At 65.0% G+C, this 43287-nt stretch carries 40 protein-coding genes and 1 riboswitch (1 of these 41 only partly in view); of the genes, 24 read left to right on the top strand and 16 right to left on the bottom strand.

What is annotated here, in order from left to right; translation table 11 throughout:
- Positions 1–103 precede the first annotated feature (103 nt).
- Positions 104–358 (top strand): ImmA/IrrE family metallo-endopeptidase, encoded by a 255-nt coding sequence (locus AC13CR_RS06960; RefSeq protein ID WP_367117756.1) that lies wholly within the window; start codon positions 104–106, stop codon positions 356–358.
- Positions 359–488: 130 nt separating this feature from the next.
- Here AC13CR_RS06960 and AC13CR_RS06955 read toward each other — a convergent pair whose 3' ends face one another.
- The 5 genes from AC13CR_RS06955 to AC13CR_RS06935 all read right to left on the bottom strand — a co-directional run bounded on the left by AC13CR_RS06955 (position 489) and on the right by AC13CR_RS06935 (position 6358).
- A complete protein-coding gene (locus tag AC13CR_RS06955; protein WP_446237020.1) occupies positions 489–1016 on the bottom strand; it encodes a BrnA antitoxin family protein in 528 nt (175 codons plus the stop codon).
- A 226-nt stretch (positions 1017–1242) separates the two neighbouring features.
- Positions 1243–2823, bottom strand: a complete 1581-nt coding sequence (locus tag AC13CR_RS06950; RefSeq protein ID WP_293014457.1) for a calcium-binding protein — start codon at positions 2821–2823, stop codon at positions 1243–1245.
- 349 nt (positions 2824–3172) lie between these two features.
- Positions 3173–3865 (bottom strand): thiamine ABC transporter ATP-binding protein, encoded by a 693-nt coding sequence (locus AC13CR_RS06945; protein WP_292959171.1) that lies wholly within the window; start codon positions 3863–3865, stop codon positions 3173–3175.
- Positions 3858–5402 carry a thiamine/thiamine pyrophosphate ABC transporter permease ThiP gene (locus tag AC13CR_RS06940; RefSeq protein WP_446233856.1) on the bottom strand — a complete coding sequence of 515 codons (1545 nt, stop codon included), beginning with the start codon at positions 5400–5402 and terminating at the stop codon, positions 3858–3860. The genes AC13CR_RS06945 and AC13CR_RS06940 overlap by 8 nt, the downstream gene beginning before the upstream one ends.
- A complete protein-coding gene (locus AC13CR_RS06935; RefSeq protein ID WP_292959169.1) occupies positions 5378–6358 on the bottom strand; it encodes a thiamine ABC transporter substrate-binding protein in 981 nt (326 codons plus the stop codon). Before AC13CR_RS06935 ends, AC13CR_RS06940 begins: the two co-directional genes overlap by 25 nt.
- Before the next feature lie 31 nt (positions 6359–6389).
- Positions 6390–6488: riboswitch (TPP riboswitch) on the bottom strand.
- Positions 6489–6556: 68 nt separating this feature from the next.
- Here AC13CR_RS06935 and mutS point away from each other — a divergent pair.
- The 8 genes from mutS (at position 6557) to phoB (ending at position 16318) form a co-directional block, all read left to right on the top strand.
- On the top strand, positions 6557–9193 hold the full coding sequence (gene mutS, locus AC13CR_RS06930; protein ID WP_292959168.1) for a DNA mismatch repair protein MutS: 2637 nt from the start codon (positions 6557–6559) through the stop codon (positions 9191–9193).
- Positions 9190–10290 carry a chorismate synthase gene (gene aroC / locus AC13CR_RS06925; protein ID WP_293767666.1) on the top strand — a complete coding sequence of 367 codons (1101 nt, stop codon included), beginning with the start codon at positions 9190–9192 and terminating at the stop codon, positions 10288–10290. Before mutS ends, aroC begins: the two co-directional genes overlap by 4 nt.
- Positions 10291–10407: 117 nt before the next feature.
- Entirely contained in the window at positions 10408–11442 is a 1035-nt protein-coding gene (locus AC13CR_RS06920) for a substrate-binding domain-containing protein (RefSeq protein WP_292979033.1), read from the top strand.
- 66 nt (positions 11443–11508) lie between these two features.
- The gene (pstC, locus tag AC13CR_RS06915; RefSeq protein WP_292959164.1) at positions 11509–12714 is read left to right on the top strand and encodes a phosphate ABC transporter permease subunit PstC; all 1206 of its coding nucleotides are present in this window, start codon (positions 11509–11511) and stop codon (positions 12712–12714) included.
- A complete protein-coding gene (gene pstA / locus AC13CR_RS06910) occupies positions 12711–14063 on the top strand; it encodes a phosphate ABC transporter permease PstA (protein WP_482900593.1) in 1353 nt (450 codons plus the stop codon). The genes pstC and pstA overlap by 4 nt, the downstream gene beginning before the upstream one ends.
- Before the next feature lie 20 nt (positions 14064–14083).
- Positions 14084–14881 carry a phosphate ABC transporter ATP-binding protein PstB gene (gene pstB / locus AC13CR_RS06905; RefSeq protein WP_293767663.1) on the top strand — a complete coding sequence of 266 codons (798 nt, stop codon included), beginning with the start codon at positions 14084–14086 and terminating at the stop codon, positions 14879–14881.
- 17 nt (positions 14882–14898) lie between these two features.
- Positions 14899–15624: a phosphate signaling complex protein PhoU gene (gene phoU, locus AC13CR_RS06900; RefSeq protein WP_414692198.1), complete on the top strand. Its 726-nt coding sequence runs from the start codon at positions 14899–14901 to the stop codon at positions 15622–15624.
- 4 nt (positions 15625–15628) lie between these two features.
- Complete coding sequence (phoB, locus tag AC13CR_RS06895) at positions 15629–16318, top strand: phosphate regulon transcriptional regulator PhoB (protein WP_292959161.1); 690 nt, start codon at positions 15629–15631, stop codon at positions 16316–16318.
- Here the strand turns inward: phoB and AC13CR_RS06890 are convergent.
- The 8 genes from AC13CR_RS06890 to AC13CR_RS06855 all read right to left on the bottom strand — a co-directional run bounded on the left by AC13CR_RS06890 (position 16303) and on the right by AC13CR_RS06855 (position 25598).
- Entirely contained in the window at positions 16303–17208 is a 906-nt protein-coding gene (locus AC13CR_RS06890; protein ID WP_292959160.1) for a PfkB family carbohydrate kinase, read from the bottom strand. The genes phoB and AC13CR_RS06890 overlap by 16 nt on opposite strands.
- A gap of 110 nt (positions 17209–17318) precedes the next feature.
- On the bottom strand, positions 17319–18080 hold the full coding sequence (locus AC13CR_RS06885; protein WP_292959177.1) for a cytochrome c1: 762 nt from the start codon (positions 18078–18080) through the stop codon (positions 17319–17321).
- 351 nt (positions 18081–18431) lie between these two features.
- Positions 18432–19754, bottom strand: coding sequence for a cytochrome b (petB, locus tag AC13CR_RS06880; RefSeq protein ID WP_292959159.1), 1323 nt, complete (start codon positions 19752–19754; stop codon positions 18432–18434).
- 12 nt (positions 19755–19766) lie between these two features.
- Positions 19767–20330 carry a ubiquinol-cytochrome c reductase iron-sulfur subunit gene (gene petA, locus AC13CR_RS06875; protein ID WP_292959158.1) on the bottom strand — a complete coding sequence of 188 codons (564 nt, stop codon included), beginning with the start codon at positions 20328–20330 and terminating at the stop codon, positions 19767–19769.
- Between the two features lie 243 nt (positions 20331–20573).
- Positions 20574–21353, bottom strand: a complete 780-nt coding sequence (gene radC, locus AC13CR_RS06870; protein ID WP_292959157.1) for a RadC family protein — start codon at positions 21351–21353, stop codon at positions 20574–20576.
- A 51-nt stretch (positions 21354–21404) separates the two neighbouring features.
- Complete coding sequence (gene dnaJ / locus AC13CR_RS06865; RefSeq protein ID WP_292959156.1) at positions 21405–22580, bottom strand: molecular chaperone DnaJ; 1176 nt, start codon at positions 22578–22580, stop codon at positions 21405–21407.
- Between the two features lie 79 nt (positions 22581–22659).
- On the bottom strand, positions 22660–24573 hold the full coding sequence (gene dnaK / locus AC13CR_RS06860; protein ID WP_292959155.1) for a molecular chaperone DnaK: 1914 nt from the start codon (positions 24571–24573) through the stop codon (positions 22660–22662).
- A 188-nt stretch (positions 24574–24761) separates the two neighbouring features.
- Complete coding sequence (locus AC13CR_RS06855) at positions 24762–25598, bottom strand: ABC transporter permease (protein ID WP_482900592.1); 837 nt, start codon at positions 25596–25598, stop codon at positions 24762–24764.
- Positions 25599–25729: 131 nt separating this feature from the next.
- On the opposite strand from AC13CR_RS06855, the gene cysQ reads away from it, so the two are divergent.
- From cysQ to AC13CR_RS06815, 8 genes are all read left to right on the top strand, one after another.
- Positions 25730–26527: a 3'(2'),5'-bisphosphate nucleotidase CysQ gene (cysQ, locus tag AC13CR_RS06850; protein WP_292959153.1), complete on the top strand. Its 798-nt coding sequence runs from the start codon at positions 25730–25732 to the stop codon at positions 26525–26527.
- A 1-nt stretch (position 26528) separates the two neighbouring features.
- Positions 26529–27329 carry a 3-deoxy-manno-octulosonate cytidylyltransferase gene (locus AC13CR_RS06845; protein WP_293014441.1) on the top strand — a complete coding sequence of 267 codons (801 nt, stop codon included), beginning with the start codon at positions 26529–26531 and terminating at the stop codon, positions 27327–27329.
- 198 nt (positions 27330–27527) lie between these two features.
- Positions 27528–28424: a UTP--glucose-1-phosphate uridylyltransferase gene (locus AC13CR_RS06840; protein WP_292959176.1), complete on the top strand. Its 897-nt coding sequence runs from the start codon at positions 27528–27530 to the stop codon at positions 28422–28424.
- A 3-nt stretch (positions 28425–28427) separates the two neighbouring features.
- Entirely contained in the window at positions 28428–29414 is a 987-nt protein-coding gene (gene galE / locus AC13CR_RS06835) for a UDP-glucose 4-epimerase GalE (protein WP_335661980.1), read from the top strand.
- Positions 29414–30553 carry a glycosyltransferase family 2 protein gene (locus AC13CR_RS06830; RefSeq protein WP_446237021.1) on the top strand — a complete coding sequence of 380 codons (1140 nt, stop codon included), beginning with the start codon at positions 29414–29416 and terminating at the stop codon, positions 30551–30553. The genes galE and AC13CR_RS06830 overlap by 1 nt, the downstream gene beginning before the upstream one ends.
- On the top strand, positions 30550–31578 hold the full coding sequence (locus AC13CR_RS06825; RefSeq protein ID WP_292959149.1) for a glycosyltransferase family 2 protein: 1029 nt from the start codon (positions 30550–30552) through the stop codon (positions 31576–31578). The genes AC13CR_RS06830 and AC13CR_RS06825 overlap by 4 nt, the downstream gene beginning before the upstream one ends.
- Complete coding sequence (locus AC13CR_RS06820) at positions 31575–33275, top strand: DUF5927 domain-containing protein (RefSeq protein ID WP_446236123.1); 1701 nt, start codon at positions 31575–31577, stop codon at positions 33273–33275. Before AC13CR_RS06825 ends, AC13CR_RS06820 begins: the two co-directional genes overlap by 4 nt.
- Positions 33272–34663, top strand: coding sequence for a hypothetical protein (locus AC13CR_RS06815; protein ID WP_292959147.1), 1392 nt, complete (start codon positions 33272–33274; stop codon positions 34661–34663). The genes AC13CR_RS06820 and AC13CR_RS06815 overlap by 4 nt, the downstream gene beginning before the upstream one ends.
- A 40-nt stretch (positions 34664–34703) precedes the next feature.
- Here AC13CR_RS06815 and AC13CR_RS06810 read toward each other — a convergent pair whose 3' ends face one another.
- Positions 34704–36092: a phosphohexomutase domain-containing protein gene (locus AC13CR_RS06810; RefSeq protein ID WP_292959146.1), complete on the bottom strand. Its 1389-nt coding sequence runs from the start codon at positions 36090–36092 to the stop codon at positions 34704–34706.
- Positions 36093–36233: 141 nt separating this feature from the next.
- Here AC13CR_RS06810 and AC13CR_RS06805 point away from each other — a divergent pair, with 141 nt between their 5' ends.
- From AC13CR_RS06805 to AC13CR_RS06780, 6 genes are all read left to right on the top strand, one after another.
- Positions 36234–36635, top strand: coding sequence for a ketosteroid isomerase-related protein (locus tag AC13CR_RS06805; RefSeq protein WP_292959145.1), 402 nt, complete (start codon positions 36234–36236; stop codon positions 36633–36635).
- On the top strand, positions 36632–37216 hold the full coding sequence (locus tag AC13CR_RS06800) for a GNAT family N-acetyltransferase (protein ID WP_292959144.1): 585 nt from the start codon (positions 36632–36634) through the stop codon (positions 37214–37216). The genes AC13CR_RS06805 and AC13CR_RS06800 overlap by 4 nt, the downstream gene beginning before the upstream one ends.
- Complete coding sequence (locus AC13CR_RS06795; protein ID WP_292959143.1) at positions 37213–38067, top strand: carbon-nitrogen hydrolase family protein; 855 nt, start codon at positions 37213–37215, stop codon at positions 38065–38067. The genes AC13CR_RS06800 and AC13CR_RS06795 overlap by 4 nt, the downstream gene beginning before the upstream one ends.
- 88 nt (positions 38068–38155) lie before the next feature.
- Entirely contained in the window at positions 38156–38578 is a 423-nt protein-coding gene (gene arfB, locus AC13CR_RS06790; protein WP_292959142.1) for an alternative ribosome rescue aminoacyl-tRNA hydrolase ArfB, read from the top strand.
- Positions 38575–39066: an NUDIX hydrolase gene (locus AC13CR_RS06785; RefSeq protein WP_335661974.1), complete on the top strand. Its 492-nt coding sequence runs from the start codon at positions 38575–38577 to the stop codon at positions 39064–39066. Before arfB ends, AC13CR_RS06785 begins: the two co-directional genes overlap by 4 nt.
- A 33-nt stretch (positions 39067–39099) precedes the next feature.
- Entirely contained in the window at positions 39100–40530 is a 1431-nt protein-coding gene (locus AC13CR_RS06780; protein ID WP_292959141.1) for an inorganic phosphate transporter, read from the top strand.
- A gap of 8 nt (positions 40531–40538) precedes the next feature.
- Here the strand turns inward: AC13CR_RS06780 and pncB are convergent, their stop codons facing one another.
- Both pncB and pncA read right to left on the bottom strand, forming a co-directional pair.
- Positions 40539–41831 carry a nicotinate phosphoribosyltransferase gene (gene pncB / locus AC13CR_RS06775; RefSeq protein ID WP_292959140.1) on the bottom strand — a complete coding sequence of 431 codons (1293 nt, stop codon included), beginning with the start codon at positions 41829–41831 and terminating at the stop codon, positions 40539–40541.
- A gap of 140 nt (positions 41832–41971) precedes the next feature.
- The gene (pncA, locus tag AC13CR_RS06770) at positions 41972–42568 is read right to left on the bottom strand and encodes a bifunctional nicotinamidase/pyrazinamidase (protein ID WP_292959139.1); all 597 of its coding nucleotides are present in this window, start codon (positions 42566–42568) and stop codon (positions 41972–41974) included.
- Between the two features lie 95 nt (positions 42569–42663).
- Here pncA and trhO point away from each other — a divergent pair, with 95 nt between their 5' ends.
- A protein-coding gene (gene trhO / locus AC13CR_RS06765) for an oxygen-dependent tRNA uridine(34) hydroxylase TrhO (protein WP_446232604.1) crosses the window boundary here: on the top strand, positions 42664–43287 show its 5' portion. 267 nt of this gene lie beyond the right edge of the window; 624 of the gene's 891 nt are visible here — the first part of the coding sequence; its start codon is at positions 42664–42666; the stop codon falls past the right edge of the window.

Raw genomic sequence — 43287 nt, 5'->3', positions numbered from 1 at the left:
CTTTCATGCTGCCTTGCGCCATCCAAAACCATCCGCACAGCGCGTTCGCGCACTTCCGGTGAATACTTGTTTGTTGTCTTTGTCATGATGCTCCATCCTGCTCATGAGTTGGAGCCTCCGGCAAACCCGGTGCGGTTCAGTGGGAGCGTATTATAATACCGAGATCAGTTCCCGCGAGGAAGCCGAAGCCAATAGACTTGCTGCGACAATCCTGATGCCTGCTGCGCTTGTTCGTAGGGAGTGCGAGTATTCAGCGTCAGTTGATGCACTTGCCAAGCGCTTTCAGGTGTCGCGCCAAGCAATGGACATTAGGCTGTCAACTTTGGGGATCCAGCTCCCCACAGAGAGTGCAGCATAGATAGCTTAGGGGGGCTCGCGCGCACCATCTCGGCCAAAGGTGCGTGTAAACACGCACCCTACCGACGTCGTAGAGTGGGGTTCCGCCCCACCAAACCCTGCCAAAGGTGGGATAAACCCCTCCCCTCACCTCACCCTATCCCGTTCCGCGCCTTCCTCTCCTCGAACAACGCCTTCCGCCCTATCTTCGACTTGATCCCCTGCTCGGGCATCGGCACCGCCTCGATCCGGGCCCAGTTGGCGGGGACCGGGGCCACGCCGCACAGATCGTCCTCGTCATGCTGGATGTCGCCGAATTCGGGGCGCCGGCCGTCCAGCATCCGATCCTCGCGCCGCGCCAGGTAATCCATCGTCTCGCCGCCCTGGATCAGGCCGGCCAGCCGCGCATGCATCCAGACCGACATCAGGTGGTTCACCCGCACCTGCCAGTCCGGTCCCATGCTGCGGAAGAAGGTCACCAGATCCTGGTCCAGCCGCAGCGTCACCCGCGTCTTGCGCTGGCCGGGTTTCTTCTGCGCGATCTCGTGCCATTCTTCGGGGATCCGCATCTCGCGCAGGATCGCGCTGTGCAGGTCCCATTCCAGCATCCGCATCGCGTCTGCCATGTAGTGGCGGTTCGCCCGCCTGACCTCTTCCGCCTTCGTGATCCTCTCTGCCATGCGCCCATCTCGCCCTGTCGCCGATGGGCCAGATTGGCGCGGGCGATCTTAACCATCCCTTAACCGGCCGCGCGTTGTCGGTGTACGACCGGTGACCATCATGTGCGCGGTCGGTGCATGTCGTGTGCAAGCGCCGTGACGCCCTGTTCGGCGGCCCACAGCGCGGCCCCGGACAGCCGAAAGGCGCGGCCGTTTCCGGCCGCGCCCGCGTCATCTCAACCCGCGATCACAGGACGAAATCGCCCGCCCAGTAATCGCTGGCCGTATCGGTCCCATCGACGATCCTGACCGTCATCTCGGGCGTTGAATCGCTGTCGGTATTGACCCGCAGCCAGGTCTCTCCGCCTACGTCCTGCATCCAGATCGTGCCCGCGCCGCCACTGGTTGTGCCAGTGAAAACAAAGGCCTGGTTCCCGGCAAGGTTGACGTTGGCATCAATCGAGGACAGATCGATCTTGTCTTCCGTGGCGAAGGTGAAATTGATCCCCGCGCCCTGGAAATCCGTGATCCGGTCGTAGGTGGTGCTGACACCGAAGGGCGAATCCGAGGTGCTGTAGAAGCGGAACACATCCTCGCCGCTGCCCCCCGTCATCACGTCGCGCCCGGTGCTGCCGATCAACACGTCGTCCCCGGCGCCGCCCGACAGCGTGTCATCGCCCAACCCGCCATTCAGCAAATCGTCCCCATCCTGACCCGCCATCCAGTCATTGCCGGCATCGCCATACATGCGGTCATTTCCGCCATGCCCGCTCATCCGGTCGTTGTCGTTGCCGCCGCGCATGTAGTCGTTGCCGCTGCCGCCGCCCAGATAATCGTCGCCGTTCTGCCCATAGAGCGAGTCGTTGCCGTCACGGCCCGAGATCCGATCATCGCCGTTCCCGCCCTGCATGACGTTTCGATCATTGGTCCCCAGCAGCGTGTCGTCGCCACTGCCCGCGCGCAGATTCTCGAACTGGATGAAGCTTTCGCCGGCATAGTTGGTCGCACCCGAGGCCAGGTCGACGCGGTAGTCGCCGCTGAAACTGGTCGTGTCCAGCATATCGGTTCCTGCGCCGCCGCGCAGCGTCTCGGGCGTGCCCAGTCCGGCATAGACGATATCGTTGCCGCCCTGGCCGTCATAGACGCCTTGGCCGCTGGAACGGATGACATCATTTCCGGCGCCGCCATAGATCGTGTCGCGACCGCCACCGCCGACCAGGCTGTCATTGCCGTTGCCGCCGTGGATATAATCGTTTCCGGTGCCGCCATCGACGGTATCGTTTCCGTCATAGGTGTAGATGCGGTTGGCGTCCGCCGTGCCGGTGATCCGGTCATCGCCTGCGCCGGTGACGAGGTTCTCGAACTGGGTGAAGCTTTCGCCGGCGTAATTGGTCGCACCGGTCACCATGTCGATGGTGTAGTCGCCCGACCAATGGCGGGTGTTCAGCCAGTCGACGCCGGCGCCGCCGCGCAGCGTCTCGGGCGTGCCGGAGGCGGCGTAGATATAATCGTTGCCGCCCTGTCCGTCATAGACGCCCTGTCCGCTGGAACGGATGCGGTCATTTCCGGCGCCGCCATAGATCGTGTCGCGACCGCCACCGCCGACCAGGCTGTCATTGCCGTTGCCGCCATGGATATAATCGTTTCCGGTGCCGCCATCGACGGTGTCGTTTCCGTCCTGGCCATAGACCCGGTCATTGCCCGAACCGCCATAGGCGCGGTCATTGCCCGCGCGTGTCAGGATCAGGTCGTTCCCCCCAAGTCCGTTGAAATATTCCGATGCGGCCGTGCCCAGAAGGGTGTCGTTGCCATTGGTTCCCGTTGGCATGTCATTGCTCCTTTTCACATTGTCCGAGGCGATGATTTGCCCCGGCCGATTGATGCCGTGACCCTGAATGGTTCGGCGCTGTGAAAAGAGCGTGAATTTCCCGTTAATATTGGGAAGCGACGCCATTTTTATATTATCATGCAAGAAATGGATCGTCTGGGAATTTTAAAACATGTAAATGCTGCGACTTTTCGCGGCCAATTTTTCGGAAATCGCATCGCTGGGCGACCAGACCTGAGCGTGGCGATTCCCTGGTCCGGTCATTTCGATGTCCGGAGGGATCTCAAATCTGCAAGTTTCGATGGAACGACATCCGAAGGAAAATCGGCGCTGCGGGATGCGACGCGGGTCAGCCCAGATAGGCTTTCAACCCGGGCGGCGGGTGGTCCAGAAGCGGGCCGGTCTCGACCGGCGGATGGGCGACACCCTTGTCAATCACGATTGTGGCCGGCGCGAAATGACGGGCGTCCTGCGGATCGTGCGTCACCATCAACACCGTGGCCCCGGTCTGTGTCGCGATCCGGTCCAGCAGTCGCAGCATATCGGATTTCAGGGCGGGACCAAGGGCCGAGAAGGGCTCGTCCAGCAGCAGGATCGGGCGCGCGCGCAGCAAAACGCGGGCCAGCGCGACCCGACCTTGTTGGCCGCCAGACAGATTGGCGGGGCGTCGCTGGGCCAGGTCGGGCAGGCCGACATCGCGCAGCACTTGTGTGACCCGGCCCCGCTGCTCGTCCGAAAGCCGCAGATCGGCCCGCAGCCCCAGCCCCACATTTTGCGCTACGCTGAGATGGGGAAACAGGTTCTGGTCCTGAAACAGGAACGAGACCGGGCGACGGCCGGGCGGCAGCGCATCGATATTCTGCCCGTTCCAGCGGATATGCCCCTGATCGGGTGACAGGAACCCGCCAATCAGCGACAGCAGCGTGGATTTCCCCGAACCCGACGGGCCGAGGATCGCGACCCGCGCGCCGCCGGGCACCGACAGATCGGCCGACAGGGCGAAATCGCCGCGACTGATGCGGATCCCGCTAAGTTCAAGCAAGGCGGCCTCCGCGGTCGAAGGCCCAGAACAGAGCGAAACTGATTGCCATCAGCAGCACCGCGCAGGCGCTGGCATCGGCCATGCGATATGAATTCATCAATTGATACAGTTTCAGCGGCAAGGTCGGTTGATCGGTGGCGAACAGGGTGATGACGCCAAGATCGCCCATCGCCAGCGCGGCAGCCAGCCCTCCGGCAAAGCCCAGCGGCCGGGCCAGACGGGGCAGGGTGAGATAGCGCAGCCGGGCGAGGCCCTGCATGTCCAGCGAATCGCCCAGCCTGCCGTAATCGTCGCGCAGCGCCTGCGCCGCCGGAATCAGCGCGCGCAGGCCGAAAGGCAGCGCCATGATCGCGTTGATGACGACGGTGACGGGCAGGGCCATCGCCCCGGGCGCGACCCAGCCGCGCAGCAGGATGAACAACCCCGTGCCCAGCACCAGCGGCGAGGCGACGATCGGCAGCATCCCGGCCGTCTCGATCCAGCCGGCCCGACCGTGCGCGATGGCCAGCGCCAGGGTCAGGCACAGCGCCAGCGCCAGCACGGCCGAAACCAGCGCCATGATCACCGATCGCAGCGCGGCGGCCCAGACCTCGGGCGGCAGGGCGGGGATGCGAGGTAGGCCCTGCACCGTCACGCCGATGATCGGCCACAACAGGAACAGCGCCGCCAGCGCGATCGACAGCGCGTCCGCGCCCAGTCGCCAGCCCGCCGGTCCGCGCGGACCCTGTGCCTCGTCCAGCCCCGTTCCGAAGGCAGCGGGGATGGCGATCCAGCGGGCCAGCGTCATCGCCGCGATCGACAACCCGATCTGGATCAGACCCAGCGTCGCCGCCCGCCCCAGATCGAAATCAAAGCGGAAGGCCTGATAGATCGCCAGTTCCACGGTCGTGGCCGAAGGCCCGCCGCCAAGCGCCAGCGCGACGGTGAAGCTGGTCAGGCAGACCAGGAACACCGCCAGCCAGACGCCCGGCAACACGCCGCGCAGCATCGGCCGTTCCAGATGCCGCGCCATGTCGGCGGGCGCGAAGCCCAGGCTTTCGGCCAGACGAAATCGTTCCGCCGGAATGGCCTGCCAGCCCTGCAGGATCAGGCGCACCGACAGCGGCAGGTTGAAGAAGACATGGGCCAGGATGATGCCCTGCCAGCCATAGACACTGAATTCCGGCAGGCCTGCCGCGCGCAGGCCCTCGTTGATGGCGCCGTTGCGGCCGAAGACCGCGATCAGTCCCATGATCGCGACGATCACGGGCAGGATGAAGGGCGCGCCCAGCAGCGTGACCAGAACCGATCGTCCCGGAAAGCGCCGTCTGGCCAGCGCGCGGGCCACCGGAATGGCCAGCGCCGCCGACAGGCCCGCCGATACCGCGGCCTGCCAGATCGTGAACCAGACCGCCCGCCAATCCCAGGGGCCCAGCCCGGACAGCCCACGTGCCTGCCACGCGACCGCCGCAAGGGTGCCCAGGATCAGCGTCCCCAGGCCGGCCGCGACGGCCGCGCCGCCGGACTGGTGTCTTATTGCGAGAATGCCCGCAGCCATTCATCCAGCGCCGGTTTGCGAAGCGCCTCGGCCTCGTCTTCGGAATAGAACAGGGTCTTTTCCGGGCGCGGCAGCTCTCGCATGACCCTGGGCCATTCGGCCTCGGGCAGTTTCGCGGGCAGCGACCAGTTCGCCAGCGGGATCGACTTCTGAAAATCCGGGGTCAGGATCCAGTCCATGAATTTCTGTGCCAGTTCCGGCTGGTCGGTGCCTTTCAGCTGCGCGGCCAGTTCGGCCATGAAATAATGACCTTCGGGAAAGATCGCGGCGCGCTTGGTCGTATCGTCTTCGGCCTCGATGTGATAGGCGGGCGAGGTGGTGTAGGACAGCACCATATCGGCCTCACCCTCGGTGAACATGCCATAGCTTTCCGACCAGCCCTTGGTCACCGTCAGCACCTTGGGCGCCAGCCGGGCCCATGCCTCGGGCGCCTCATCGCCATAAACCGCCTTGACCCAAAGCAGCAGCGCGAGGCCGGAAATGGAAGAGCGCGGATCCTGGATCACGATCTTCAGATCGTCGGGCGCGTTCAGCAGGTCTTCGAAACTGGCCGGCGGATTGTCCAGCCGCGTCTCGTCATAGACAAAGGCCGTCTCGCCCCAGTTATAGGGCAGGAAGATGTCATCGGTCCATTCCACCGGCATCGACATGGCCGAGGTATCCTGCCCATGCGGCGCGAACAATCCCGAGGCGCGCGCCCGCGCCGTGACATCGGTATTCAGTCCGAAGACGATGTCGGCCTGGGTGTTTTCGCCCTCCATCAGAATACGGGGCAGGATGTCGCCGGTCACGAAACGAAGGTCGCAGTCGCAGAACGCCTCGAACCCTTCTTCGATCCTGGGGCCGGGGCCCCATTCGCTGGCGATGTAATCGCCGGCATAGACGGTCAGCACGGGCTTGTCCTGCGCGGCGGCGGGGGTCGCGGCCAGCAGGGCGAGGATCAGGGTCTTCTTCATCGCTGCCTCCTTTCAGACGGGGTTTCGAAAGAAAGGGCAGCGTCACCTTCCCTCCGCCGGTGTTAGCCGGATCAGGTTCAACGGGTCCGCGCGTCGCGTCTCAGCCGGTATGGCCCCCCGAGGTGGGTCTGAATGTAGTGGTTCCACAGCCCGGCGCAAGCGGATAGAACCGCCGGCAAGGACAGACGAAGGACCGGCATGAGCGATCAGCCCACACCGATGATGGCGCAGTATCTGGCGATCCGGGACGCCAATCCCGGCGCGCTTCTGTTCTATCGCATGGGCGATTTCTACGAGATGTTCTTCGACGACGCCGTGGCCGCCGCCGCCGCCCTGGACATCGCGCTGACGAAACGCGGCACCCATGAGGGCCAGCCCATCCCGATGTGCGGGGTGCCGGTCCATGCCGCCGAAAGCTATCTGCTGACGCTGATCCGCAAGGGGTTCCGCGTCGCCATCGCCGAACAGATGGAAGATCCGGCCGAGGCCAGGAAACGGGGGTCCAAGTCGGTCGTTGCCCGCGACGTGGTGCGGCTGGTCACGCCCGGTACCCTGACCGAGGAATCGCTGCTGGAGGCACGGCGCCACAATTTCCTGGCCGCCTTCGCGACCGTACGCCAGGACAGCGCACTGGCCTGGGTCGATATCTCGACCGGCGCGTTTCAGGTAATGGAATGTCCGCTGCCGCGCCTCGGACCCGAACTGGCCAGGCTTGCGCCGCGTGAAATTCTGGCCTGCGAAGGTGCGGGCCTCGGCGATCTGGCGGCGGAATCGGGCGCCGCCCTGACCGATCGTCACGCCGGCGCCTTCGACAGCGGCGCGGGTGCTCGTCGGCTCTGCGCGCTTTACGGGGTCGAGACGCTGGACGGATTCGGCACCTTCGGGCGCGCGGAACTGTCGGCGATGGGGGCGATCGTCGAGTATCTGGAGATGACGCAGAAAGGCAGGTTGCCGCTGTTGCGCCCGCCTGCGCGCGAACGCCACGGCGCCGCGATGCAGATCGACGCCTCGACCCGGCGCAATCTGGAATTGACCCAGGCCTTGTCGGGCGGGCGCGAGGGATCGCTGCTGGCTGCCATCGACCGAACCGTCACGGCGGCGGGGGCGCGGCTGCTGGAACGCCGCATCAGCGCCCCCAGCCGCGATCTGGCGCTGATCCATGCGCGGCACGACGCGGTGGCGCAAATGGTCGATGATCCGCGCCTCGCGACCGATCTGCGCGAGGCACTGGCCCGTGTGCCCGACATGGACCGCGCCCTGTCCCGTCTGGCGCTGGACCGGGGCGGACCGCGCGATCTGGCCGCGATCCGTGCCGGCCTGACCCAGGGTGCCCGGATCGCCGCGCGGCTGTCCGGCGATGTCGCGCCGATCCTGCGCGACGCCGCACGCGATCTGGCCGGACATGACGATTTGATCCATCTTCTGGAACAGGCATTGGTGGCCGAGCCGCCGCTGCTGGGTCGCGATGGCGGTTTCGTCGCGCCCGGTCACGACGCCGATCTGGACCAGACCCGCCGCCTGCGCGACGAGGGGCGCGGCGTGATCGCCGGGATGCAGGCCGATTACGCCGCCAGGGCCGGGGTGCAAAGCCTGAAGATCAGGCACAACAACGTGCTGGGATATTTCATCGAGACCACCACCACCCATGCCGACCGGATGCTGGCGATGGCGGACACCTTCATCCACCGTCAGACCACCGCCAACCAGATCCGCTTTACCACGGTCGAGCTTTCGGAACTGGAGACGCGCATCCTCAACGCCCGCGACCGCGCGCTGGAAATCGAGCGCGGCATCTTCGATGGGCTTCGCGCCGCGGTGCTGGATCATGCGCCGCGGATCGGGCAGGCGGCGCGCGCGCTGGCCGAGATCGACCTTGCCGGCGCCTTCGCCGATATCGCGACGGGCGAGGGCTGGGTGCGTCCCCGCGTCGATGGCAGCCGCGCCTTTCGGATCGAGGGCGGCCGGCACCCTGTGGTGGAACATGCGCTGAAGCGCAGGACAGAGGGATTCGTCGCCAATGACTGCGATCTGACCGCCGCCGAGACGCCCGCGATCTGGCTGCTGACCGGGCCCAACATGGCCGGCAAATCGACCTTCCTGCGCCAGAACGCGCTGATCGCCGTGCTGGCGCAGGCCGGGGCCTTCGTGCCCGCGCGCGATGCCCATATCGGCATGGTCAGCCAGCTTTTCAGTCGTGTCGGCGCCGCCGACGATCTGGCGCGGGGCCGTTCCACCTTCATGGTCGAAATGGTCGAGACCGCCGCGATTCTCAATCAGGCCGACGATCATGCGCTGGTGATCCTGGACGAGATCGGGCGCGGGACGGCGACCTGGGACGGGCTTTCCATCGCCTGGGCGGTGATGGAGCATCTGCACGAGGTCAATCGCTGCCGGGCGCTGTTCGCGACCCACTACCACGAGATGACCGCGCTGAGCGCCAAGCTGGAGGGGGTCGAGAACGCCACCGTCGCTGTGCGCGAATGGGAGGGCGAGGTGATCTTTCTGCACGAGGTCCGCAAGGGTGCGGCCGACCGCAGCTATGGCGTCCAGGTGGCGCGGCTGGCGGGGTTGCCGGCTTCGGTCGTGGACCGCGCGCGCGCGGTCCTGGACGCCCTGGAATCGGGCGAACGCGAGGGGGCGGCGCGGCCTGCCGCGCTGATCGAGGAACTGCCGCTGTTTCGCGCCGTGCCGCCCGCGCCGGCACCTGCGCCGTCGAGGCCGAAGCACGATCCGCTGGATGCGCGGCTGCGCGACATCCATCCCGATGCGCTGAGCCCGCGCGAAGCCCTGGACCTGATCTATGAACTGAAAGCCCTGACCGGAGAACGAGCATGAGCTATAACACCTTCGGCCGCGAATTCCGGTTCACCACCTGGGGCGAAAGTCACGGTCCGGCCCTTGGCGCGACGGTGGACGGCACGCCCCCCGGCGTGGCCCTGGACGAGACCTTCATCCAGCAATTCCTGGATCGCCGCCGCCCCGGAACGTCGAAACACACGACCCAGCGGCGCGAGTCCGATCAGGTCCGTATCCTGTCGGGCACCTTCGAGGGCCGCACGACCGGCACGCCGATCCAGCTGATGATCGAGAATACCGATCAACGCAGCAAGGATTACGGTCAGATCGCCACCAGCTTTCGCCCCGGCCATGCCGACATCACCTATCATCAGAAATACGGTCTGCGCGATTATCGCGGTGGCGGTCGCTCCAGCGCGCGCGAGACGGCGGCGCGGGTGGCGGCGGGCGGCGTGGCGCGGGCGGTTCTGGCGCAGCTGCTGCCCGATCTGCGGATCATCGGCTACATGGTGCAGATGGGCGCGATGCATCTGGATCGCGGCCGGTTCGACGCCGCCGCCATCAGGGAAAATCCGTTCTTCCTGCCCGACGCGACGGCCGTCGATGCCTGGAGCGATTATCTCGACACCGTCCGCAAGGATCAGAACAGTGTCGGTGCGGCGGTCGAGGTGATGATCCGCGGCTGTCCGCCGGGGCTGGGCGCGCCGGTCTATGCGAAACTGGACACCGATCTGGCCGCCGCGATGATGTCGATCAACGCCGTCAAGGGCGTCGAGATCGGCGAAGGCATGGCTGCGGCTGCCCTGACCGGAACGGACAATGCCGACGAGATCCGCATGGGCAATGACGGCCCGCGCTTTCTGTCCAACCATGCCGGCGGCATTCTGGGCGGGATCAGCACCGGGCAGGACATCACGGTCCGCTTTTCGGTCAAGCCGACTTCCTCGATCACGACACCGCGCCGCACCATCAACCGCCAGGGGCAAGAGATAGACCTGATCACCAAGGGCCGACATGATCCCTGCGTCGGCATCCGGGCGGTGCCCGTCGCCGAGGCGATGGCGGCCTGCGTGATCCTGGACCATCTGTTGATGGACCGCGCCCAGACCGGCGGCGTCAGGGGCACGATCGGCTGATCGCCGGCGGCCATGCCGCTTGTCATCAAATCGTCATGCAAGTTTTGCATTAGCGTCACCTGTGGCGTCTAGGTCACGTGCAGCCCCGACAGGGGAAGACCGACTCAGGAGAGATCCATGACCAACGTGAAATTCACCGTCTCGGCCATCGCTATGATCGCCGCCTCGGCCACCGCCGCCGCCGCGCGCGAGCAGATCCAGATCGCCGGTTCGTCCACCGTCCTGCCCTATGCGACCATCGTCGCCGAAGCCTTTGGCGAGAACACGGATTACCCGACCCCGGTCGTGGAATCGGGCGGCTCCTCGGCCGGGCTGAAGAAATTCTGCGAAGGCGTGGGCGAGAATACCATCGACATCGCCAATGCCAGCCGTGCGATCAAGGACAGCGAGAAAGAGGCCTGCAAGGCCGCCGGCGTCACCGAGATCATGGAGGTCCGCATCGGCTATGACGGGATCGTCTTTGCCAATGCCGCCTCGGGCCCCGATTTCGCCTATAGCCCGGCGGATTGGTTCAATGCGCTGTCGGCAAAGGTGGTCAGGGACGGCAAGGTGGTGGACAACACCAGCAAGAACTGGTCCGAGGTGAACGCCGATCTGCCCGATCAAGAGATCCTGGCCTTCATCCCCGGAACGAAGCACGGCACCCGCGAAGTGTTCGAGGAAAAGGTGATCCTGGCGGGCTGCAGGGAATCCGGCGCGATGGAGGTCTTCAAGGCCGAGATGGGCGACGACGACAAGGCCGAAGAGGCCTGCATGACCCTGCGCACCGATGGCGTCGCCGTGGATATCGACGGCGACTACACCGAGACGCTGTCGCGCATCGACAGCGCACCAAACGGCATCGGCGTGTTCGGCCTGTCCTTCTACGAAAACAACATGGACAAGCTGAAGGTGGGCACCATGTCGGGCGTCGCGCCTTCGACCGAGACGATCGCCTCTGGCGAATACCCGGTTTCACGACCGCTGTATTTCTATGTCAAGAAACAGCATATCGGCACGATTCCGGGGCTGGAGGATTATGTCCAGTTCTTCGTCTCGGACGCGCTGGCCGGTCCGGATGGTCCGCTGGCCCAGTATGGCCTTGTCTCGGATCCTGAACTGGCCGCGACGCAGGACGCCGTGGCCAACCAGACAACCATCGACATGCCCTGACCGGGCGCCGGGCGACGCGGGTCCGCCTCGCGCCGCCCCTCCTTGCTTCGCCAAGAGGAAATCCCGATGCCGATGTCCTGGGCGCTTTTCATCGCAGCAGTCCTGGCCGCCGCCGGTTATCTGGTTGGTCGCGGCCGCGCATTCTCGGTCGCTGGCCCGGATGTCCGCGATCTGCACAGTCGCCCCGTCTATCATGGCGCCGGCGTCGCGCTGCTGACCCTGACCCCGGCTGTCGCCGTGCTGGTCGTTGCCGCGGGGCTGCGCATGACGGGTATCCTGACGGCCGAGGCCGGAACCCTTGTCGGCGTTTTTGCCATCGCGGCTTCTCTGGCCGGGCTTGGCTGGGGCGTCAGCCGGATCGGCGTCGGCTTCAAGGCGCGCAACACGGTCGAAGCGATCGTTCTTGGTCTGCTGATCCTGTGCTCGACCATCGCCATCCTGACCACGGCGGGGATCGTGCTGTCGATGCTGTTCGAGACCGGCAGCTTCTTTCGCAAATACAGCTGGACCGACTTCTTCTTCGGCACCGAATGGACGCCGCGTTTTCAGGGAAACTCCCGGCTTGGCCTCCTGCCGCTGTTGTGGGGCACGCTGTATATCAGCCTGATCGCCCTGCTGGTCGCGGTGCCCATCGGGCTTTTCGCCGCGATCTACATGTCCGAATATGCCACGCGCCGGGTGCGCGCCATCGCCAAGCCCGCGATCGAGGTTCTTGCCGGCATCCCCACCATCGTCTACGGCCTTTTCGCGCTGATCACGGTCGGACCGATGCTGCGCGACTATTTCGCCCAGCCGCTGGGCCTTGGCAATTCCGGATCCTCGGTGCTGACGGCGGGACTGGTCATGGGGATCATGCTGATCCCCTTCGTCAGTTCGCTCAGCGACGACATCATCAACGCCGTCCCGCAGAGCCTGCGCGATGGCGCGCTTGGCCTTGGGTCCACACCCTCCGAGACCATCCGCCAGGTCGTCCTGCCCGCCGCCCTTCCGGGAATCGTGGGCGCGGTCCTGTTGGCGGCGTCCCGCGCCATCGGAGAGACGATGATCGTGGTCCTGGGTGCCGGTGCCGCGGCCAGAATGAGCCTGAATCCCTTCGAGGCGATGACGACGATTACCGTCAAGATCGTCAGCCAGCTGACCGGCGACAACGATTTCGCTGCGCCCGAGACGCTGGTCGCCTTTGCCCTCGGCCTGACCCTGTTCGTGATCACGCTGGGGTTGAACATCGTCGCATTGTATATCGTGCGCAAATATCGCGAGCAGTACGAATGACCGATCTTCCGATCTCCGCAGGCGGTGATGCCAGACCGCGATCCTCGTTGCTGGTGGCCGATGCCCGCACCCGCCGCCGCAACGCCGCCGAGAGACGGTTTCGCCGCTATGGCGCCATCGCCATCGGCGTGGCCATGGTTGCGCTGGTCGTTCTGCTGACCACGATCATCTCCGGCGGTGCCGGCGCCTTTCGTCAGACCTATCTTTCGATCCCGGTCGCCCTGCCCGCCGCAAAGCTGGATCCCAAGGGCAACCGCGACCCGGGCGAGATGGCAAAGGTTCTGACGCTGACCTATGGGCCGGTTCTGGACACGGCGGTCGAACAGGCGATCGCCGATACCGGCATCCAGATCCCCGACCTGTCCGCGAAGGATATCGACGGGCTGATTTCACGAGAGGCGTCGGCGCAGTTGCGCAACCGGGTGCTGGCCAATCCTGACCTGATCGGGCAGGTGGTCGATGTGAACGTGCTGGTGAACGGCCGGGTGGATGGCTATTTCAAGGGCCGCGTCAGCATGGAAAGCGCCGCCGCCGACAACAACACCTCGCCCCGTCAGATCCAACTGGCCGAGGCGTTGCGCGACCGCGGCCTGCTGGTGACGCGCTTCAACTGGAATTTCCTGACCAATCCCGATGCCTCGGACCAGCGGCCCGAAGCCGCGGGCGTGGGCGTGGCGATCCTGGGTTCGCTCTACATGATGCTGGTGGTGCTGTTCCTGGCCGTGCCCATCGGCGTCGGAGCCAGCATCTATCTTGAGGAATTCGCCCCCAGGAACCGCTGGACCGACGTGATCGAGGTCAATATCTCGAATCTCGCCGCCGTGCCGTCGATCGTCTTCGGCATCCTCGGGCTGGCGGCCTTCATCAACTTCGCCGGATTGCCGCAATCGGCGCCCATCGTCGGCGGCCTCGTGCTGACGCTGATGACGCTGCCGACGATCATCATCTCGACCCGCGCGGCGCTGAAGGCGGTGCCGCCCTCGATCCGCGATGCGGCACTTGGGGTGGGGGCGTCAAAGATGCAGTCGGTCTTTCATCACGTCCTGCCGCTGGCCATGCCCGGCATCCTGACCGGAACCATCATCGGGCTGGCGCAGGCCCTGGGCGAGACGGCGCCGCTGCTGCTGATCGGCATGGTCGCCTTCGTCAAGAACTTCCCGGCGGCGCCGCCGGAGGGTCTGTTCGACCCCGCCTCGGCCCTGCCCGTGCAGGTCTATAACTGGACCCAGCGGGCTGATCCCGCCTTCATCGAGCGTGCCTCGGGCGCGATCATCGTGCTGCTGGTCCTGCTGATGTGCATGAACCTGCTGGCGATCTGGCTGCGCCGCCGGTTCGAACGCCGTTGGTAATCCGGGCGAAGGAGGACAATATGTACGACACTAACCGCCCGGAGAGTGCAGTGAACCAGTTGAACAACAAGATTTCGGCCAGGGGTGTGCAGGTCTTTTACGGCGATACACATGCCATCAAGGACGTGGATGTCGATATCCTCGACAAGACCGTGACGGCCTTCATCGGCCCCTCGGGTTGCGGCAAGTCGACCTTTTTGCGCTGCATCAACCGGATGAACGACACCATCCCGATCTGCCGCGTCGAAGGCAGGATCACGCTGGACCACGAGGATATCTACGACCGTCGCGTCGATCCGGTGCAATTGCGCGCCAAGGTTGGCATGGTGTTCCAGAAGCCGAACCCGTTTCCCAAATCCATCTACGACAACGTGGCTTACGGGCCGCGCATTCATGGCCTGTCGCGCAACCGCGCCGAACTGGACGAGATCGTGGAACGCAGCCTGCGCGGCGCGGCCCTGTGGAACGAGGTCAAGGACCGGCTTTCCGAACCCGGCACCGGGCTGTCGGGTGGCCAACAGCAGCGCCTGTGCATTGCCCGCGCGGTCGCGACATCGCCCGAGGTGTTGCTGATGGACGAACCCTGTTCGGCGCTGGATCCGATCGCCACGGGCCAGGTCGAGGAGCTGATCGACCAGCTGCGGCAGGAATTCTCGGTCGTGATCGTCACCCATTCGATGCAGCAAGCCGCGCGCGTCAGCCAGAAGACCGCCTTCTTCCACCTCGGCAATCTGGTGGAATATGGCGATACCGACGACATCTTCACCAAACCGCAGGATTCGCGGACCGAGGCCTATATCTCGGGTCGCATCGGCTGACGCCCCAGGAGGATCCCATGATCGACCGCGAAAGACATATCTCATCGGCCTTCGACCGCGATCTCGAAGCGATCCAGGCACAGCTGGTGAAGATGGGCGGGATGGTCGAAAGCGCCATCGCCGACGCCGCCACCGCGCTGGAAAGCCGCGACGAGGAACTGGCCGAACAGGTTCGCGCCCGTGACAAGGCGATCGACGCGCTGGAAGCACAGATCAACGAAGACGCGGCCCGGCTGATCGCCCTGCGCGCGCCGACGGCGACCGATCTGCGCATGGTGCTGGCGGTCATCAAGATCAGCGCGTCGCTGGAACGGGTCGGCGATTATGCCAAGAACATGGCAAAGCGCACCCATGTCCTGTCCCAGATGCCGGCCATCGACGGCGCGGGCTTGGCCCTGCGGCGGATGGCGCAGGCCGTGGATTCGCTGGTCCAGGATGCGCTGGACAGCTATATCCGCCGCGATGCCGACCTGGCCGAGGATGTGCGTCAGCGCGATCTGGAGGTGGATCAGATGTATAACGCGCTGTTTCGCGAATTCCTGACCCACATGATGGAGGATCCGCGCAACATCACGGCCTGCATGCACCTGCATTTCATCGCCAAGAACACCGAGCGGATGGGCGATCACGCGACCTCCATCGCCGAACAGGTGATCTATCTCGTGACCGGGCAATTGCCCGATGAGGCGCGGCCGAAATCCAGCAGCGTTCCGGCCCAGGCCGGCGCGACCAGCGGAGGTTGAGCCGATGAGCCGACAAACCCCCTGTGTTCTGGTGGTCGAGGATGAAGGCGCGCAGCGCGAGGTTCTGCAATACAACCTCGAAGCCGAGGGATTCGACGTGGTCGTCGCCGATAATGGCGAGGACGCGCTGTTGCTGGTGCAGGAGGAACAGCCCGATCTGATGGTGCTGGACTGGATGTTGCCCAGGGTGTCGGGCATCGAGGTCTGCCGTCAGGTCAAGGCCGATCCGGGCACCCGGTCCATCCCGATCATCATGTTGTCGGCCCGCGGCGAGGAAACCGACCGCGTCCGGGGATTGGAGACCGGGGCGGATGATTACGTCGTCAAGCCCTACTCGGTGGTGGAACTGATGGCGCGCCTGCGCACCCAGCTGCGCCGCACCCGTCCGGCGACGATGGGAGAAAGGCTGAGCTTTGCCGATATCATCCTCGATGCGGGCGAACACCGGGTTTTTCGCGCCGGCCAGCCGCTGCATCTGGGTCCGACCGAATTCCGGCTGCTGTCCACGCTGATGGAAAAGCCGGGCCGCGTCTGGACGCGCGAACAGCTTCTGGACCGGGTCTGGGGGCGCGACATCTACGTCGATACCCGCACCATCGACGTTCATGTCGGCCGCCTGCGCAAGGCGCTGATGGTCAATGGCGGCGACAATCCGGTCCGGACGGTGCGCGGCACGGGCTATGCCCTGGGCTGAGACCCGGCAAAGGCCCGTCCGCCGTCGCCGAGAAAATCCAGAACCTCCGCAAGCTGGGGAATTGCGTCGCCCGCGCCCGGCCGGGTGACCTTCAACGCCGCGGCGGCCGAGGCCAGGCGCAGCGCCTCGGCCATGCCGTCGCCGCGATCCAGCGCCGCCGCGACGTAGCCCGCGAAAGTGTCGCCCGCGGCGGTTGTGTCCACCGGGGCCACCGGAAAAGCCTCTTGCACTATGGTCGTTCCGGCTTTCATATCGCGATATTCCGCGCCCTTCGATCCGCGCGTGATCAGCAGGCCTTCGACCGGCAGATCTCCGGGAATGGCGTCGAAAAGCTGCCGCGCCTCGCCCTCGTTCATGGCCAGGATCGACACATGCTCCATCACCGCGCGCACCGCCTCGACCGCGAAGGGCGCGGCGGAATAGATGACCCTTGCGCCGGCCCGCCGGGCAATGCGGGCGGCATCCGTCTGGCCGTTCGTCTCGTTCTGGATCAGCAATGTGTCACGCGGCCCGATCCCGGTCAGAGCGGCGGCGATATCGGCCGCCTTCAGCGCCGTGTTGGCGCCCGGATGGATGACGATCATGTTCTCGGCCCGGGCATCCAGCAGGATGATCGCATGGCCCGTCACCTCGGCGTCCAGCTGCCGGATCGCCGCAGGACAGACGCCGGCATGCCGCAGCCGTTCGATCACCCAGTCGTCGCCGGCCCCGATCGCGCCCAGATGATGTGTCATCGCCCCCGCCCGCGCCGCCGCGATCGACTGGTTCGCGCCCTTGCCGCCAAGGCCAAGCGAATGCCCGGTCGATGCCAGGGTCTCGCCCGGCCCGGGCAAGCGGTCCAGTCGGTAGACGTGGTCGATATTGATCGAGCCCAGATTCCAGATCGCCATGTCGTATCCTCCGTGATGACAAGTCTTGCCGGCGTGCCGCGGCCTGTCCAGTAACGAAAAAACGCGCCCGGTCGGGGCGCGCTTCTTCGGAGTCGAAAGGACCGGGCCGATCAGCCGGGCTGATGCTTGCCCTTGTGGCGCGCCCAAAGTCGCTTGTTGGTCAGATACAGCAGTGCCGTCAGCACGATCAGGAACAGGACCGAGACCAGGCCAACCGCCTTGCGGTCCATCATCTTTGGCTCTGCGGTCCACATCAGAAAGGCCGAGACGTCGCGGGCCATCTGGTCCGCGGTCGCGGGTGTGCCGTCCTCGTAGGTCACGACATCGTCCGAAAGCGGCGGCGGCATCCTGACCCAGCCAGTCGAGAACGCCTTGTTCTGATAGAAGGTGCTGCCGGCCTCTTCCTTGGTCTCGCCGGTATACCCGGTCAGAAGCGCGTGGATATATTCCGGTCCGCCGGCGCCCTTGAACAATTGTTTGATCCCGGTGCCATAGGGTCCGTGAAAACCTGCGCGCGCCTTGGCCATAAGCGACAGATCCGGCCCCATTCCATCGCCGGTGACGGTCGGGAAATTGTCCGTGGGCAATCGCGTCCGCAACTCGCCCGTGTCGGGCTCGGTGATTTCGGTCAGATTGGCGGCATAGGCGCGGACCTGGTCCTCGGGCAGCCCGGGACCGCCCGGGTCAGACAGCGTGCGGATCGGGACGAGTTTCAGGCCGTGGCAGGCCGAACAGACCTCGGTATAGACCTGAAGCCCGCGCTGCAGTTGGAACTGGTCGAACGAGCCGAACGGCCCCTCGAAGCTGAAGGCGATGTCCTCGATCTTGCCGCCCTCGGACAGGGCTTCCTGATTGTCCTCGTTTCCGGCGATCGGTTCGCTGGCCTGCACCACATTTTCATCAGCCGCTGCCGGTGCTGCCGCCGATTCCGTCCCGGCCGGCGTGCCGGCATCGGTTCCGCCGTTGGCCTGCTGCTGAGCAGCAGCCTGCGGGGTCGCGGGCTGGTCCGCGGCCGTCGCACCCGCATCCGCGGCCGTGCCCTTCTCCGGGGTGGCCACGAAGGTGGTGCCGCCCTGGGGCGCGGGCTGGGCCGACTCGGGCTGGTTCATCGGCACCGTCCGGGTGGTCGAGCCGTCCTGCGCCAGCGCGAAGCCGGCCGCAGAGATCGTCAGGGCCGCAACGGCCGTGAGCGTCCTGGTTCTCATGGTCATTCGTGGCTCTCCTTACTCGGCCATGCGCGTGGGTGATTCGTGATGCGCGAGAAAGTCTTCCTCGATCGTGGCCGGCATCGGGTCGGGCTTCTCGATCACGCCCAGAAGCGGCAGGATGATCAGGAAATAGGCGAACCAATAGGCTGCACCGGCCAGCGCGATGAGCGGATAGATCCCCTCGGTCGGACGGGCGCCGACCCAGGTCAGGATGACAAAGTCGGCGGCCAGCATCCAGAACCACCACTTGAACTGCGGCCGGTACCGGCCCGAACGCACCCTGCTGGTGTCCAGCCACGGCACCAGCGCCAGCACCAGAATCGATCCGAACATCGCCAGCACGCCGAAGAACTTGGCGTCGATGATGCGGAAGGACAGGAAGTTGACCAGCTGCACCACCCAGACATCCGAGGTAAAGGCCCGCAGGATGGCGTAGAAGGGCAGGAAGTACCATTCCGGAACGATCTCGGGTGGCGTCACCAGCGGATTCGCCTCGATATAGTTGTCGGGATGGCCCAGGTAGTTCGGCATGAAGCCGACGATCGCGAAGAACACGATCAGCACGACGCCAAGCGCGAACAGATCCTTCATCACGAAATAGGGCCAGAAGGGCAGGGTATCCTTTTCCGCCTCCTGCTTGCTTGACCGCCGCACCTCGATCCCGGTGGGGTTGTTGTTGCCGGTCGTGTGGAAGGCCCAGATATGGACGACCACAAGCGCCGCGATGATGAAGGGCAGCAGATAATGCAGCGAGAAGAAGCGGTTCAGCGTGGCATTGTCCACCGCCGGCCCGCCCAGCAGCCAGGTCTGGATCGTCGGCCCGATGCCGGGAATGGCACCGAACAGGCCGGTGATCACCGTGGCGCCCCAGAACGACATCTGCCCCCAGGGCAGCACGTAGCCCATGAAGGCGGTGGCCATCATGGACAGATAGATCAGCATCCCGATGATCCACGTCACCTCGCGCGGAGCCTTGTAGCTGCCGTAATACAGCCCGCGGAAGATGTGCAGATAGACCGCCAGGAAGAACAGCGACGCGCCGTTGGAATGCAGATAGCGCAGCATATAGCCGCCATTCACGTTGCGCATGATCTTTTCGACGCTGGCAAAGGCCAGATCCACCTGCGGGGTGTAGTGCATCGCCAGCACGATGCCGGTGATGATCTGCAGCGCAAGGCAGAAGGTCAGCACGACACCCCAGATCCACATCCAGTTCAGGTTCCGGGGCGTGGGGATCATCAGCGTGTCATAGAGGATGCTTGCCACCGGAAGTCGGCGGTGCAGCCAGCGCTCGAAGCCCGTTCTGGGCTCGTAAGGATCGTGCGGGATACCGGCCATGTGTTGCCCTCCTCAGCCCAGCTTGACGGTGGTTTCGTTGATGAATTCGGCGATCGGGATCCACAGGTTCTCGGGCGCGGGGCCTTTGCGGATACGCCCGGCGGTGTCGTAATGCGAGCCGTGGCAGGGGCAGAACCAACCGTCGTAATCGCCCGCGTTGTTGCCGATCGGCACGCAGCCCAGATGGGTGCAGACGCCGATCATGACCAGCCATTCGCCGGCTTCGTCCATTGTGCGGTTCTGGTCGGTCGCGGGTTCGACGCCGCCAAGATTGGGGTTCTGCGCGGTCTGATCGATCAGTTCGCTCAACGCGACCGCGCGGCCTTCCTGGATTTCCTTTTCGGTCCGGCGGCGGATGAAGATGGGCTTGCCGCGAAACTTGACCGTCAACTGGGTGCCGGTCTCGACGCCGCTGACATCGACCTGGATCGAGGACAGGGCCTGGACATCGGCCGAGGGGTTCATCTGGTTCACAAGCGTCCAGGTGGCGGCACCGGCGGCCACCGTGCCTGCGCCGGCCGTGGCGTAATAGAGGAAATCCCTCCGGGTGCCGACGTGGTCATCTGCGTGGGACACGGGTCATTCTCCAATTCAGGCCGGAACCCCGGCCGATACGACATTCCGGGCCGCGTCTGATCGCAGCCTCTGCGGGGCGGTTCTAGCCTTCAATTCCGCGTCAGTCCAGCCGTCAAGCCCGCGCAAAAGCGCGCATATCGCCGCATCTGTTGGAATTTTGCCGCGCGCGACCGAAGGCTTGGCGCCCCGCGGCGACAGGCAGCCGCGCCTCCGGCCGGGGTCTCAGCCGGTCGGGGCAGTCGATCACAGCAGCCCCTGCGCCCGAAAGCTGATCTCGCGCGAGCGTCCGATGATCAGGTGATCGTGGACCGTGATGCCCATGGAATCGGCGGCCTGAACCACGCGGGCCGTCATCGTGATATCCGAATCCGAGGGCGTCGGATCGCCAGAGGGATGATTGTGGACGAGGATCAGCGCCGAAGCGTTCAGTTCCAGCGCGCGGCGGATGATCTCTCGCGGATAGACCGGAACATGATCGACCGTGCCGCGCGCCTGTTCCTCGTCGGCAATCAGGACGTTCCTGCGGTCCAGATAGAGGACTCGAAATTGCTCGGTCGGACGATGGGCCATTGCGGTGTGGCAATAATCCAGCAGCGCGTCCCAGCCAGACAGGACAGGCCGGTGCATGATCCTGGCACGGGCCATGCGCTGCGCCGCCGCCTCGACGATCTTCAGTTCGGTGACCACGGCCGGTCCGACACCCTCGACCTGGTGCAAACGCGCCGGTTCGGCGGTCAGTACCCCATTGAAATCCTTGAAAACCTCGATCAGTCGACGAGCAAGAGGTTTCACATCCTGCCGCGGGATGGCGCGGAACAGCACCAGTTCCAGCAATTCGTAATCCGGCATCGCGGCCGCGCCGCCCTGCCGGAAGCGGTCGCGCAGGCGGGCGCGGTGATCGGCCAGGTAAGAGGGCGGCGGGCCGTCCTTTTGACGCAACTCCGCGACCGGCCCCGCCACATCGTCGGCGGCGGGCGAAAACAGAGGCAGCGGCATTTCACCAAAGGCGCGATTCGAATCCATGCCGGCAGAATGGATCGAAGCCGGTGAAAAAAGGGTTAACCGCCGGCCTGATCAACTGGTCATGTCGTCCCAGAAGCCTTTCACCTTGTTGAAGAAGCTCGACGATTGCGGGCTGTTGTCGGCTTTTTCAGATTGGAAGTCGCGCAGCAGGTCCCGCTGTCTCGAGGTCAGGTTGACCGGCGTTTCGACCGTCAGTTCGATCAGCATGTCGCCGGCCTCGCCGCCCGCGCCCGCGCCGTGGCGCAGCGGCGGCATCCCCTTGCCGCGCAGGCGCATCTGGCGGCCGGTCTGACTGCCCGCGGGCACCTTGACCCGCGCACGGCCGCCATCGATGGTCGGCACCTCGACTTCGCCGCCAAGCGCCGCGACGACCATGCTGACCGGAACCTGACAGGCCAGCATCTTGCCATCGCGGACGAAGATGTCGTGTTCCTTCACCTCGATGAAGATATACAGATCGCCCGCGGGGCCGCCGCGCATTCCGGCCTCGCCCTCGCCCGCAAGGCGGATCCGGGTGCCGGTTTCGACCCCGGCCGGGATATTCACCGACAGCGTCCGGTCCTTTTCGATCCGGCCCGCGCCATGACAGGCCTTGCAGGGATTCTTGACGATCTGGCCCTGACCGCCGCAGGTCGGGCAGGTTCGTTCGACGGTGAAAAAGCCCTGCTGGGCGCGCACGCGGCCCATGCCCGAACAGGTCGGGCAGGCGGCGGGCTGTGTCGCCCCTTCGGCGCCCGTTCCCTCACATTCGTCGCAGGCGACCGAGCCGGGAACGGTGATCGTCTTCTGCAGGCCGCGATAGGCTTCTTCCAGCGCGACGCGCAGGTTGTAGCGCAGATCCTGTCCGCGCTGCGCCCGCGACCGGCCACTGCCGGCGCCACCGCCGCCGCGGCGACCCATCATGTCGCCGAAAAGATCCTCGAACACATCTGCGAAGGCCGAGCCGAAATCGCCGGGATGAGCGCCGCCCCCGCCACCGCCGCGACCGCCAAAACCGCCATTTTCGAAGGCCTGATGACCGAACCGGTCATAGGCGGCCTTTTTCTGGCCGTCCTTCAGGCAATCATAGGCCTCGTTCACCTCCTTGAAGCGCGCTTCGGCCTGACCGTCATTCTTGTTGCGGTCGGGGTGCAGCTCTTTCGCCTTGCGGCGATAAGCCTTCTTGATTTCTTCATCCGAGGCCCCGCGCGTGACCCCCAGAACCTCGTAAAAGCAACGCTTCGCCATATCTCGTCCTGTCTCCTGATCCCTGAAACACAAGTCCGGCCCGCGCGAACGCGGGCCGGATCAGGGAGGCGGCCCCGGATCAGCCGCGCTTCTTGTCGTCGCCGAGATCCTCGAAATCGGCGTCAACGATGTCTTCATCGGCGGCACGCGGCGAATCGTCCGCGCTCTCGGCCTCGTCCGGGGTCTGCTGCGACTTGTAGATCGCCTCGCCCAGCTTCATCGACGCATCCATGACGTTCTGGATGCCCGACTTGACCTTGCCGGCATCGTCGGACTTCACGGCCTCTTCCAGTGCGCCGATAGCCAGTTCGATCGCCTCGACGGTCGATTCGTCCACCTTGTCACCGTGCTCTTCCAGCGACTTGCGGGTCGAGTGGATCAGGCTTTCGGCCTGGTTCTTGGCCTCGACCAGTTCGCGACGGCCCTTGTCGGCCTCGGCGTTCTGTTCGGCATCCTTCACCATCCGCTCGATATCCTCGTCGGACAGACCGCCCGAGGCCTGGATGGTGATGTTCTGCTCCTTGCCGGTGCCCTTGTCCTTGGCGCTGACCGAGACGATGCCATTGGCGTCGATGTCGAACGTCACCTCGATCTGGGGCATTCCGCGCGGCGCCGGCGGGATGTCCTCGAGGTTGAACTGACCCAGCAGCTTGTTGTCGGCCGCCATCTCGCGTTCGCCCTGGAACACCCGAATCGTCACCGCGTTCTGGTTGTCCTCGGCGGTCGAGAAGATCTGGCTCTTCTTGGTCGGGATCGTGGTGTTGCGATCGATCAGTCGGGTGAAGACCCCGCCCAGTGTCTCGATCCCCAGCGACAGCGGCGTCACGTCCAGCAGAACCACATCCTTGACGTCGCCTTGCAGCACGCCGGCCTGGATCGCGGCGCCCAGGGCCACGACCTCGTCGGGGTTGACGCCCTTGTGCGGTTCCTTGCCGAAGAAATCGGTGACTTCCTGGATGACCTTGGGCATCCGGGTCATGCCGCCGACCAGGACGATCTCGTCGATCTCGCCCTTGGAGACGCCGGCATCCTTCAGCGCATCGGCGACCGGTTTCATCGTTCGCTTGATCAGATCGCCGACCAGCGATTCCAGCTTGGCCCGGCTCAGCTTCATGACCATGTGCAGCGGCGTGCCGCTGTCCTTGTCCATGCTGATGAAGGGCTGGTTGATCTCGGTCTGGCTGGAGCTGGACAGCTCGATCTTGGCTTTCTCGGCGGCCTCCTTCAGCCGCTGAAGGGCCATCTTGTCCCTGGTCAGATCGACGCCGTGCTCTTTCTTGAATTCGTCGGCGAGGTAGTTGACGATGCGCATGTCGAAATCTTCGCCGCCCAGGAACGTGTCCCCGTTGGTCGATTTCACCTCGAACAGGCCGTCGTCGATTTCCAGGATGGTGATGTCGAAGGTGCCGCCGCCGAGGTCATAGACCGCGATCGTCTTGCTTTCCTTCTTGTCCAGACCATAGGCCAGCGCGGCCGCGGTCGGTTCGTTGATAATGCGCAGGACTTCCAGGCCCGCGATCTTGCCGGCGTCCTTGGTGGCCTGACGCTGGGCGTCGTTGAAATAGGCCGGAACCGTGATGACGGCCTGCGTGACCTCTTCGCCCAGATAGGATTCGGCGGTCTCCTTCATCTTCTGAAGGATCATCGCGCTGACCTGCGCCGGGGAATATTTCTCGCCCTTCACCTCGACCCAGGCGTCACCATTGCCGCCATCCACGATGGAATAGGGAACCAGCTTCTTGTCCTTCTCGACGGCCTCATCGCCGATGCGACGGCCGATCAGACGCTTGACCGCGAAAACGGTGTTGGTGGGGTTGGTCACGGCCTGGCGCTTGGCGGATTGGCCGACAAGCCGCTCGCCATCGGTAAAGCCGACGATCGAGGGCGTGGTACGCGCGCCTTCGCTGTTCTCGATGACCTTGGGCTGACTGCCATCCATGATGGCGACGCAGCTGTTGGTCGTGCCAAGGTCGATGCCGATAACTTTGGACATGTGTTTCTAACCTCTCTTGCGGCGATATCCGTGAGCCTCGGGTCCGTTATGGCCCCCGCGGCCCGATCCCGTTTCGTTGCGGCAACCGGCCGCAGCCGGGTGCTTCGGGGCTGTATATAGGGTTGCTTTTCCGGCCCGCAAGCATCCGCGACACGCAATTTGCACGGGAATTCGACCGGTTCCGGCCGCTAGCCCAGCGACCAGCTGGCCGATTGATACTTGCGCGTGGTAAAGTTGATCAGCAGGCCGATCATGAAGACCGCCAGCGTGAACCACAGCGCGTAGGTCTGGCTGGTCTTCATCGGCGTGTAGTTGATGAAGACATATCCGCGTTCCTGGTCGATGGCGTGAAAAAGCGGGTTCCACCAGAAGTAGGGCAGCATGAAATTCGGCAGCACGTTGGCCACGAACATCTTGCCCGAGGCGAACATGTTGACGCGCTGATACAGGGTCGATGCGACGCCCGCGAATCGGGGCAGCCACGGCTTGATCGACAGGAACACCAGGCCGACCGCGCCGCCCGACATCCAGGCCACCAGAAGCATGGCCAGCGCGCCGACCGGACGCTCGATCTCGATCGGGGACAGCAGCACGTGATAGAACCACAAGATGGTGATGATGCTGATGATCTGGCGATACAGCACCGTCAGAGCGGCCGCCGCGATCAGCACCGCCTGGTTCAAGGGCTCGTGTTTCAGCAATGCGCCTGCCCCGCCTGCCGTGGAGACGGCGTTGACCGCCCGGACATGGGTCATGAACAGGAAGATTCCCGACATCAGATAAAGCATGAAATCGCCGCGAAGGGGCGAGGTGCGGACACCGACGACAAGGAAGATCAGCACGAAGGCCGCCATGAAGACAATGGCCTGGACGATGGTCATCAGCAGGCCGATGATGGCGTTGCGCTGTTCGTTGCGCAGATTGTAGACCGTCTGGTGATAGATCAGCGCCAGCGTGCCGCCGGCGGCCTGAAGCATGTTGCGGTTCTGTCGCTGAACGAACACCTTCGGGTCATGCTCCGTCATGAGGGGCGCGGCGCGCGGACAGTTTCGCCGACAGGCGCTTGCCCTGCCGGGTTTGCGCGATCATAAGAAGTCAGGCAGGTCCGGGCAATCGGCATGACCGGTCGAAAGGCCCGCTTTCGAAGGGAATCTGGATGCAATTTGATCTGTTGACCAGCGAAATGCGCCGTCTCGCCTTGCAGGCCGGAGCGAAGATCATGGAAATCTACGAAGCCGAGAATTTCGCCGTGCGCTCGAAATCGGACGATTCACCCGTGACCGAGGCCGACGAGGCCGCGGATGCGCTGATCTCGGCCGGTCTGCGCAGGGCGTTTCCGGACATCCCGGTCGTGACCGAGGAACAGGCCGCCACCCATGAACAGACGGCGCCGAGCTTCCTGATCGTCGATCCCCTGGACGGGACCAAGGAATTCGTGCAACGGCGCGGCGATTTCACCGTCAATATCGCCTATGTCCAGGACGGCATTCCGGTGCGCGGGGTCGTCTATGCCCCCGCCAAGGGGCGTCTGTTCTACACCACCGGCGACGGCCGGTCTGTCGAGGAACGCGGGCCCTTCGGCGAAAGTCCCGGCGCGACCGAGCCAGTCGGCGTCAACCCGACGCCGGACAATCGCGGTCTGATGGTGGTGGCCTCGAAATCGCATCGCGACGCGGCAACGGACAATTACATCGCCCGATACGCGCTGCGCGACATGACCAGCGCCGGATCGTCGCTGAAATTCTGTCTCGTGGCGACAGGCGAGGCGGATCTCTATCCGCGGCTGGGTCGGACGATGGAATGGGACACGGCGGCGGGCGACGCGGTGCTGCGCGGCGCCGGCGGCGAGGTGGTGCGTTTCGACGATCACACGCCGCTGGTCTATGGCAAACCCGGTTTTGAAAATCCGTTCTTCGTCGCCTTCGCGCCCGGCGTGCTGCTGGTCAAGGACTGAGATGTCGGTCGTCATCGTCATCCCGGCCCGCTTCGCCTCGACCCGCTATCCGGGCAAGCCGTTGGCCGAACTGACCGGTGCTTCGGGCCGCGCGCGCAGCCTGATCCGGCGCAGTTGGGATGCCGCCCGCGCCGTCGGCGGCATCGACCGCGTGGTTGTCGCCACCGATGACGACCGCATACGGGTCCATGCGGAGGGCTTCGGCGCCGAGGTGGTGATGACCGCCCCGGCCTGTCGCAACGGCACCGAACGCTGCGCCGAGGCGGTCGCGACGATGGGCATCTCGCCCGAGATCGTCGTCAACCTGCAGGGCGACGCGCCGCTGACCCCCGCCTGGTTTGTCGAGGAACTGGTCGCGGGCCTGCGCGCGGCCCCGCGATCCGATGTCGCGACGCCGGTGCTGCGCTGTTCGGGGCGGATGCGGGCCGAACTGATCGCCGATCGCCATGCCGGTCGCGTCGGCGGCACCACCGCCGTCTTCGGGCACGACATGCAGGCGCTGTATTTCTCGAAAGAGGTCATTCCTTTCGCGTCGGATGATCTCGGGCCCGATGCACCCAGTCCGGTCTTTCATCATGTCGGCGTCTACGCCTATCGCCCCGGCGCGCTGGCAGCCTATCCCGGATGGGACGAGGGTCGGCTGGAAAAGCTGGAAGGGCTGGAGCAGTTGCGTTTTCTGGAACGCGGCAGACAGATCCTGTGCGTCGAGGTGCAGGCGCGCGGCCGGCAATTCTGGGAACTCAACAACCCCCAGGACGTTTCGCGGTTGGAACGGATGATGTCCGATATGAAGATCGACTAGGCCGGGTCCGCCGGTTCGGGCCCGGGAACCCGGCAAGTGGCGGAAATGCGTCGAATGCGCACCGATGTCTTGGCGAGCCCTTGCCCGGGTTGCTAGGATGGACAGGTGTTGATGCTTGTGATTCCCCGGTGAAGTTGTCAGGTGCTGCTCAGGTCGGCGCGATGTCCGGCACAGTCTGAAGGAAAAGGTGCGATGGCGATGAAGCGTAAGGTGACCAAGGCGATTTTCCCGGTGGCGGGGCTGGGAACGCGCTTCTTGCCGGCAACCAAGAGCATCCCCAAGGAAATCATGACCCTGGTGGACCGGCCGTTGATCCAGTACGCGATCGACGAGGCTCGGGCCGCGGGCATTACCGAATTCATCTTCGTGACCTCTCGCGGGAAGGGCGCGCTGGAAGATTATTTCGATCATGCCCACGAACTGGAATCGAGCCTGAAGAAGGCGGGCAAGAATCATCTTCTGGACCTTCTGCGCACGACCAACATGGAATCGGGCGCCATCGCCTATATCCGTCAGCACAAGGCGCTTGGCCTCGGCCACGCGGTCTGGTGCGCACGCCGCCTTCTGGCCGATGATGAACCCTTCGCGGTGATCCTGACCGACGACGTCATCATGGGCGAACCGCCCTGCCTGCAGCAGATGATCGAGGCCTATGGCGAGACCGGCGGCAGCATGGTCGCCACGATGGAGGTCGCGCCCGAAAAAGCCGCGTCCTACGGCGTGCTTGATGTCAGCGAGGACATGGGCGCCATCGTCAAGGTGCGCGGCATGGTCGAAAAGCCGACCCCGGAGACCGCGCCATCGAACCTTGCGGTCATCGGGCGCTATATCCTTGCGCCGACGGTGATGCAGAACCTCAACAAGCTGAAGGCCGGTTCCGGCGGCGAGATCCAGCTGACCGACGCCATCGCTGATGAAATCGAAGCCGGGCGCGGCGTCTACGGTTTGCGATTCCGCGGCCAGCGGTTCGATTGCGGCTCGAAAGCGGGCTTCCTGCAGGCCACCGTCGCCTTCGGTCTGGACCGGGATGAGCTGAAAGAGGAATTCGCGGAATATCTGCACGACGTCATGTCGATGCGCCGCGCGGCGGAGTGACCGATGCCTGAAACGGTTCTCGTGACCGGCGGTGCCGGTTACATCGGCTCGCATGCCTGCAAGGCGCTGGCCACTGCCGGATATCGTCCGGTCGCGCTGGACAACCTTTCGACCGGCTGGCGTGACGCGGTGAAGTTCGGCCCGCTGGTCCAGGCCGATCTGATGGACCGCGCGGCCCTGGACGCGGCCTTCGCCGAGTATCGCCCGGTCGCGGTCATGCATTTCGCGGCGCTGAGCCAGGTGGGCGAGGCGATGAGCGAACCCGGCAGATACTGGCGAAACAATGTTGCCGGTTCGCTGAACCTGATCGAGGCGGCGGTCGCGGCGGATTGCCTGGATTTCGTCTTCAGCTCGACCTGCGCGACCTATGGCGACCGCGACGGCGAAATTCTGGACGAAGAGACGCCGCAGGCGCCGCTGAACGCCTATGGCGCCAGCAAGCGCGCGATCGAGGACATGTTGGCCGATTTCGGTGCGGCCCACGGGCTGCGGTCGGTGATCTTCCGCTATTTCAACGTCGCCGGTGCTGACCCCGATGCCGAAGTCGGCGAGTTTCACCGCCCCGAGACGCATCTGATCCCGCTGATCCTCGACGCTGTGGACGGACGGCGCGCCGCGCTGACCATCCACGGCACCGATTATCCGACCGATGACGGAACCTGCATCCGCGATTATGTCCATGTCATGGACCTGGTCGATGCCCATCTGGCCGGACTGGAATGGTTGCGGGCAGGCCGGGGCAGCCGGGTCTTCTGCCTGGGAACGGGCGCGGGCTTTTCCGTCCGCGAGGTGGTCGATGCGACCGGGCATGTCACCAACCGCGCCGTGCCGATGCAGGACGGACCGCGCCGGGGCGGCGATGCCGTCAAGCTGGTCTGCGGCAGCCAGCGCGCGCGGGACGAATTGGGCTGGAGGCCCGACCGCTCGACGATGAAGCAGATGATCGGCGATGCCTGGCGCTGGCACCAGAACGGCCGCTACGAGGGTTGATGGCGAAGGCGGCCCGACATGACGGGCGGGTGTGGCAGCTTTGGCTGCGCTATCGGCTTCGCTGGAAAAGACGGGAATTGTTGTGGCGTGCGATCCGGGCCGGTCGGCGGCTGAGCCCGGTGGCCGACCGCAGCGCCGGGATCCGGCGCGGCAATATCCTGTGTCTGGCCACGATCCGCAACGAGGCCGCGCGCCTGCCCCGGTTTCTGGCCCATTACCGCGGGCTTGGGGTCGCGCATTTCCTGATCGTGGACAATGACAGTGACGACGGCTCGGCCGAATTCCTGCGCATTCAGGGCGATGTCTCTCTGTGGCGCGCGCGCGGCAGCTATCGCGAGGCGCGCTTCGGGCTGGACTGGGTGAATGCGTTGCTGTTTCGCCACGGCCGCGGCCATTGGTGCGTGACCGCCGACGCCGACGAATTCCTGATCTATCCCGATTGGGAAGAACGCGATCTGCATGCGCTGACCGCGCATCTGGACGCGAACGGCATCGAGGCGATGGGCGCGCTGATGCTGGATCTGTATCCGCAGGGCGCCCTGGGCCGGGCCGACGCGCCCGAGGATGCGCCATTGTGGCTGCGTCTGCCCTATTTCGATGGCGGTCCCTATCGCTGCCGGACGATCCAGCCCCGCCGCAACCGCTGGGTGCAGGGCGGCGCGCGCGAGCGGGCCTTTTTCGCGACCGATCCCGCCCGCAGCCCGACCCTGAACAAGCTGCCGCTGGTGCGCTGGCGGGCGGGGCGGGTCTATGTGAACTCGACCCATTCCATGTTGCCGCCGCGGCTGAACGACGCCTGGGACGGGCCGGGCGATCCACGCCTGTCGGGCGTGTTGCTGCACGGCAAGTTTTTGCCCGATATCCTCGCGCGCTCGGCTGAGGAACTGACCCGCCGCCAGCATTTCCGCGATCCCCATGCCTATGCGGCCTATCACCGGGCCATCACCGAGGCTCCGGTCCTCTGGCACGAAGGATCCCGCCGCTTTGCCGGATGGCGGCAATTGCTGGATCTGGGCCTGATGGGCGCGGGCGAATGGCTGTCGGGTGGTGAACGGCCTTGTCAAACGCGGTCCGAGGCATCATTGCAAGCAATAACAGACATCAACACCAGACAACCGGGCCGCCCGAACCAGCAATGAAATCGATCAGCCGCCTGCCGATTCCGGACCGCCTGCGCCGCAGGGCCGAGCGGCAATTGCTGATCGCACGGGCTTTTGGCCGGCGCCGCGTGCTGCGGGTCGATGCCGACCGGACGCCGCTGATCAACAGGCACGATATCCTGGCCTTCGTCACCCTGCGCAACGAACGGGTGCGGCTGCCCTATTTCCTGGATTATTATCGCGACCTGGGGGTCCAGCATTTCCTGATGGTGGACAATGGCAGTTCGGATGGCAGTGCCGACTACCTGCGCCGTCAGGATGACGTGTCGTTGTGGCGCACCAATGCCGGCTACAAGAAAGCCCGGTTCGGAATGGACTGGCTGGGCTGGCTGCTGATGCGATACGGCAACGGCCATTGGTGCCTGACCGTCGATCCCGACGAGTTTCTTGTCTATCCGCATTGCGACACGCGGCCTCTTTCGGCGCTGACAAGCTGGCTGGATTCGATCGGGCGCCGCGCATTCCCGGCGATGCTGCTGGACATGTATCCGTCCGGCGGAATCGAGGATCAGCCGTATCGAGAAGGACAGAACCCGTTCGAGATCGCCCGTTTCTTCGATCCGGCGAATTATGCCATCAGCAAGAACGACTATTTCGGCAATCTCTGGATCCAGGGCGGTCCGCGGATGCGCGCCTTCTTTCCGCAGAACCCGCTGGCAGGACCGGCGCTGAACAAGATTCCGCTGGTCAGATGGTATTGGCGCTATGCCTATGTCAGTTCGACCCACATGCTGCTGCCGCGCCGCCTGAACCAGGTTTTCGACGAGGAGGGCGGCGAGATGGAATCGGGCGTGCTGCTGCATGCCAAGTTCCTGTCCACATTGGTCGAAAAATCTGCCGAAGAGCTTGACCGCCACCAGCATTACGCCAATTCCCAGGAGTATCGCGCCTATAATGCCGGGATCGAACGGGGGCTTCGCCTGTGGTGCGAGGAATCGCGCGAATACGGCGATTGGCGCCAGCTCGAAGATCTGGGCCTGATCAGCCGGGGAAACTGGGCATGATGCCGGGATCGGTCAGGCTGGGGGTGGTGCTGCTGTGCCATGCCGATCTGGACATCGCCGCGCGGATGGCCCGGATCTGGGCCGAAGGCGGCGCGCAGGTCTGCATCCATATCGACGCCAATGTCCGAGACCGGCATGTCGAGTTGATGCGCGTCGCGCTGGCCGATCTGAAGCGCGTCGCCTTTTCCGCCCGGCGACATCGCTGCAAGTGGGGGGCCTTCAGCCTGGTTCGCGCGACGCAGGACACGGCGGCGCAATTGCTGGCCGATCATCCCGACCTGACCCATGTTTATCTGGCCTCGGGGGCCTGTCTGCCACTGCGACCGGTCCGCGATCTGATCGCCTTTCTGGCGGCCGATCCGGAGCGCGACCATATCGAAAGCGTCAGCGCCTGGGATGTCGGCTGGACCGTTGGCGGGTTGAACGAGGAACGTTTCACCCTGTATTTCCCGTTCGACTGGCGCCGCCGGCGCTGGCTTTTCGATCGCTGCGTGGCATGGCAGCGGCGGCGGGGGATCCACCGCAGATTGCCCCCCGGCCTGTCGCCGCATCTGGGTTCGCAATGGTGGTGCCTGACGGCGACGACGCTGCGGGCGATCCTGGATGATCCCGACCGGCCCCGGCACGACCGCTTTTTCCGCTATAGCTGGATCCCGGATGAAAGCTATTTCCAGACGCTGGCCCGCCGCCATTCGGTCCAGATCGAAAGCCGGTCGCTGACGCTGGCCAAGTTCGATCATGAGGGTCGCCCGTTCCAGCTTTATGATGATCATGGCCAGATGCTCGAGGAATCGAACTGTTTCGTGGCGCGCAAGCTGTGGTCTGGCTCGGCGGGGCTTCTGGCGCGCTTTCCGCGCCGGGGCGAGGGCGCGCCCGATGTCAGCCCGCCCCGGCCCGCCCGGTTCGAGCGGATGATCACCCGCACCGTCCAGCGCCGGGTCCTGGGCCGGCCCGGCCTCTACATGCAGAGCCGCTTTCCGCGCAAGGATGCCGAGAACGGCAAGACCTCGGCTCCTTATGCCGTATTTCAGGGTTTCAGCGACATTTTCCCGAATTTCGAATCCTGGCTTCAGGATCAGGTGGCGGCCGATGTCCACGGCCATCTGCTGGGACCAGAAACGGTCGAATTCCGCGGTCGTCCCGGCATCGGGCCAGGCGCCATATCGTCGCATGTCGCGGTGCGAGACCGCGATCCGCAGGGCTTCCTGACAGCGCTGATCCGGATCGCGCCGCGGATGCAGATTTTCCAATTCGGCCCGCGCGACAATCAGGCGCTGAACTGGTTCATGGCCACCGATCCCAACGCTTGTCTGTTCGTGGTGACCGGGGCCTGGATGATGCCGCTGATCGATAGCGCCATGCCGTTCGACGATGTTCGCCGGATCAGCGCCCATTTGCAAAAGGTCGAGCTGGCGCAGTTGAACGTGCTGAATTCGGTCTGGGTGAAGGCACGGGTGCAGGTTCATGACCTGACCGACTTTCTGGCCCGTCCGCGGGCAATCCTGGACGATGCGCTGCGCCAGGTCGATCCGCAGCACCGGGGTCTTCCGGCGGGCGATCTGCCGCCTGTCCGCGACACGACCGGGCTGCCTGCGCTGTTGCGCCGGCTGCGCAATTCCGGCCTGCGCCCCCGGCTTGCCGGCGAGGCCCTGCCGCAAAACGAGGTCGCCACCGGCGAAAGGAACGCAGCCGAATGACCGAACCCTTCCGCAGCTTCGTGATCTTCGCCGAGATGCGCACCGGCTCGAACCTGCTCGAGGCGACGCTGAACGCGGTAAAGAAGGTGACCTGCTTCGGCGAGGCGTTCAACCCCTACATGATGGGCTGGCCCGACAGGGACGAGTTGCAAGGCGTCACCCGCGACCAGCGCGAGGCCGATCCGATGGCGCTGCTGAAAAGGCTGTTGGACCGGCCGGGGCATCTGCCGGGCTTCCGCTATTTTCATGACCATGATCCGCGCGTCTTCGACGCGATCATGGACGATCCGCGCTGCGCCAAGATCGTGCTGACCCGCAACCCGCTGGACAGCTATGTCTCGACCCGGCTGGCCTGGGCCACGAACCAGTGGAAATTGAACGAGACAGAGACGCCGATCCCCGCCACGATCACCTATGACGGGGCCGAATTTCGCGAAACGCTGTCGGCGATCGAGGATTTCCAGCTTCGTGTTCAGAATCGGTTGCAGACCAGCGGCCAGACGGCATTCTGGCTGGGCTACGACGATCTGCGCGACAGCGGCGTGATGACCGGCCTTCTGCACTGGCTGGGGCGGACCGATCTGGACCGGGTCGAACCGGCCCGCGATCAGGTGCCGCAGAACCCCCGCGAACTGGCCGGCAAGGTCACGAATTTCGATGCGATGCAGGCCGATCTGGCCAGCCTGGACCCGTTCCTGCTGCGCAAGATCCCGAATTTCGAGCCGCGTCGAGGCCCTGCCGTCCCCAGCCTGATCGCGGTCGAGGCAGGCCGTGGCCTGATCTGCATGCCGGTCAGGGGCGGCCCCACCGGACCCGTGCAGGACTGGATGGCTTCGCTGGGACCGTTGACGCGCGATTTTACCCAGACGACTCTGCGGCAATGGAAACGGGGCCATCCCGGCCATCGCAGCTTCACCGTGCTGCGCCATCCGCTGCACCGAGCCTGGGACGCCTTCATGCAGCTTCTGGGTGACGCGCCGCCGCCCTTGCGGCAGGTGATGCGCGAGGTTCATCGCGTGCCGCTGCCAAGGGACGATGCCCTGATGGACCTGACGGATGACCGCCTCGCCGCGCTTTTTGCGGATTTCCTCGGGTTTCTGAAGCGCAACCTGAACGGGCAGACGACGCTGCCCACGCATCCGAACTGGGCCAGCCAGTCCGAGGTCGTGGCCGGTTTCGCCCATTTCGCCGCGCCCGACATGGTGATCCGCGAGGATCGGATGGCAACCGATCTGGCCCATCTGGCCGACACCGCCGGTATCGTGGCGGCAACCTGCCCCCGGGCCGAGGACTGGCCCGCATTCCTGGATGACCCGGCGCTGGAACGGGCCGCGCATGCCGCCTATCTGCGCGACTACGCGACCTTCGGCTTTGCCGAACCGGCATAACCGGAACCGCCGCCCCGGCGGATGACCCTGCGCGACGCCGCTATCCTTTCAGGATCGCCGCCAGTTCCGCCTGTTTTTCCCGCACCAGCTCCGCATCGCCATCGGATTCGAGGTTCAGTCGCACCACCGGCTCGGTGTTCGACTTGCGCAGATTGAAGCGCCAGGTGCCGAAATCCAGCGACACGCCGTCAAGATCGTCGCGGCTGTCGGCCTTGTCCTCGTAGCGCCCGATCAGCCGGGCGATCGCGGCGTCGGGATCGTCGATGTGATAATTCGTCTCGCCCGAGGATGGATAAAGCCGCATCCGTTCCGACAGCAGTTCGGCCAGCGTCTGTCCCTTGCGCGACAGAAGTTCGATCATCAGCAGCCACGGAATCATGCCGCTGTCGCAATAATAGAAGTCGCGGAAATAATGATGCGCCGACATCTCGCCGCCATAGATCGCGCCGACATCACGCATCTTGCGCTTGATGAAGGCATGACCGGTCTTGCTGACCACGGCCTCGCCGCCCGCCTCCTCGATCATCGCGCGGGTGTTCATGATGACGCGGGGATCGTGGACGATCTTCTCGCCGGGCGACTTTTCCAGGAAGGCCGCGCCCAGCAGGCCCACGATATATTCGCCGGGAATGAATCGGCCGTTCTCGTCGAAAAAGAAGCAGCGGTCGAAATCGCCGTCCCAGGCCACGCCCAGATCGGCCTTTTCCTGTTTCATCTTCTCGACGGTCGGCGGCTGGTTCTCGGGCAGCAGCGGATTCGGGATGCCGTTGGGAAAGCTGCTGTCCACGTCATGGTGCATCCGCACGAACGTCAGTGGCGCGCCGCGGCGTTCCAGTTCGCTGGCGATCGCATCGAAGGTGGGTCCGGCGGTGCCGTTGCCCGCATTGACGACGATCTTCATCGGCCGCAGCGCCGAAATGTCCACGAAATCCGCCATCGCCCTGGCATATTCCGCGCGGGCATGGCTGAAATCGGTGACGCTGCCCTTTTTCGCCGCGGCAAAACGGCCCGACGTCGCCAGATCGACGATCGGCGGCAGTTCCGTTGCCGGATCCAGCGGCGCCGAACCGCGCCCGACGATCTTCATCCCGTTGTAGTTGATCGGATTATGCGACGCGGTCACCTCGATACCGCCATCCGTGTCTTGAAAGCCGGTGTGGAAATAGACCTCTTCCGTCCCCGCCAGTCCCAGATCCAGCACATCGGCGCCGCCATCTGTCAGCCCGTCGATCAGAGCCGCCGCCAGTTCCGGCGAGCTTTCGCGACTGTCGCGGCCGACCACGACGCACCTGGCCCGACGCGCCTCGGCGAAAGCCCGGCCGATCCTGTAGGCGACATCGGCGTCCAGGTTCTTGCCCAGTTCGCCGCGCACGTCATAGGCCTTGAAACAGGTGATCTCTCGCTTGCCCAGATTGGATTTGTCGGTCATCGGTTCCCCTCCTCCCTGCGCAGGGTCATTCATAGCGCTAGCAGCTTGGCATCAGAATTCAAGTCTGCGGCTGGTCCCTTGGCATCGGGTGACGCGGACCGCGAACGGCTTTAGAGAGGGCGAAACGCATATGAGGCTCAAATGGATGCAAAATCTCTGATCTCCGCCTATTTTCAGGCCTTCAATGACGGCCAGACCGACCGGATGCTGGATTTGCTGCATGAGGACATCGAACATCACGTCAATGAGGGCCGAATCCGCAAGGGCAAGGCGCTGTTTGCGGAATTCGGCCGCCACATGAGCCGTTCCTACCGCGAGACCCTGACCGACATGGTGATCTTCGCCAATGAGACGGGCGACCGTGCCGCTGCCGAATTCATGGTCAATGGCACCTATCTGAAGACTGATGAGGGCCTGCCAGAGGCGAAAGGTCAGACCTATCGCCTGCCGGCAGGGTCGTTCTTTTCCATTCGCGATGGCAGGATCGCGCGGGTGACCACCTACTACAACCTCGCCGATTGGGTGCAGCAGGTCAGCCGATGAGCGTTACCACCCGCGTCCTGACCGGAGAATCGCTGGCCGCCGCGCTGGATGATGTGGCCCGCCTGCGCATCGCCGTATTCCGCGACTGGCCCTATCTCTATGACGGGAATGCCGATTACGAACGCGATTACCTGCGTGCCTATCGGTCGCCGGGCGCCGTTGTCGTCGCGGCGATGGACGGTGCGCGCATCGTCGGTGCCGCGACGGGCGCGCCGATGACCGACCATGCCGAGGATTTTGCGACAGCCTTTGCGGACCGCCCGGAAAAGCTGTCGCGCATCTTCTATTGCGCCGAATCGGTGCTGCTGCCCGCCTATCGCGGGCGCGGGATCGGACACGCCTTTTTCGACGCGCGCGAGGCCCATGCCCGCGATCTGGGCCACGACTTTTCCGCCTTCTGCAGCGTGATCCGGCCGGCCGATCATCCGGCCCGCCCCGCAGACTATCGCCCGCTGGATGATTTCTGGCGCAAACGCGGCTATGCTCCGCTCGAGGGCGTGTTCGCGCGGTTTTCCTGGAAGGATCTGGGCCAGCCGCGCGAAACCGAAAAGAAACTGCAATTCTGGATGAGGCCATTGTGAAGATTGCCGCCGCCGCCTATCCGATCGACTGGCTTGACGATTTCGACGCCTACGAGACCAAGTTGACCCGCTGGGTCGCCGATGCCGAGGGCGCGGATCTGCTGGTCTTTCCAGAATACGGGGCGATGGAACTGGCCTCTCTCGGCGGGCGCAGCGTGGCGGGCGATCTGGAGGCATCGCTGCACGAGGTGGCGCGGCACGGCGATGCGGTCGCGGCCCTGCATGAACGCCTGACGGCGGAGTATGATTGCCATATCCTGGCGGCGTCCGGCCCCGCTTTCGAGGGTGGGCGGCCGACGAATCGCGCAGTGCTGTATGGACCGGGCGGACGGATCGGACATCAGGACAAGCAGATCATGACCCGGTTCGAGCGCGACGACTGGGATGTCGCCGGGGCTCCGGGCCTGCGGGTTTTCGATACAGCGCTTGGCCGGATCGGGGTGCTGATCTGCTATGACAGCGAATTTCCCCTGCTGGCCCGCCCGCTGGCCGAGGCGGGGATGGAATTGCTTCTGGTGCCGTCGTGTACCGACACGGTGGCGGGTTTTCACCGCGTCCGCATCGGCGCGATGGCACGAGCCCTGGAATGCCAGTGCGTCGTGGTTCACGCCCCGACCGTGGGCGACGTGGACTGGAACCCGGCGATAGACGTCAATCACGGGCGCGCCGCGATCTATGGCCCTCCGGATGGGTTCTGGCCCGAAACCGGCATCATCGCCGAAGGCGCGATGGATGAGCCCGGCTGGGTAATGGCCCGGATCGATCTGTCTCGCGTCGCCAGAAGCCGCGCCGACGGGGCGGTCCTGCCTTTCGCCCACTGGCCGGAATCGGAAAAATCGCGCCTCGTCTGAGACCTTTTCGCGTCATCTGGGCGCGAATTTACCAGGCGTTAATGAAAACTGCTTTAAATGGCGGCATCACAAGCCATATCTTGTGGTCATGCTTTATATCACAGACAAGATAACTATCGAGGAATGGGAGCTTTCGGAAAACTTCACCCGGTCGCAGGGACCGGGCGGGCAGAATGTGAACAAGGTCGAGACAGCGGTCGAGTTGCGGTTCGAGGCGGAGCGATCTCCCAACCTCGCCGATCCGGTCAAGCGGCGGCTGCAACGGCTTGCCGGACGACGCTGGACGCAGGACGGGGCAGTGGTGATCCTGGTGCAGGAAACCCGCTCGCAGGCGCGCAACCGCGAGATCGCGCGTGACCGGATGGCGGATCTGATCCGGCGCGCCAGCGTCGCGCCCAAGCGACGCATCGCCACCCGGCCGACATTGGGCAGCCAGCGGAGGCGGCTGAAGGCCAAGGCCAGTCGCGGGCAGGTGAAGGCGATGCGGGGAAAGGTGGAGACGGACGAGTGACGCTGCTGGGGAAATCGTTGCGGATGCTGGTCGGCAAGCGCCCGCCCGCCTTGCAGGTCGGCGCCCTGTGTCTTCGACCGCGGGACGGCAAGGTGCTGATGATCACCAGCCGCGGCACCGGGCGCTGGATCATTCCCAAAGGCTGGCCCATGCCGGGGCATTCGCTGGCCGGCGCGGCCGGTCGCGAAGCCTGGGAGGAAGCGGGCGCCGAGGGACGGACAGGCCATCGCGAACTGGGGCGCTACATCTATGACAAGGTGCAGGACAGCGGCTTTGCCGTGCCGGTCGAGGTCCATGTCTTTCCGCTGCATGTCGATCGGCTGAGTGATGTCTATCCCGAATCCGGCCAGCGGCATCGGGAATGGTTCGCGCCCGGGCGCGCCGCGCAACTGGTCGCCGAACCGGGCCTCGCTGCGATTCTGCGGGGTCTTGGTGCGGGCGCCGATGTGAAGACGGATACCGTCTTGCGCCCGCGCGGGAGCCGCTGATCCGGTGGCCGGTGTCATGTGGAGAACGCCGAAATGAGCGGACCCGGCCGCCCCTTTCACACATTGGACAAGGATCTGGGCCGGATCACCCATGTCGAGACGGCGCAGCTCTACGCCTTTCGGCCCGTCTGGCGACTGGGGCTGGCGGTGTTGGCGCTGGTTGCGCTGCTGATCCTGGCGATCGGGCTGACCGGGCGCGATGCGGGGGCGGTCGGCTTCGGCGCGGGACTGGTCGTGGCGGGCTGGCTGGGGCTGGCCATCGGCTCGAACGATGTGGCGAATTCGCTGGGTCCAGCCGTCGGCGCCGGTGCCATCGGCCTGCTGCCCGGCCTGGTCCTCGTTGCGCTGGCCCAGATCGCGGGGGCGTCGCTGGCGGGCGGTGCCGTCACCGACAGGCTGGCCAGCGGCATCTTTGATCCGGGGATGCTGGAAAGCGGGCTGAGGGCGCAGATGGCGATGCTGGCGGCGCTGATCGGGGCGGCCTGCTGGATCACGCTGGCGACCGGCATCGGCCTGCCGGTCAGCACCTCGCATTCCATCGTTGGCGGCCTTGCCGGGGCAGGAATCGCCGCGCTTGGCGCGTCGTCGCTGGATTGGCCGTCCCTGGCGATGATCGCGCTGGTCTGGATCATCGCGCCGGTGGTCTCGGGGGCGCTGGCGGCGGCGGTATTGATCTTGCTGCGGATCAAGGTGATGGTGGCCGCGGATCGGGTCGCGGCGGCGCAAATCTGGCTGCCGCCGCTGGTCGGCGTGATGAGCGGATTGTTCGTCACGTATCTTGGCCTGCTGGCCTCGATCGCGACCACCGGGATGTTGCTGGCCGGGCTGATCGCCGGATTGCTGGCCGATCGCCTGATGCGGCGGCATCTGCGGTCGGCCTTCGTGCTGCGCGGCGAGAAGCCCAGCAGCAAAAGGCTGTTCCGGCCGCCGCTGCTGGCTGCGGTGGTGCCGCTGGCCTTCGCGCATGGTGCGAATGATGTCGGCAATGTCGCCGGGCCGCTGACCGTGATCGTGACCGCGCGCGGCGGTGAGGCCGGGGGCCAGGTATCGCTGGTCGCCATCCTTCTGGCCGCTTTTGCCATTGCGGTGGGCACGCTGTTTTTCGGGCGCAGGCTGGTGCGGATGGTCGGCAGCGGCATCACGCGGCTGAACGCGGGCCGTGCCTTCTGCGTCTCGCTGTCCACGGCGGCGACGGTTCTGGCGGCATCCTGGGCAGGGCTGCCGGTCTCGACCACCCATATCGCCGTCGGCGGCATTTTCGGCGTCGGTTTCGCGCGTGAATGGCTGGACCGCCGGCAAAGGCGCCAGCGCGAGGTCATGCCGGCGGAAGAGGCGCGGCGGCGCCGGCTGATCCGGCGCAGCCACGTCGCGACGATCACGACCGCCTGGCTGGTGACGGTGCCGCTGACCGCGCTGATGGGCTGGCTGGCCTGCGTGCTGATCCTTGCCGCGACGCCGGGCTGAAAGGGCCGCTAGACGACCACGTCCAGCAGCGCCTGATGTCCGACGTCGAAGACGCGCTTGTAGCGTTCGATCTCGGCCGCCGGGCCCATCGCCTTGGCAGGGTTGTCCGACAGCTTGACCGTGGGCCGTCCATCCGCAGCGACCGCCTTGCAGACCAGGCTGAACGGTGCCAGCCCGTCGCCCGGCACGAAGCCGCGAAAATCGTTGGTCAGCAACGTGCCCCAGCCAAAGCTGACCTTGACCCGGCCGTGAAATTGTCGATGCAGCGCCACGATCCTGTCCACATCCAGCCCATCCGAGAAGATGATCAGCTTCTGCCGAGGATCCTCGCCCCGGTCCCGCCACCAGCGGATCGCGGCCTCGGCGCCCTCGGCCGGTGCGCCGCTGTCGATGCGGATCCCGGTCCAGCCCGCCAGCCAGTCGGGCGCGTGTTTCAGAAAACCCTCGGTGCCATAGGTGTCGGGCAGGATGATGCGCAGATTGCCCTCGTGTTCCTCATGCCAGTCGGCCAGCACCTCGTAGGGGGCCTGCCGCAACTCGGCGTCGCTGTCGGCCAGCGCGGCATAGATCATCGGCAATTCGTGCGCATTGGTGCCGATTGCCTCGATGTCGCGCCGCATGGCGATGAGACAGTTCGAGGTGCCGGTGAACCGTTCGCCCAGGCCCTCGATCATCGCCTGCACGCACCAGTCCTGCCACAGGAAGCTGTGCCTGCGCCGCGTGCCGAAATCGGCGATGCGCAGATCGGTCAACTGGCGCAGGGTCTGGACCTTTTCCCACAGCCGGGTCATGGCGCGGGCATAGAGAACCTGCAATTCGAACCGCCCCATGTCCTTCAGCACGGCGCGCGAGCGAAGTTCCATCAGGATGGCAAGGGCGGGGATTTCCCACAGCATGACCTGCGGCCAGGTGCCTTCAAAGGTCAGCTCGTACTGGCCCTTGCGCTTTTCAAGCTGGTAGGGCGGCAGGCGCAGCCCTTCGAGGAATTCCATGAAATCGGGGCGAAACATCTGTCGCTTGCCGTAGAAGGTGTTGCCACGCAGCCACGTGCTTTCGCCGCGCGACAGGCTGAGGCTGCGCACATGGTCCAGCTGCTCGCGCAATTCGCCCTCGTCGATCAGTTCGGCCAGGCGGACGGTCTTCGTGCGGTTGATCAGGCTGAAGGTGACGCTGGTATCGGGCCGATTGCGAAAGATCGACTGGCACATCAGCAGCTTGTAGAAATCGGTGTCGATCAGCGACCGGACAATCGGGTCGATCTTCCATTTGTGGTTATAGACGCGCGAGGCGATATCGACCATGACAAGTCCCCCTGTAGCATGTCATTCGTGCCCCGAAAGACGCGGCCGCCGCAAGGCCGGGAAACGGGAAAGACGGCATCGCCCCGGCCCGTGCCGGTCTGAACCCATCCTGGGGCCGGCGGTGGCAGGAGGATGAGGGGTCAGGTCAGGGTCACGCCGGCCGCGCGCATGGCCTGTTGGGCCGCGCCCTTGCTGCCGTCCAGGTCGATGGCGCGGGTTGCGGATTCGATCACGCGGGCGGCAAAGCCCAGCTTCGCGGCGTCGATGGCGCTCCAGGCGACGCAGAAATCATGGGCAAGGCCCACGAAGGTCAGTTCCGTCAGGCCGCGTTCGCGCAGATAGCCGGCCAGCCCGGTCGGGGTCTTGTGGTCGTTCTCGAAAAACGCCGAATAGCTGTCGATGCTGGCGCGAAACCCCTTGCGGATGATCATGTCCGCCCGCGACACGTCGAGGCCGGGCACGAAATCCGCCCCGGTGCCGCCGATGACGCAGTGCCTGGGCCAAAGGACCTGCGGCCCATAGGGCATCTGGACCAGACTGAAAGGGTCGGCCCCCGGATGGTTGTCGGCAAAGCTGGCATGTCCGGCCGGATGCCAGTCCTGGGTCAGCACCACCGCGTCGAAATCATCCATCATCGCGTTGATCGTCCGGGCAAGTTCATCGCCGCCGGCGACCGCCAGCGCGCCGCCCGGGCAGAAGTCGTTTTGCAGATCGATGACGATCAGGGCCTTCGGCATCGGCGGCCTCCTTTGCGGTTCGTCCATGGGTAGAAAGCGGCGGCGCCTGCGTCAATGGCTTGCCATGACCGCTCCGCCTAGCTTATGCCGCGCCCATGCCGATTGTCGCCGCCCTCTATCAATTCACCCGGCTCGCGGATCCAGCCGCGTTGCGTGCGCCGTTGCTGGCCCTGTGCGAGGCGCAGGGTATTCGCGGCACCCTGCTTCTGGCGCCCGAGGGGATCAACGGCACCCTCGCCGGCGAACGCGAGGGCATCGACACGGTGCAGACCCATATCCGCGCCTTGCCGGGCTGCGCCGGGCTGGACTGGAAGGAAAGCCGGGCCAGGGCCATGCCCTTTGGCCGCATGAAGGTGCGCCTGAAGCGCGAGATCGTGACCATGGGTCAGCCCGAGGTGGATCCGGGTTCGGCGGTCGGGCGCTATGTCGCGCCATGCGACTGGAACGCGCTGATCGCCGCATCCGACGTCGTCGTGATCGATACCCGCAACGATTACGAGACGGCCATCGGCACCTTCGAGGGCGCCGTGGATCCTCAAACACGTTCTTTCCGCGACTTTCCGGCGTGGTGGCAGGCCAATGCGCATCGTTTCGAAGGCAAGCGGATCGCGATGTTCTGCACCGGCGGCATCCGCTGCGAGAAATCCACGAATTACCTGCTGTCCCAGGGCGTCGGGAATGTCTTCCACCTCAGGGGCGGTATCCTGAAATATCTCGAA

The sequence above is a fragment of the Paracoccus sp. L-17 genome (genome assembly GCF_056857655.1).
Note: the sequence above shows the minus strand (reverse complement) of the source record. Positions and strands in the feature narration are given on the sequence as shown.

Bases quoted from the DNA above. Each gene is read 5' to 3' on its own strand.
- AC13CR_RS06960 (WP_367117756.1), top strand. From the start codon at position 104: ATGAGTTGGAGCCTCCGGCAAACCCGGTGCGGTTCAGTGGGAGCGTAT.
- AC13CR_RS06955 (WP_446237020.1), bottom strand. From the start codon at position 1,016: ATGGCAGAGAGGATCACGAAGGCGGAAGAGGTCAGGCGGGCGAACCGC.
- AC13CR_RS06950 (WP_293014457.1), bottom strand. From the start codon at position 2,823: ATGCCAACGGGAACCAATGGCAACGACACCCTTCTGGGCACGGCCGCA.
- AC13CR_RS06940 (WP_446233856.1), bottom strand. From the start codon at position 5,402: ATGGCTGCGGGCATTCTCGCAATAAGACACCAGTCCGGCGGCGCGGCC.
- AC13CR_RS06935 (WP_292959169.1), bottom strand. From the start codon at position 6,358: ATGAAGAAGACCCTGATCCTCGCCCTGCTGGCCGCGACCCCCGCCGCC.
- mutS (WP_292959168.1), top strand. From the start codon at position 6,557: ATGAGCGATCAGCCCACACCGATGATGGCGCAGTATCTGGCGATCCGG.
- aroC (WP_293767666.1), top strand. From the start codon at position 9,190: ATGAGCTATAACACCTTCGGCCGCGAATTCCGGTTCACCACCTGGGGC.
- AC13CR_RS06920 (WP_292979033.1), top strand. From the start codon at position 10,408: ATGACCAACGTGAAATTCACCGTCTCGGCCATCGCTATGATCGCCGCC.
- pstC (WP_292959164.1), top strand. From the start codon at position 11,509: ATGCCGATGTCCTGGGCGCTTTTCATCGCAGCAGTCCTGGCCGCCGCC.
- pstA (WP_482900593.1), top strand. From the start codon at position 12,711: ATGACCGATCTTCCGATCTCCGCAGGCGGTGATGCCAGACCGCGATCC.
- pstB (WP_293767663.1), top strand. From the start codon at position 14,084: ATGTACGACACTAACCGCCCGGAGAGTGCAGTGAACCAGTTGAACAAC.
- phoU (WP_414692198.1), top strand. From the start codon at position 14,899: ATGATCGACCGCGAAAGACATATCTCATCGGCCTTCGACCGCGATCTC.
- phoB (WP_292959161.1), top strand. From the start codon at position 15,629: ATGAGCCGACAAACCCCCTGTGTTCTGGTGGTCGAGGATGAAGGCGCG.
- AC13CR_RS06890 (WP_292959160.1), bottom strand. From the start codon at position 17,208: ATGGCGATCTGGAATCTGGGCTCGATCAATATCGACCACGTCTACCGA.
- petB (WP_292959159.1), bottom strand. From the start codon at position 19,754: ATGGCCGGTATCCCGCACGATCCTTACGAGCCCAGAACGGGCTTCGAG.
- radC (WP_292959157.1), bottom strand. From the start codon at position 21,353: ATGGATTCGAATCGCGCCTTTGGTGAAATGCCGCTGCCTCTGTTTTCG.
- dnaJ (WP_292959156.1), bottom strand. From the start codon at position 22,580: ATGGCGAAGCGTTGCTTTTACGAGGTTCTGGGGGTCACGCGCGGGGCC.
- dnaK (WP_292959155.1), bottom strand. From the start codon at position 24,573: ATGTCCAAAGTTATCGGCATCGACCTTGGCACGACCAACAGCTGCGTC.
- AC13CR_RS06855 (WP_482900592.1), bottom strand. From the start codon at position 25,598: ATGACGGAGCATGACCCGAAGGTGTTCGTTCAGCGACAGAACCGCAAC.
- cysQ (WP_292959153.1), top strand. From the start codon at position 25,730: ATGCAATTTGATCTGTTGACCAGCGAAATGCGCCGTCTCGCCTTGCAG.
- AC13CR_RS06845 (WP_293014441.1), top strand. From the start codon at position 26,529: ATGTCGGTCGTCATCGTCATCCCGGCCCGCTTCGCCTCGACCCGCTAT.
- AC13CR_RS06840 (WP_292959176.1), top strand. From the start codon at position 27,528: ATGAAGCGTAAGGTGACCAAGGCGATTTTCCCGGTGGCGGGGCTGGGA.
- galE (WP_335661980.1), top strand. From the start codon at position 28,428: ATGCCTGAAACGGTTCTCGTGACCGGCGGTGCCGGTTACATCGGCTCG.
- AC13CR_RS06830 (WP_446237021.1), top strand. From the start codon at position 29,414: ATGGCGAAGGCGGCCCGACATGACGGGCGGGTGTGGCAGCTTTGGCTG.
- AC13CR_RS06825 (WP_292959149.1), top strand. From the start codon at position 30,550: ATGAAATCGATCAGCCGCCTGCCGATTCCGGACCGCCTGCGCCGCAGG.
- AC13CR_RS06820 (WP_446236123.1), top strand. From the start codon at position 31,575: ATGATGCCGGGATCGGTCAGGCTGGGGGTGGTGCTGCTGTGCCATGCC.
- AC13CR_RS06815 (WP_292959147.1), top strand. From the start codon at position 33,272: ATGACCGAACCCTTCCGCAGCTTCGTGATCTTCGCCGAGATGCGCACC.
- AC13CR_RS06810 (WP_292959146.1), bottom strand. From the start codon at position 36,092: ATGACCGACAAATCCAATCTGGGCAAGCGAGAGATCACCTGTTTCAAG.
- AC13CR_RS06805 (WP_292959145.1), top strand. From the start codon at position 36,234: ATGGATGCAAAATCTCTGATCTCCGCCTATTTTCAGGCCTTCAATGAC.
- AC13CR_RS06800 (WP_292959144.1), top strand. From the start codon at position 36,632: ATGAGCGTTACCACCCGCGTCCTGACCGGAGAATCGCTGGCCGCCGCG.
- arfB (WP_292959142.1), top strand. From the start codon at position 38,156: ATGCTTTATATCACAGACAAGATAACTATCGAGGAATGGGAGCTTTCG.
- AC13CR_RS06780 (WP_292959141.1), top strand. From the start codon at position 39,100: ATGAGCGGACCCGGCCGCCCCTTTCACACATTGGACAAGGATCTGGGC.
- pncB (WP_292959140.1), bottom strand. From the start codon at position 41,831: ATGGTCGATATCGCCTCGCGCGTCTATAACCACAAATGGAAGATCGAC.
- pncA (WP_292959139.1), bottom strand. From the start codon at position 42,568: ATGCCGAAGGCCCTGATCGTCATCGATCTGCAAAACGACTTCTGCCCG.